Here is a 57,671-nt window from a genome sequence, read left to right on the forward strand (position 1 = left end):
ATTCCAATCGAACCCGGAGATAGCTGGTTCTCCCCGAAATAGCTTTAGGGCTAGCGTTGTATTAGATTACCGGAGGTAAAGCACTGAATAGGCTAGGGGCCGAGAGGTTACTGAACCTTATCAAACTCTGAATGCCGGATAATTGATGTACAGCAGTCAGACTACGTGAGATAAGTCTCGTGGTCAAAAGGGAAAAAGCCCAGACCCACAGCTAAGGTCCCAAATACACGTTAAGTGGAGAAGGATGTGGAGTTGCGAAGACAACCAGGATGTTGGCTTAGAAGCAGCCACTCATTTAAAGAGTGCGTAATAGCTCACTGGTCGAGTGACTCTGCGCCGAAAATGTAACGGGGCTAAACGTGTAACCGAAGCTTGGGATTCCGCAAGGAATGGTAGGGGAGCGTCGTATATGGGGTGAAGTATGAGCGTAAGCGCATGTGGACTATATACGAGTGAGAATGCCGGAATGAGTAGCGAGAATTATGTGAGAATCATAATGGCCGAAAGTCTAAGGTTTCTGGAGGAAGGTTCGTCCGCTCCAGGTTAGCCGGGAGCTAAGGTGAGGCCGAAAGGCGTAGCCGATGCACATACGGTAGAGATTCCGTAGCTGCCGAAAGATTTAAGCAGGAGGACACTGTAGAAGGGTATGACCCGGGCGTTGGTTGCCCCGGGCGAAAGGGACCGAAACATAGTAGGGAAGCATACTTGGATACAGGCGAGAAAAGCCCTGTGAATATCTCAGGCACCCGTACCGCAAACCGACACAGGTAGACAGGAAGAGGATTCTAAGGCCAACGGGAGAAGGGTTGTTAAGGAACTCGGCAAGTTGACCCCGTAACTTAGGGAAAAGGGGTGCTCACGAGAGTGAGCCGCAGAGAATAGGTCCAGGCGACTGTTTAGCAAAAACACAGCTCTATGCTAAATCGAAAGATGACGTATATGGGGTGACACCTGCCCGGTGCCGGAAGGTTAAGAGGAGGAGTGAGAGCTCTGAATTGAAGCCCCGGTAAACGGCGGCCGTAACTATAACGGTCCTAAGGTAGCGAAATTCCTTGTCAGGTAAGTTCTGACCCGCACGAATGGTGTAACGATCTGGACACTGTCTCAACAGCCCGCCCGGCGAAATTGTAGTACCGGTGAAGATGCCGGTTACCCGCGACAAGACGGAAAGACCCCATGGAGCTTTACTGTAGCTTAATATTGGATTTCGGTATTTCATGTACAGGATAGGTGGGAGGCAGAGAAGCGAATACGCCAGTATTCGTGGAGCCGACGTTGGGATACCACTCTTGAGGTACTGGAATTCTAACCTGCGGCCGTGAAACCGGTCGGGGGACATTGTTAGGTGGGCAGTTTGACTGGGGCGGTCGCCTCCAAAAAGGTAACGGAGGCGCTCAAAGGTTCGCTCAGCATGGACGGAAACCATGCCTTTGAGTGTAAACGCAAAAGCGAGCCTAACTGCGAGAGGGACGTCTCGAGCAGTAACGAAAGTTGGAGTTAGTGATCCGGTGGTATGTGAGTGGAAATGCCATCGCTCAACGGATAAAAGCTACCCTGGGGATAACAGGCTGATCTCCCCCAAGAGTCCACATCGTCGGGGAGGTTTGGCACCTCGATGTCGGCTCATCGCATCCTGGGGCTGAATTCGGTCCCAAGGGTTTGGCTGTTCGCCAATTAAAGCGGTACGCGAGCTGGGTTCAGAACGTCGTGAGACAGTTCGGTCCCTATCTGTCGTGGGCGCAGGATATTTGAGAGGAGCTGTCCCTAGTACGAGAGGACCGGGATGGACGCACCTCTGGTGCACCAGTTGTCTTGCCAAAGGCATAGCTGGGCAGCTAAGTGCGGATCGGATAAACGCTGAAGGCATCTAAGCGTGAAGCCGGCCTCAAGATAAGATATGCCACTGCATAAGCAGGTAAGACCCCTTGAAGACTACAAGGTAGATAGGCCACATGTGGAAGCGTCGTGAGGCGTGCAGCAAGGTGGTACTAATCGGTCGAGGGCTTGACCAAGCGAAGAAGAATGGTTGAGGATATGAGTTTTCATTGTTCGATTTTGAGGGTGCGTAAAGCATCTTAGAGAAGATCCGGCGCGGAAGCGGTGAGAGAACAGCTTCCAATCAGGGAAACCTGAGAAAGCTACACGCGCCATTAGCTCAGTTGGTAGAGCAGCTGACTCTTAATCAGCGGGTCCCGGGTTCGAGTCCCTGATGGCGCACCATTAAGGGCGGCATCGTAACCGAAGCAGGAATGCTCGGTTAGAAGTCCGACAGGAGGAGATAAACCGCCAATCGCACAGCGCAGGCTTGTGCTCTTGGACAGGGATTCCTCACTGATCAAATTGCCACTGGCAAATTGATCGGGCGCTCGGACTGATGGCGCACCAAAGCGGCCCGTTGGTCAAGCGGTCAAGACACCGGCCTCTCACGCCGGTAACGCGGGTTCGATTCCCGCACGGGTCACCAAAGGCTGGTGTTTATTACGTTGAGGATCCACCTGTTCCCATTCCGAACACAGAAGTTAAGCTCAACAGTGCCGACAATACTTGGCGGGTGACTGCCTGGGAAGATAGGTCTATGCCAGCTTTATATTCCTCAATAGCTCAGTCGGTAGAGCATGCGGCTGTTAACCGCAGGGTCGTTGGTTCGAGTCCAACTTGGGGAGCCAAATGTACCGCCGTCACTTCGGTGGCGGCACAACTTTTATGGGCCATTAGCTCAGTTGGTCAGAGCCACCGGCTCATAACCGGTTGGTCCGGGGTTCGAGTCCCTGATGGCCCACCATCAAGTTGAGTCATCAATCGGGTTCTTCCCCTTGATTGTTTATAAATAGGGGTATAGCTCAGCTGGTAGAGCAGTGGTCTCCAAAACCACGTGCCGAGGGTTCGAATCCTTCTGCCCCTGCCACTTTCTCTAACAGGTTGGGCGACCTGTAAACGCTGATATAGCTCAGCAGGCAGAGCACATCCTTGGTAAGGATGAGGTCATCGGTTCGAATCCGATTATCAGCTCCATAAGAAACCTTGTAAAGTCACTCTGGTGATTTACAAGGTTTCTTTTTCTAATGTAAAATATTAAAAGAGATTGGATTATCGGTATGGTTTGCGTTGTATGTAGTGCTGTGCGATTTGGACTCAGACAGAGGAGTTGTTTTGCAAAGGAAATCATGGCGATAGTGAAAAAGCATGCATTTTGACGCATGCTTTTTCACTCTAATCCTCTTTTGATCCTTTTGTGTAATTCCGAAATTCATCTTTTAATTCTTTTGGATAGTCTCCGTGTAAAATCTGATCCCGACCAATTTCAATGTAAAGCCAATCCTTGAATTTTTGGGGAGAGGGACGCAAACGAAATAAGCCAGGATCCATCTCATAATGAGAATCAATTCCTGTTTTTTCTGTAAATTCCCGCTCAATACGCAATATCTCTTGACGGCGATACTGATTGATCAAAAAGATGCTTCCAATCACCAGAAAAAATAGGATGAAAAGTGCACCGAGCGCCATACAAGCTTTTTTCATCACTGCGCCCCCAATTCTTGATGTTAGAATGGCCAATAAAATTCAACGGTTACGCTTTTAGAACTCCATGTAATCCCTTGTCTATCATCAAACTTTACACTACCGGTTTGATAAGTTTTTAAAGTAATGCCTTGGTCTAAATATGCATATCGGGGCTGGCTTGTCGAAGTCCATGTTGTAGAATTATTGCCAGAAATCGTTTTTATAGAAGTAACAGACTTCCATCTTCTGTCACTATCTAAGATAGCTTTTAAAGTCTGCTTAATGAGCACTGATCTCAACGAATCTGTTATTTCTTTTTCCCAAAGCTGAGATTTCTCATATGCCATATCGAGCTCTGGATTGGCACGATATGACAATTCCCCTATTGTGTAGGTTTTAATATTCTCCAGTTCCGTTTTAATTCGATACTGATCTTCTGCAAATTCCTCTAGAAACTCGATCGTTTCATCATACTGACGGGCATCCACAGAATGCCCATATATATCTATGACTATATCTGTTTCATACATTGCGTTAATACGGTCAACCGCAATCTTCGCTTGCGTATTGTAATCTACTGGGGAAGCAAACGAGGACACCCCTAAATTCATAATCATAACAACTGCTAAAATTCTACTAAATATTTTTTTCATTGTCAATACTCCTTAAACATTACTTCTTGATACGATTGGTGGACCTTAACTCCCATTTTACAACAAAACGATCACCTCCATTTTTAATTTATAATTAACTATATCATAATATATATAATTTCAATATATTAAAAAATATAAATTTTATATTTCATTTTCTACATTTATTTTCTTACTTGTCAATTTTGTTTGACTGCGGTATACTAAAACTATGACACTCACGCAAAGGAGAATTCCTCTTGGAGAGCTTTATCACTGAAATTTTGCCGCCGTTCCAAGCGCCCTCACGGGACGCCCGCCTCGTACTTTTCACTGACGAGGCCATTCGGCGGGATCGCGCTGAGGTTGCCCGTCAGCTTCACCAATATACCCAATATACCGCAAAATACGGAGTCTACCTCATCAGCGGCCTGCTCGAGCTGGACGGAAATCTCTGTCTCTGTATGTTCGGCCCAAAAGGGGAACCGGTGCTGCGCCAACCTGCGCTGCACCTCTCCTTGCCGCTGCGCACCGCTGGACTGGCAGCGGCGAGTGAGATCGAACTGGCCCGTACCGAACTCGGCAGCTTCTATCTCTGTGTGGATACCGACATCCTCCACCCGCAGACAGTACGGACGGCAGCGCTCAAGGGCGCGGATGTGGTTTTTTCAGTGCAGCATATTGACCCGGTGACAGAAACCTCTGGGCGGATTATGGAATCCGTCTGGAATGCGGCGCAGACCAATAATCTATATGTTGTCAACCTGTCGGGAGGGGCGCGCACTGTTTGCTGCCCCGCGCCGGTCACCCGGGCGGGAGACGGATATCTTGTCCGGCACACCGGGAATTCCCCTTGCCGGTTTGGATTAAATCTAGAACGTCTCGATCAGGTGCGCGAAGGGTTTCCGGTCATGGAGCGGATGAATGCCAGCTTGATCCAAAACTATGCAGAAGAACTTGGATTGGGGAGGTGAGCAGGGATGTCAGGCATCTATCTTGAGCTGCTTTCGTTTTTGATGACCTACCGCGTCACTCCAAAGAAAATCCTGCGGGTGGTTGAGGAGGCGGGGGAATATCCCAAAAACAATCTGGAATATATCGCGCCTGAAACGGTGCGGGTGGCAGCGGTCCAGCTCAATATTCATCCCTATACCGGTGTACGGGAATATGTGGGCGAGATGCTGGGACATGCGCGTGCTGCCGCGGAAGCGGGCGCACAGATGGTCGTTTACCCGGAATATGTTGGTCTGCTCGCGGGCACGATGATCCCGGGGTTTGACCGTCTGCTCAACAAGGTGGTCGCCGAGCGGTTCTCCAAGGACGGCCGGATCGTTTTGCATCCTGACCAGGTTGCTGCCTATGCGGAGGCGTTTGGGGAGTATCTCCAGGAGGCATATTTTTATACCTTCAGTGCGATTGCACGCTCCCAGCATCTCTATGTAGTGGCGGGGAGCTGCCCCTACTACGAGGAGGGGCAGATCTATAACCGTTCGATGGTATTTGACCCGCTGGGCAATACGGCCGGGACACAGGACAAGACTTCAGCGCTTGGGCTGGATGAAGCTCTTGGAGTGACAGTTTCCGATCAGATGGAGATCGTCGAGACCCCTATGGGAAAGGTCGCGGTGGTGCTGGGATCGGATGCTTACTACTTCGAATGTTTCCGGATCGCGCGGCAGAAGGGGGCAAGGATTGTCGCGGTGCCGGATGCAGGTGGAGGCCCTGTGATGCACGATCTGCTTCGCTGCCGTGCCCAGCAGGAGGGGCTTTATCTGCTCCATGCCTGCCTGACCGGAGAACAGCAGAAGTCGCGTGCAGCGATCCTCGCGCCGTTCGACATCACCCCCGACCGGAATGGAATCCTTTCGATGCTCGAAACCCATGAGCCAAACATGACTGCGTCGCGGATCAATCTGCAAAAGCTGGAAAACCTTTTCCACGAGAGCGAGCCGAACCGCGCCTTCCTCACAGGGGATTACCTGCGCAGCTACCGCTATAGCGGAATGGTACTCACCCCGCCTGAACTGCCGGGATAACCTGCAACGTTCCTTCTATAAGGAACTGGCCGAAAATCCGCAGGACAGCCGCGCCTGGTTTGGGCGGAATTTTGCATAGAATATAGTTGCATGGATTCGGTGAAGATGATATAGTAATAGAAGCATTTTGAGTACGCGGAGGAATCAGTTTGTCAAACTATCAAAAAGAGATTGAACGCCGCCGGACGTTCGCAATCATCTCGCATCCGGATGCGGGAAAAACCACCCTGACTGAAAAATTCCTGCTTTATGGGGGAGCGATCCAGCTTGCAGGTTCGGTCAAGGGGAAAAAAACGGCGCGTCACGCGGTTTCCGACTGGATGGAGATTGAAAAGCAGCGCGGGATTTCGGTCACCTCGTCGGTTATGCAGTTCAATTACAACGGCTTCTGTATCAACATCCTCGATACCCCTGGGCATCAGGATTTTTCGGAGGACACCTACCGCACCCTGATGGCGGCGGATTCGGCTGTTATGGTGATCGACGCGGCAAAAGGGGTAGAGCCGCAAACCCGCAAGCTTTTCAAGGTCTGCGTCATGCGAAATATCCCAATTTTTACCTTCATCAATAAGATGGACCGCGAGTCCCGCAACCCGTTTGACCTGATGGAGCAGATCGAGCAGGAGCTGGGCATCCAGACCTATCCGGTCAACTGGCCGATCGGATGCAGCAAGGAATTCAAAGGGGTGTTCGACCGCGGCAAACGGGAGATCATCAAGTTTACTTCGGATGGGTTGGCCAACGGAGTCCGGCAGGTGGAGAAGGAGAAGCTCGAGCTGGACGATCCCCGTCTCGCCGAACTGATCGGGCCAGCCCTGCATGAGACACTGGTTGATGACATTGAGCTGCTCGACGGCGCAAGCTACGAATTTGACATGGAAAAGGTGCAGAGCGGCAGGCTCTCACCGGTCTTTTTCGGGTCTGCGCTCACCAACTTCGGCGTGGAACCGTTTCTGGAGGAGTTCCTCTGGATGACCCCGCCGCCGCTTGCGCGGGAGTCCAGTGAAGGGCGGATAGACCCGTTCAGCCCGGATTTTTCGGCGTTTGTCTTTAAAATTCAGGCGAATATGAACAAGGCCCACCGCGACAGGATCGCGTTTATGCGCATCTGCTCGGGCGCGTTCGACAAAGGCATGGAGGTCCTGCATGTGCAGGGGGGCAAAAAGATCAAGCTGGCCCAGCCCCAGCAGCTGATGGCGCAGGAGCGCGAGATCATCGAAAAGGCGTATGCAGGGGACATTATCGGCGTGTTCGACCCGGGCATCTTTTCGATTGGGGACACCCTCTGCGCGCCGGGCAGAAAGTTCACATTCGGCGGCATCCCTACCTTTGCCCCCGAGCATTTCTGCCGGGTGCGCCAGCTCGACAGCCTCAAACGCAAACAGTTTGTCAAAGGCACCACCCAGATCGCGCAGGAAGGCGCCATCCAGATCTTCCACGAACCGCTTACCGGTATGGAAGAGGTCATTGTCGGGGTGGTGGGGACCCTACAGTTTGAGGTTTTTGAATACCGTCTGAAAAATGAGTACAATGTTGATATCCGGATGGAGGGGCTGCCTTACCAGTATATCCGCTGGATTGAAAATGAGGAGGTCGACCCCAAAAAGCTCGACTTAAGTTCAGATACCAAGGTGGTGCAGGACTTCCGCGACCGGTATCTGCTGCTCTTCACCGATGAGTGGAATATCCGCTGGGCGACCGACCGCAACCCTGGGCTGATCCTGTCTGAATTTGGCAGGGTGTGAGCGCTGCATGGATTCCAAAAAAAGAAGCGTGCTTTTGGTTCAAAGCACGCTTCTTTTATTTTCCCCAATCGGCGCTGGGAAGGAACCCTGCGGCAAATCCAGTATTATAAATCAATATCAACCTGATAACAGTCATCAATCAAGAGATAGTTGCAGCCGTATTTTTGGCACAGTTCAGAATAATGTGCGTTTTCCGCGAGGACAGACGTGATGGTACACCCTGTATCATCCAGGCGCTGCTCGATTTCGTTCGCGTGTTCTTTTATGTCAGAAAAATGCTGCTCAATATAGTTTCGGCTCATCAAAAGACAGTAGTAGTGAATGTCATTGAGATATTCCTCGGCAAACTCTTCTTTCCAGGTAAAAGGAATGTAGCAGCCCTCAACGATGAGATTTTGCTTATTTTCAATAGCGGTCTTTATAATTTCCCGAACAATAGGCCACAAATAGGCCTGCAATTTGTCGTCATCCTCAGGGGTTAGTCCGGTATTCCCGCTTCGGATCAGCCCCATTTTTAAATGGTCGATGGATAGATACGGATACTTGTATTTTTCAAGCAGCTTTTGTGACAATACGGTTTTGCCTGTATGAGAAGCACCGGTAATTAAAAGAACCATGGTTTTCCCTCGTCGATTTTAGGTCACTTTATCGTTTTGATTCCACCATTCTGGATATCATCTTTATGATTTCCCGTTCCTGGCCTTCTCCAGAATATCAGCGAGAGACAGGTCGTGCGGCCGGTTAAAGCGGTTCAGATGGTAAAGCTGTTCCGGGTCACCCGTCAGATAGTTGAGCTTTTCCTGGCAGGTGAGGGCGGCCGAGAAGCCCATCTGTTTGAGGACCGGGAGTGCTTCCGGGCTGATCTGCCCGAACGGGTAGGTAAAGGTGGTGGGCGTCCAGCCGCGCAGGTTCTCCTGACAGGCTTTCTGCATCTGGGAGAGGTCCTCCGAGAGCAGCTTCTGGTAGAGGACTGGGCTTTCCCCACGCTTCATCTTTGCTCCATGACGTCCGTTCTCGTTGAGATGGAGATTATAAGAGTGGTTCTGTACCTCCACCAGCCCGCTCTCCTGAAGCAGCGCAAGCTGGTTCCATGTGCAGTGGGAATACCGGATGTGGTGGTCGTCTACCCGGGTATACTGGTCGGCATAGGTGCCGACCACCGAAAAGACCGCCTTGAAGCCGAACTCTTTCAGAATCGGATAAGCGTATTCATGGAAACTCTCATATCCGTCGTCAAAGGTAATCATGACCGGTTTGTCGGGCAGCGGCACCCCCTCCTGCACGAACAGGAGCAGGTCCTGCATCAATACCGGGGTATAGCCATTGTCCTGAAGGTACTGCATGTCGCGCCGGAATTCATCGGGCGATATGGTGTATTTGTTCAGCCGGGACTGATCCTTCAGGATGTGATGGTACATCACAATCGGCAGTTCAATCCCCTCCGGCTGGGCCGAGGCATTGGCGGCGACCGCTACACGCGCGACGATCCCGGCGACCGAGACGATCAGCGCCAGCGCAACCGGCAGGATCAGTTTATCTATCAGCTTCATCTGCATCACTTCCTGAAACGCATTGTTGGTTTCAGTCTATGTTGCGGACAAACCGTCTTATACCGCTTTTGCCGGGCCTGCACAGGTTTTGCAGGCAGGCGTGCGGCACCCCGGCCCCAAAAGCGGGATGCCTGCTTCCATCATCGTTTTACAGCAGCCCGATACCCGCCGGGGGCGGAATGGCTGTGTTCCCGGTCTGTTTGTCGGAGACGGAACCCCTCAACCAGCTCTTTCAGCATCTGCGCCTGATCCGAAAGGCCCTCGCTTGCCGCTGCGGATTGCTCGGCGGTCGACGAGTTGGTCTGTACGACACCGGAAATCTGGTCGATTTCGAGGGTGATCTGGGAGATTGCTTCCGCCTGGGAACTGCTTGCTTCCGAGATCAGGTCGACGGTTTCAGCAACTTTTTTTGCACCTTTTACTGCCTGCTGGAGTGACTGCGCAGTTTCATCCGAAATCTGCGAACCATTTTGTACGGCATGGATCGCGCTTTCGATCAGCTGTGCCGTATTTTTAGAGGCTTCGGCCGATTTGCCCGCCAGATTGCGCACCTCGTCCGCCACGACGGCGAATCCCTTGCCTGCCGAACCGGCCCGCGCCGCTTCCACGGCGGCGTTCAGCGCCAGAATATCGGTCTGGAACGCGATGTCCTCGATCACCTTGAGAATCTTGCCGATCTCGTTTGAACTGCGGGTGATCTCATCCATCGCCTGCGTCACGCGCTGCATCCTGCCGTTACATTCTTCCATGTAATCGCCAACCTGGTTGGCGATTGAGCGCGCCCGCTGCGCGTGTTCGGCGGTCTGGGAGATCTGCGCAGAGATGCCAGCCGCTGTGGCGGAAAGCGTTTCGACCGAGCTGGCCTGCTGGCTTGCCCCAAGTGCCAGCGCGTGTGCGCCCTCCGCGACCTGGCCTGAACCGGTTGCCACCTGATCCGCGCTCCGGCTGATCCGGGACATGGTCTGGTTCAACTGCCCGGCGATTGAGCGGATGGAGGCCAGCAGCGGCTGGAACCCACCGGTATATTCCAGTTCACAGGAGGAATCGACGGTAAAATCCCCTGCCGCCATGCCAGCGAGAAACGCGTTTTCATCCTCAATGATCGCCCGCAGCTTTCGGACCAGTTCCCGTACCTGGTCCGAAAGCACTCCAAGTTCGTCCCTTGATTGGTAGCGGATTTCAATATCGAGGTTTCCCTTGGCCATCTCGATTGCGGCCCTTTCGATCTCTGCAACCGGCGCCTGCACCCCTCGGGTGACTGCCATTGCCAGAAGGATGCCGATCACTGCTAGCGCCACGATCAACACTGCCATAATGCAGATCATATACTGATAAACCCGCTCCGAGGACAGCTTCGCCTGCTCCGCATTCATGGTGCTGGCGTCGGTCATCTCCTGAAAGGTCGCGCTCAGGATGTCGTAAGCGGGCTTGCCTTCCTCATCCAGCACGCTGCGTGCCTCATAAAACCGGCCCTGCTGCCCGAGGCGGAGCAGATGGCTGTGAATCTCCAGATAGTTTCCCCATTCTTTTTTTGCCTGCTCCAGACTGGTTCGGTCGGTTCCCTCCATCAGTGTTTTTTCATAGTCCAGCAGCAGTGCATCCATCTCCGATTGAAGCTGCGCCATGTTGGCACTGCTCGCCTCCCGCTTTTCGTCCGAGGTTGCGGTGACATACCGCAGCTCGTTCAGACAGAAATCAGCGATGATGGTATTCATCATGCGGGATTCGTTGACCCCGTTCAGCCAGACATCGGAGATTTCCGCAGTCTCGTCGTTCATCCGCCCAATCATCAGCAGGGAAAGCACCCCGACAGCCAGCATCCCTACCAGCATCAACCCTGCAAGAAGATAAAGTTTTGCTCTGATCTTCAGATTCCGAATCAACCAACGCATGGTATCGCCCCCTCTGTACAATGTTCCATGTACCTCTTGCCATTGCTCTCAGTATAGCGCAATACGCATCGAAAATCCACAGTTTTCTAACGCCTGTTTGTGAAAAATCCAAAAAAACCGCTCCGGATGCAGCTTTTGCACCCGGAACGGTTTCGGTCAGGCTTGGCTGTAGTCGTAGAAAAAGAGGTTCAGGTCAACGCTGTTTGGGATGCCTGCCACCCGTCCTTTTGGACTGTACTGCCATATTTTGAAATCATACGGGAAAAACGGAACCTGATAATACTGTGCCATCCAGAGCGGGTATCCCTCCAACTGGGCCATGTCCAGATTTTCGATCAGAAATTTGCTGTAGGAATAATACATGGAGTCATAGCCGGCGGACCGGATGGTGTCACAAAATGCTTTGACGATATTGGTGGCGGTCTGTACCCCCATCCGGTAGGTGCGGTAGGCGGTCGTCTGGGCGCCCTCGATATCGAATACAATCGGCAGGCTGAGCTGATAGTCCCCCAGATTGTCCAGTACGAATTCCGCCTCCTCGATGGCCTCAGCCCGGCTGACCGCCTGCGAATAGAAGTAGACCCCGACCTGCACCCCCGCATTGGCCGCGCCGCGCATATTCTGGTGGAATTTGCTGTCAACATGGAGTTTCCCTTCGGTATACCCCCGGTAGCCCAGCCGGATAAAAGCATAGTTTACACCGTCGTTTTTGACGGCATTCCAGTTGATATCCCCCTGGAATGCGGATACGTCGATCATTTTGATCCCAGTGAATAGCCCGTCGTCATACCGCTTGTCCCGGCTGCTGTCCTTCAGATAGTCCCAGTCATAGCTGTTTTTGCGCAGCGAAGGGTCAACCGGTATGTACTCGTATCCGTTCCCTTTTTTAAAGACGAACATGTTGTCCACAAAACGCTGGACATACTGCGCAGGCAGCTGGTATTCAACCGCCAGGCTTGTCAGCTCCCGCTGGGTCAGCCCGTCCAGGTCTGCAATCTCCCGGAGAAAATCCTCGTCAATGTCATAGTCTTCCGCCAGATTCCACAGGCTGGTCACCGGGATCAGGCTGGCGGCTTCCTGCGCGATCCCCTGCTGCACAGGCTCCAGCCCCTCCGGATAGGCGGCGCCGGTCTGCAAAATCCCTGCGCATACCGCTGCTGCGCACAGCAGTGCCCGCATCCGCTTCGTGCCTCTGTTCCAATTCATGTTTGCAATTTCCCCTTTTTTCGACAGAATTCCTCTCCATTATAATGTATCCGGCGCAAAGCTGCAAGCTTTATCCTGTGGAAAATGCAGGGCTTCTGACTGCCGGTTGCTGGCAGAGGGGCCTTGCTCGGAACAGAGACGGGAAATGGCTTCACAAAAAGTTTAGGAGACAAATAAAAAACCTGCAAATCAGCTTCTAAACTGATCAACAGGTCTTTCAGGATGGTCGAGGTGACAAGACTTGAACTTGCGGCCTCTGCGTCCCGAACGCAGCGCTCTACCAAACTGAGCCACACCTCGAAGAGAAGTGACTGAAACATAGTGGCTGCCCGACTAGGATTTGAACCCAGACAAACAGAGTCAGAGTCTGTCGTGCTACCATTACACAATCGGGCAATATGTTTCAGTCACAAGTCATATTATACTTCAACTTTTCAAAAAGTCAATACCTTTTCTGACAATTTCGAGAAAAAGATGAAAATTTTTTGGGCTGTGCTGGAATGCCTTTTCCTTTTGGACGGATGGGTGCTGCAAAAGATACCGATACTATTTTCGAGCCCAAAAGGATAAAATAGAAAAAAACAAAAAAAGACTTGATTATATACTTTTTTGGTGTATAATAAAGGCAGTAAAACATTATGGGTACAGGAGGAATTTCCAGATGTCAGTTCAACATTTTACGAAAGATACCTTTCAGGCCAGCGTACTTGAGAGCACAGGTGTCGTGCTTGTAGATTTCTGGGCGCAGTGGTGCGGCCCCTGCCAGATGCTTGGCCCGGTGATCGAGCAGCTCGGCAGCGAGATGGATGGCAAAGCGGTGGTTGGAAAGGTAGACATCGACGAGCAGCCCGAATTGCGCGACCAGTACGGGATCATGTCGATCCCGACCCTGATCGTTTTTAAAGACGGGAAAGAAGTCAGCCGCGTATTGGGTGTACAGCCCAAGCAGGCGCTGGTCCAGATGATCGAAAACGCATAGGAGCCTGTTTCGTTTGCCGGGATCGGGAAGGACAATCCCGGCCCGGTTTTCCCCGGACAAAAAACTCCCCCTGCTGCGCCTGAACCGGCAGCAGGGGGAGTTTCGTTTTTCAGCCCAACAGCAGTTTGTCATCCGCTTCGTCCGAACCGGTTGCCTGCCCGAACTTTGCAAGCAGGTCTTCCACTGTGAGTTTCTTTTTCGCTTCACCGGAAATATCCAGAGCGATTTTTCCTTCATGCATCATGATGAGACGGTTGCCATGAACGATGGCGTCCCGCATGTTGTGCGTAATCATCAGCGTTGTCAGATGGTCCTTTTGGACAATCCGTTCGGTCGTATCCAGGACCTTTGCCGCTGTTTTGGGGTCCAGCGCAGCGGTATGCTCATCCAGCAGCAGCAAACGCGGCTTTTGCAGGGTCGCCATCAAAAGGGTCAGCGCCTGTCGCTGACCGCCGGAGAGCAGCCCCACCTTGGAAGTCAGCCGCTCCTCCAGCCCCAAATCCAGGATTTTCAGCAGTTCGTAATATTCCTCCCGTTCCTTTTTGGTGATGCCGGTGCGCAGGGTACGGGCCTTTCCGCGGCGTGCAGCCAGCGCCAGGTTTTCCTCGATCTGCATGGTGGCGGCGGTCCCCATCATCGGGTCCTGAAAGACACGTCCGATATAGCGGGCACGTTTATGCTCAGGCAGGCTGGTGACATCGGTATCCCCAATCGAGATACTGCCCGAATCGACCATCCATACGCCGGCAACCGCGTTCAGCAGGGTGGACTTGCCTGCGCCGTTCCCGCCGATCACAGTGGCAAAGTCGCCGTCCTTCAGGCACAGGGAAACGTCATTCAGAGCAGTTTTTTCGTTGACGGTGCCGGCGTTGAAGGTCTTGAAGATATTTTTGATGTCAAGCATGGACTTTGCCTCCTTTCTTTACGGGTTTGGAAAAGGAGCGGGCTTTCCAATAGGGGATTGCCAGGAAAATGGCTACGATAACAGCTGAAATCAGCTTTAAATAGTTGGTGTCAATTCCGCTCAGGCTTACCACCGCCTGTATGACGACATAATAGATCATTGAGCCGATCGAGACCGCCAGCAGCCGCAGGGCAAAGTTGTGGAACAGTTTCGAGAACAGTACCTGCCCGATAATGACCGCAGCCAGCCCGATCACGATTGCGCCCTTGCCCATGCTGGCATCAGCGAAGCTCTGGTATTGGGACAGCAGCGCCCCGGAAAATGCAACCAGCCCGTTGGAAAGCATCAATCCCAGGACCTTGTTGCGCTCGGTATGGATGCCCTGTGCGCGGGCCATGTTCTGGTTTGCACCAGTCGCACGCAGGGAGGCGCCCAGTTCGGTGCCAAAGAACCAATACAGGACCGCGATCGTTGCGATAGTAAACAGGCCCACCACAAAGATCGGGTGGCGGGTGAAAGGTCGTGTGCCCTTGGCCACATCCTGCACAAAACGCAGGGAGACCAGCAGTTTATCCAGATTTTCGGGATTGGTGACATTGATCGCAACATTGGCTTTCATCCCCATGATGGCCAGATTGATCGACCACAGGCCGAGCTGTGTCAGGATCCCTGCCAGAATCGCGGGAATTCCACAGACCGTGTGCAGGAGACCGGTTGCTATGCCGGTTGCCATTCCCGCCAGCAGCGCGGCAAAAAGCGCCAGCCAGACATTTGCACCAGAGCCGAACAATACCACGAAGACAGCGCCCCCGGTACAGAACGACCCATCCACCGTCAGGTCCGCAATATCCAGAATCTGGTATGTGATATATACGCCAATCGCCATGATTCCCCAGATCAATCCCTGGGATATGGCCCCTGGCAGCGTACCAATAAAAGAGATCATCGGAATCTCCTCCTCCATATGATTGATGCCGCTTTCAGGCAAACCCGCGTTATACACAATAGCGGAAAAGGGGAACCCCTTTTCCGCCATGGGTCAGCAGCTTTCGCCGGTTGACATTATGCAGCAGCTTCGATTGCAACGTAGCCTTCCGGCGGTGTAAGGCCCAGAGCCTCGCACATCGGAGGGTTATATTTCTTCACAAATTCCGGCGCATACGCGATCGGCATGGTAGAGATGTCATCTTCGCCCGTCAGGATTTTTGCGGCCATTTCACCGGTCTTGTAGCCGATATCATAGTAGCTGATGGAAAGGGTTGCAACACCGCACCCGGCGGCAAGCCCTTCCTCGCCGGCAAACACCGGTATCGAGCCATGGCAGATGTTATCGATAATCGGGGTGTTGGAGGCAGCGGTATTGTCGGTAGGTACATAGAGCAGATCGCTGTTGTCGGCTGCGGTCTGGACAACAGCCGCAATATCGTTCGAGTCGGAGAAGGGGTATTGGGTGCAGGTGTAGCCCAGGCTTTCCAGCTCTGCCTGGACGGTGTCTACCTGATACTGGCTGTTTGCCTCGTTGGAACAGTAGACCAGGCCGACGTTCTTTGCATCCGGACACCACTCTTTGATCATGGCCGCCTGTTGATCCAGCGGGGCCAGATCAGAGGTGCCGGAGATGTTGCCGCCCACTGTGCCGGAAAAATCTGTAATCCCAAACGCGACGCCGTACTCGGTGACCGAGGTGCCCAGAATCGGGATATCTGCGGTCGCGGTTGCAGCTGCCTGCAACGCCGGGGTTGCGTTCGCCATGATAAGGTCCACATTTTTGGACACAAAGGAATTGGCGATCGTCGCGCAGGTAGCGGGGTCATTGGCCGCATTCTGGTAATCAAAGGTCACCTGGCCGGGGAGCCATTTGTTAAGCGCATCCTGAAAGCCTTCAGTGGCTGCATCCAGTGCGGGATGTGTAACCAGCTGTGAGATACCGACTACATAGGCGTCTTTTTTTTCGGTCGGATCAGCAGGCGCTGCCTGGCTGGAAGCCTGAGACGGGTTGTTCTCCGTACCGGCAGAGGAAGCCGCCGGCTGGCTGCTGGTGCCGCCACAGGCGCCCAGAGATACCGCCAGAGCCAGCGCAAGCACCAGCATGAAGGGTTTAGAAGTCTTTCTCATTCAAAATTCCTCCAGTTTTTACAATTCAACGCTTTACCGCTTTTTGTTATAAAAGCAACAGCGCAAAAAAAGAATGTGATTTCTCACGCGAATAAGTATAGCGCGTTCTGCCGCTGCTGTCAAGAAAAACATTCCGGCCCACGCAGGCTGCCGCCCCAAGAATCTGTTGCGTATTTTATTGATGCAAGGGGGCTTTTTCACTTGCAAAAAGCCCCCTCTTGCCGCTTCGCGGAAATTCACCAAATTATGGAAAACAGGAGCAAAAAAATTGAGTAAAACTTTAGGGCTTGTTTGAAAATAGAGAAAAAGACGGTCGTTTCGGTTTTTCAAACAACCCCTAGATGCTGAACAGGCTCTAAGGCGACGGGGCCTCCTCGCGGGCATAACAGACCAGGGCGGTCCGATTAGGCATACAGACCGCGCGTTCCCCCGGGCGCGCAACCCATCCAGCTTGTATGCAGACCTGGTCCGGGCAGTCAGACGAGAGAAACCGGATCGCGCCATCCTGTATCTCGAACGCTACAGCCTTGCCGGTTTCGGGCTGGATGCTGAAAACACCGTCTGAAGCCCGGGTGAGGTCGATGGTACGCAGGGTCTGCCCGTCGACCGAGAGTACTGCCACCGGCTCACCCGACCGGGGGAGGTAGAGCAGTGCGCCCCAGATGCCACATCCGAGAAGCAGCGCCGCGACAATCCAAAGTTCCAGTTTACGAAGGTTCATAACATCCGCCCTGCCAATCCATGAAAATCGGTTGTCTCCAGATGGATACAGTGGTCCCGCTCGGAGATGTTTTCGAGGTAGTGCGCGTCCGAACTGACCACGACCGTATACTGTTCCCGGATTTCGGCGTGCTGCCCGTCCGCAAAAAAACGGGCCGGATCAGCAACCTCGACCGCCCGGAATCCACACTCGGGCGGAAGGGCCCCCAGATTGGAAAGGACGCTGTAACTCCCCCGGTCGATATGGGCAGGGAAGCACAGCCCCCCGTACTCCCGCATCAGGCTGGGCAGCGAGGAAATCCCAATCGAGGTTGCGTTGACCAGCAGTTTCTCCAGCGTCCCGACCGGCTGGTCCTCCGCATCAAGGATGGTCTGTTCCCCGAAAATCTGCGGACGGTTTGCGAACGGCGGCAGGCAGTCGTAGACATACCGGTCAAACGCCATCGCGTTTTCCAGGGCAGGGAACAGGCAGACCACATGCACCTCCTCGGCTGTCGAAAGCTCCATCCCGGGTACCACGACCAGACCGGTCCCTTCGGCGGCCTGCATCAGCGCGGGGCAGTTGCGGCAGGTGTTGTGGTCGGTCAGCGCGATCATCTCCAGCTCCTTGAGCAGAGACATGTTCAAGATGTTGTTCACTGTCATATCGGCATCCCCACAGGGGGAAAGGCAGGAATGGATATGCAGGTCATAAAATACCGGCCTCATCCGCGGATCAGCTGGTCGATGGCCCGGGCGGCCTCGTAGACCGGCTGTTTGCTTCCAAGCACCGCAATCCCGTTCTGGTCAGCTTTCTCTTTTGCCTGCGCATCAAGCGCCGCACCTTCGGCAAGTACGATGCAGGCGGTATCTGCCAGCGTTGAAACCGCCATCGCGTTGACGTTGCCCATCACAGTCACCCACGCGCTGTCCGCAGGCGCCCGGCCCATCACAAAGCTGAGAAGGTCGCAGCAGTAGACGCTTTCAACCTCCCGCCCGTACGACTCCTCCCCAGCCAGAAGGGAGAACCCCAGCCGCTCTGCAACCTCTTTTACTGTCATCGGCTTTTCTCCTTTTCACTATTTTCGCGGCTGTCCTCGCTGTTCGACGCTCTGGGCAGCGCCCGCGCGAGCCGGGTCAGCCCGTCGGCCATCGCGCGCATCTCGTCCCGCAGCTTAAAGATGCAGGCGTTCTCCTCCGCAAAGCCCCTCACCACATCCTCGGCAAGCGCCTTGCAGGAGGGCGCGCCGCAGCTTCCGCAGTCCATCCCGTAGAGCCGTTCCTCAATCTCATGCATCTGGCGCATCTTTTCCATTGCGGCTTTCAGGTTGGCATCCAGCTCGAGTACCGGCTCATACTGTACGGCGAGGTCCCATTGGTAGGGGGAGAGGTCGTCGTCCGGCAGGCGGTTGCAGGAAACCGGGCGGTATTTCCGGATCCGCTTGAGCTTGGCCCGCGCTACATACGGGTTCTCGACGTTGAGCACCCCGCCCACGCAGCCGCCCGAGCAGGCGTTCAGCTCCACAAAGTCCAGGTCATAAAACTTCTCATCCTCGAGGTCCTCGAGCACCCGGATCACATTTTCAATCCCGTCGGCAGCGAGATAGCGTTCCCGCAGGGCAGCGGCAGCTTCCCCGCCGCTGCTTCCCCAGCCGATTCCCATCCGGCCCGCGCCTGAAAGCTCGCCCGCGGAGACGGGGACGTCCTTCATCAGGCTGATCAAACGGGGATACACCTCCCGGATCGCCAGAACACCGTCCACGCTGCTCTTCTCGGTGCCCAGCGGCATCTTGACTGCGGTCACCTTAGCGGGACAGGGGCTGATAAAAAATGCGCCGATCTGTTCAGGGGGCAGGCCCGTTTTGGCAGCGGCCTCCCGCTTGGCGAGCCGCGCGGCAACCTCGATCGGGGCGTGCATCGGCAGGATGTTATCGAGCAGCTCTGGAAACCGTACCCGGATCAGCCGCAGTACTGCCGGACAGGCCGAGCTGATCACCGGCCGCCGCACCTGGAAGCCTGCCATATACCGGCGGGTTGCATCCGAAACCAGCTCCGCCGCGCGCGCCACCTCGAACACCTCGTCGAACCCCATCAGCTCGAGTGCGCCGATCACCGGGTCCACATCATCGAGGTTATTGAACTGCCCGTAAAGCGCGGGCGCAGGCAGAGCAACCTTATAGGGAAACCGGTCGATCGCCGAAAAAGAGTCAAAGGTCGCCTGTTTCGCATGATGTGGGCAGACCCGGATGCATTCTCCACAGTCGATACATCGTTCGGTGATGATCTGTGCCTTGCCGTTGCGCACCCGGATCGCCTCGGTGGGGCACCGCTTGACACAGTTGATGCAGCCGTGACACTTCTCCCGGTCGAGCGTCACCGAGTGGAAAAACGTTCCTCGCTCCATCCTGAATTCCTCCATTCCATAAAAATCCACACATACATTCACTTTGGGGTCCTGCCCAGTTCGTTTGCAGGGAACGCCCTCTCTTCTTGCCGTTCAAGCCCGAAGTGTGAAACCCGCTGCCGCAGACGGCTCTTAAGCTGGGACAAAAGCGAGTAAAACCTGAACGAAAAAACAGGATTTTTAGCCGACCTGCACCTTCATCCGCACCGTTGTGCCCACGCCAACCTCACTCTCGATCGTCATTTCGTCGGCATTCCGTTTCATATTCGGCAGACCCATGCCTGCCCCGAACCCCAGGTTGCGCACACTGTCCGGGGCGGTGGACCAGCCCTCCTGCATCGCCAGATCAATATTGGGGATGCCGGGCCCATGGTCAGAGAGCACCATGGAGACCTCCTCGGGTGAAACTTCCACCACGATCTGCCCGCCGCCGCCGTGGATGGCGAGATTGATCTCCCCTTCGTAGAGCGCGATTGCCACCCGGCGCACCGCCCCCGGCGCTACGCCCAGCTTTTTCAGCAGCCGCTTGACATCGCTCGAAGCCTCTCCTGCCCGGGTAAAATCGTCCCCGGGAACCTCATATTCCAGACGGATTGCATCAGACATCCGTGTCCTCCCCCCCTTTCAGGCCCTTTTCGTACAGTTTGCCGCAGGCAGCGAACATCGGGTATCTGGTGCTCATGACAGCGATTCCCCGTTCCTGCGCAAGCCGGACGATCGACTCGTCCGGGCATTTTCCCCGTACAAAGACGATGCAGAGCATATCCATCATTTCGGCAGTGCGCACCGCCTGCGAGTTGAGCAGGCCGGTGAGCAGGACGCTCTGGTCCTTCACATAGGCGAGCACATCGCTCATCATGTCGCTGCCGCATGCGGTCTTTACCGCAGCATCGAACGATGCACCTTCACAGTAGACGGTCGCATCCAGAATCGGCTGAATCTCTCTGACAGTCATAATGAATCCCCTTTCATTGGCCTCTTTCAGTGTTCCTTTTTCATATTGTAACATCTTTAGGAGGGTTGGCGCAATCCGCTTTTGGAGATTTTGTTCGGAAGAGCTGCCGGCCTTTCCTTCAGGGCAGCTTTTGAGGCAGGCTGCCAAAAAGAAACCTGAAAAAGCCCGGAGCAGGGGGATACCCGCTCCGGACTTCTTTGGTGAAAAGTCAGGCCCGACTGAAAAATACGTTTAATGCGTCCTTCCAATGCGGCAGGGGCTGGAACCCTGCTTTTCGCAGTGCGCTCTGATCCAATCTTGAGTTCATCGGCCGGACGGCCTTGGATGGATATTCCGCTGTCGATACCGGGAGCACCCTCGCCGGCAGGCCAGCCATCCGGAAAATCTCCCGGGCAAACTCAGCCCAGGAGCAGAACCCCGCATTTGCCGCATGGTAGGTCCCATATTTGTCACCCGCAGCCATGTCGCAGAGCAGCTTTGCCAGATCACCCGTATAGGTGGGGGAGCCGACCTGGTCATCCACCACGCGCACTTCCTCCCGCTCCGCCCCGAGACGGAGCATGGTTTTCACAAAATTGCTGCCATGGTTCCCAAAGACCCAGGAAGTACGGACAATCCAGTGGTGCTCCAGCAGTTCCCTGACCGCCTGTTCCCCGGCAAGTTTGGTCTCACCGTACACATTCAGCGGGCCGGTGGGATCGTCCACCCGATGCGGCTGGTCCCCCTCGCCGGAAAAGACATAATCGGTGCTGATGTAGAGCAGCTTCGCGTCGGTCCTGCGGCAGGCCAGCGCAAGGCTGCGTGTACCGTCCGCATTGACCTGCCAGCAGCGCTCCCGCTCGGATTCCGCCTTTTCTACAGCGGTATAGGCGGCGCAGTGGATCACGGCATCCGGGCGGCAGGACTCCAAAAGGGCATCCACTGCTTTTGCATCCGTTATATCACATTCTCTGGTCGAAACGCCGCAATATGGGATTCCACGTGTTTCCAGTTCTTTGCAGACATCGCTACCCAGCTGTCCGCGGGAACCGGTCACCAGCACCTTCAAGACAGCCCCTCCCCCATTGGGCGGCCGATATCGGATGCCAGGCGTGCCTGCCGGTATTGCCCATTGGCGATATGCTCCCACCAGATTTTATGCTCCAGATACCACCGGATGGTTTTCCGGATGCCGTCGCTGAACGCGGTCCTGGGCGCCCACCCGAATGTCTTCTGCATCTTTGCAGGGTCGATCGCATATCTGCGGTCGTGCCCGGGGCGGTCCTGCACAAACTGGATCAGTTCTTCCGGTTTCCTGACCTCATGCAGGATCGTCCGGACCACCTCCAGATTGGTGCGCTCGTTGTGCCCGCCGATGTTATACAGCTCGCCGGCGGTCCCTTTCAGCAGAATTTCGTCGATCGCGGAGCAATGGTCCTCCACATACAGCCAGTCCCGGACGTTTTCCCCCTTTCCGTAGACAGGGAGCGGCTGATCCTGAAACGCATTCACCACCATCAGTGGGATCAGCTTTTCCGGGAACTGGTAGGGACCATAGTTGTTGGAGCATCTGGAGATCGTGGCCGGGACGCCGAATGTGCGATGGTAGGCCTGTACCAGCAGGTCTGCGGACGCTTTGGACGCAGCGTAAGGGCTGCTGGCGCGGACCGGGGAATCTTCGGTAAAGAAGAGGTCCGGGCGGTCGAGCGGCAGGTCTCCATAGACCTCGTCGGTGGAAACCTGATGGAACCGCTGGATTCCATAAATCCGGCAGGCGTCGAGCAGTACGCTTGTACCGAGGACGTTGGTGCGCAAAAATATTTCCGGGTCCTTGATCGACCGGTCAACATGGCTCTCCGCCGCAAAATTGACCACCACATCCGGCTTTTCCGCCTCGAAAAGCGCGTAGACCGACTGACGGTCTGCAATATCCGCCTTTACAAACCGGAAGCGCGGATTTTTAGCCGCGTCCGCCAGTGTTTCCAGATTGCCCGCATAGGTCAATGCATCCATACAAACGACCTGGTCCTCCGGGTGGCGGTCCAGCAGATAGTAGATAAAGTTGCTTCCGATAAATCCGGCTCCGCCTGTTATCAATCGTTTCATTGTAAGCCCCTCATTCATAGATAAAATCGACGTCGCTTTCGCTCAGGGAGGGAGCGTTCCGGTCCTTCTCGGACAGGACTGGATTCTCACAGCCCCACTCAATCCCAATTTCCGGGTCATTCCAACGGATGCCCCGGTCCGCCTCGGGCGTATAAAACCGGTCGGCCTTATACAGGAACTCTACCGAATCGGTCAGCGTGAGGAATGCGTGGCCGAACCCGCGCGGAATGAGAAGCTGCCGCTTGTTGTCGGCGGAGAGTTCCACCGAAACCCATTTTTTAAAGGTCGGGGAACCCTTCCGGAGATCGACCGCCACATCCAGAACAGCCCCCCTGTTGCACCGGACGATCTTTGCCTGTGCGGCGTCCCCCTTTTGGAAGTGGATGCCGCGCAGCACTCCTTTCTGCGCGGAAAAGGACTGGTTATCCTGCACGAAACGGTAGTGAAGCCCGGCCCGCTCCAGGTCGCGCTCCGACCACGTTTCCATAAACCAACCCCTGGAATCCCCAAAGACTTTTGGCTCCAGGATATAAACCGAAGGAAGCCCGGTTGGGATCACCTGCATATTGACCGCCTCCTATCGCAAGTCATAGAAATCAACGTTTTTTCAACCGGGCAGGCAGATAACCCGCCCAGACGATACACAAACAGCTGGCCAGGGGGCCTAACCGTTCCCGCCGCAGGTCACGGGTTCCTGACATGGGTGCGCCTGCATCCTGTAACAGGCCCGTCCGTTCTCCTTTGCCTGGTATAATATCTTATCCGTTTCGGTTAAGATATGCTTCACAGTTTGCGGAAAAACAAACTGGCAGGCGCCGATGCTGCAGCTCGTTTTTTGCTCAGGCAGTATGCCGGAGATCAGGTTCAGGAACCGTTCCAGCCGTTGACCCAGTTCCTGCGGCGGCATTGGCGTTTCGATGATAACGGCGAATTCATCCCCGCCAAGCCTTCCCACCTTTCCATCCTCTCCAAAAATCACTTGCAGATGCATCGCGATCTCTTTCAGGACCTTATCTCCAACCGGATGCCCAAAGGTATCATTGATTTTCTTAAAATAATCTACATCCACAAACAAAAACCAGCCGGTTTTTTGGGTGGTTGTGCTGCACGTTTTCTGCATTTTATCGCAATGATAAAGGAACATGCGCCTTCCCATTACACCAGTTAGCTCGTCCATCTCTCTCTGGTACCCGTTGTACGACATATACTTGTAGATGCAGCTCAAAAGGATCACAGAAATCACATTCAGTGACAGAGAAGCCACCAAGAATTGGATCTGCAAGTGCAGCAGATCAGAAGAGACCTGATCGGATACCGCGAACCCATGCTGGTTGAGCATATAAGATTCTCTTTGAGAGAAATAGAAGGTTGCACAAATTGCCATAAACAGGATAAAAAAGGCGAATATCACAAAGAACAGGTTCATTTTTTTGGAGGAGTAGGGGTTGTCGACCGACTGATCAATACAAAAACGGATGTTTTGCATGGTGTTGCTTTGATAGGCTGTCCACAGAAGTTCAACGGTGACTACGCAGATGAGCGCAAAGACTGCATCATCCCATTCCCAGTGCAGCGCCGAGCTGTAACGGTACCCGAGTTCTGGAAACAAAGTCCCTATCGCAGCGTAAACAAGCAGCGAATGCACCTTGGGAGAAATCGCAGCAACCACCCCGATCCACAGACGATTGCGCTTTGTTTTCCTCGCGGCTAAAAACGCGGCCCCAATGATCAGCCCAAACAGCGTCCTTGTCCCGACACTCAACCAAAGGCTGCTGGCCGGGGTTCCGCTTAAAAAGGGAGAAAATATTGCATCTGCCGGCATCACATAGGATGAGGAGGCTTTATACATACTGGCGATTCCAAAGGTAAACCCAATGACTACAGAGTGCGCAGGGCTGAGAAGGCAGCCTGCCGCCAGAATGGGGAGATATGCGATGGTAACGGAAATAGGCGGAATATGTAGATACCCCAGAAAGGTAAACGACATCAACAGTTCAACCGCAATTAGTATCCCAAAAGCGTAACAGTCGAAGCAGGAATAGTTCCACAGCTTTTTTATTGTTTTCATCCCATATCCCTCTCTAATCCTCAACACCGGTGTCTCCATCCCGTAGGCAGACGAAATCTCTTTCCCCAGAAGCTATGGAGACTGCATCCCCCGCTTCTAGGTAGTGTTCACATAAGCACATCGACAATGAGAGCAAAAAAGACAAAAGCCAAAAAGATAACATCCAGTTTGTCATAGCGGGTAAAAATGCGACGAAATCGCTTGATACGGCGAAAAAGCCTCTCAACTTGGTTGCGCTGTTTGTACAGCTCTTTATCATAGTCCCAAGGATCTTTGCGATTGCTTTTTGGCGGAACAACAGGGATATAGCCAAGTTCCACTGCCAAAGCTCTTGTCTCATCCCCTTCGTAGGCCCGATCCATCAGAAGGTAAACCGGGTGATCCGCCGGACCGAGCTGCTGCAAAAGAGTACGGCCTTCAGGGCCATCTCCACGGTTTCCGGCAGACAGCGAAAAGATCACCCCATCTCGATCAGATGCGGCGACCATATGAAGTTTGGTGTTCCACCCACCACGTGTTCTTCCGACGGCTTGCGCTCCGTTTTTTTCAGTGCACCCATTCCGTCAGGATGGACCTTGATGCAGGTGGAATCCAAACTGACCACGTTTACTTGGATTTTTATGATTCCCAGTTGCTGCAAACGCAAAAATGCTTTTTCCAAAACTCCCTTTTTCGCCCAGCGGTTTATCCGGACATAGATCACGTGCCAATCTCCGTATTCTTTGGGCAGGCTCCTCCATTTGCACCCATTTTCCATTACGTACAGCGCCGCATTCAATACATCCAGATTGCTGATTTTTGCTGGTTTCCGCTGTTTCGGAAAGCACTCTGCGATTTGTTCGTATTGTTCTTTCTTCAGTTCCATTCCTTTATTATAGCATATCTTTGTTTGTGTGAACAGACCCTAGTACCGGATTTTTCCGTCTGCCACCGCCCGCAGGTGTTTTCCATAAGCCGCTTTGCCGTAGCGGTCCGCTGCCGACAGAAGCTGTTCCCTAGAAATCCAGCCGTTGGTGTATGAGATTTCCTCGAGCGCTGCGATTTTCACCCCCTGATGGTTCTCGATCATACGAACAAAGTCAGACGCCTGTGCAAGCGCGTCCACTGTCCCGGTGTCAAACCAGGTATAGCCCCGCCCGAGCGTAGTGACCTGTAAGGTCCCCTCCTGCAGATAGGCACAGTTCAGGTCGGTGATCTCCAGCTCCCCGCGCGCGGAGGGCCGGATTTTCTTGGCCTTTTCGCAGACCGTCTGATCGTAAAAGTAAAGCCCGGTTACACAGTAGTTGGAAACCGGATTTTTTGGTTTTTCCTCGATCGAAACCGCGTTTCCCGCCGCATCCAGCGTCACGACCCCAAACCGCTCGGGGTCCTCCACATAGTAGCCGAAGATAGTGGCGCCGCTCTGCTGTGCAGCCGCTTTTTTCAGATGCCGGATCAGGCCGCTCCCGTAAAACAGGTTGTCGCCCAAAACCATTGCGCAGCTATCCCCACCGATGAACCGTTCGCCCAGCAGGAATGCCTGTGCCAAACCATCCGGCGAGGGCTGTTCCAAATAGGAAAGCTGGATGCCGAAATCCGAACCATCCCCCAGAAGGCGCTCAAAATTCGGCAGGTCCCGTGGGGTTGACAGGATCAGGATGTCACGGATGCCCGCCAGCATCAATGTGGACAGCGGATAAAAGATCATCGGTTTATCATAAACCGGCAGGAGCTGCTTGGAGGTCACCATGGTGAGCGGATAGAGGCGGGTCCCAGAGCCGCCTGCCAGAACAATTCCTTTCATAAAAAGCCCCATCCATTTCTATACAAATAAGATTTGCGCAAGTTTCCGTTTGAACCCTTTTTTGAACAGCCGGTACCGCAGCAGGACCCAGACCCGCTTCCATTTCGGATACAGGGGGACGCCGCTGTAGGCATCCAGCAGCCGGACCTGCTGTGTGTCCAGCTTTGCGCGGTAAACCTTCAGGAATTCCCCCGCCTGCCGGTAGGTGTCCCGCAGGACCGTCCTTGCGCCGGCCCGGTCCCGGAACCGCGCCCAGTTGTAGGAGAGGCTGTGCGCATTTTTGGCGCCGACCTGGTTGCTGCCATGCTGCCGGTAAAGGATGGTGGGTGTCTCCACAAATCCGATCTTTCCGAACGCTGCCGCGAGTATGGCGAGCCACCAGTCGTGCATAATACAGTTCTGCGCCTCCGGGATCGGGACAAACCGCGCCAGCAGCGCCTGGTTGACCATCATCGTGCAGCCGGTCACAATGTTTTGAACGATGAGCTGATGGAGGGCGTCCCGTTTGGCGGACAGGTCCTGAATATACAGGAGCGAACCGGAAAGCTCGTTCAGCCTGCTGTCCACGACCTTCAGATCAGTATGCACCAGAAGCGGCGTGTCCGCCCCACAGGCGGACTCCAATTCCCGCATCTTTTCCAGCGTGAGCGCGATTTTCTCCGGAAGCCACACGTCATCCTGATCGCAGGTCATGCAGTAAGGGGTATCTGCCAGCGAGAGCATACTGAAAAAGTTGTTCTTTGCCGATCCGGATGGGCTGTCCCGCCGGATCAGGCGGATTTTTTCCGGATACTGCCCCGCGAATTCCTGCGCGACTGCCGCGGTCCGGTCGGTGGAGCAGTCATCCTGGATAATGAGCTTCCAGCGGGTTTCGGTCTGGCGGAGGATCGACTCGATCTGTTCCGCAAGATAGGATTCCCCGTTGTAGGTTGCCATAAGAATCGTAATCACAATATCGGCGCCTTCCAAATCGTTCTGATGATATTACCCTTCATTCTATCACATCCGCCGGAAACTTGCAACCCGTCCCCTCCGCCGGCTAGGATTCCGCCACAGGGCTTCCCTTGCGTTTTTCCGCCAACGAAAGCAGGGTGACCGCAAGCAGGATCAGACCCGCGCCCAATGCTGTTTTCAGTCCGAATGGCTCCCGGTAGATCAGGACGCCCAGCGTGATGCTCGTAATCGGTTCGAAGGTGCTTAGAATCGAAGCGTTCTGCGGCCCAATCAGGCTGACGCCGATCTGGAAAAGGACCACGCCGACAATCGAAGCGGCCACCGCAAGCCCCAGTGTAGCGAACCAGCCGAGCGCAGTCGCAGGGAGGGTGAACTGCCCGGCAAGCAGCAGCCCGGCGAGCAGCAGCACCGCACTCTCCAGGCACATGTAGAAGCTGAACAGGAACGGGGAAATTTCCCGTAGGCAGCTCCTGTAAAGTGCGATGATATAGGCCGCGTAGGTGATCCCGGAGATGAAGGCGATCGCCATGCCGAACAGGTTGGCGGATTCCCCGGGCGTATAAAACAGGAGGATACCCGCAGTACAGGAGAGGACGCAGAGCGCCCGCACCGGGGTGATCCGGTCGCGGAAGAACAGCGCACATCCGAGCAGCACAAATACCGGGTAACTGAAATGAATGGTGGTTGCCATACCGGAAGAGATATAGACATAGGATAAAAAAAGCAGGCCAGGGGTAATCAGCCCGCACAAAAGCCCGATCGGGCAGAGCTGAACCGCCTGTCTGCGTGTCAGACGAAGGGATATTTTTTTCCAGCGGAGGATGCCGAATAACACCGGGACTGCCAGTGCGTTCCTGAAAAAAACAAGGCTGAGCGGGTTCAGCCCCTCCGCGTAGATCAGTTTTGCGATTGCAGGCAGGCTGCCGAACACCACCGCCGACAGAATGCTGAAAAGATAGCCTTTTACCGTCCGGCTCATCATCATCTTCCTCCCCTGAAAAAGAGCAGAGACAGCCCGCGAATATGCAGGCTGTCTTTTGTCTTTGCCGTATCCACAGGGATGAAACGTCCGAAAAGCGGGTTCTTATAAGTATGGATACAGCGGTTTTCTTTGTTGTCTTTCTTTTCTGTTTTTATGTATGATTACAGGTAGGTAAACAGATATTCCCCGGTCCCCATGAGGCTGACTTGTTCGCAGTCGCTGGGCACAAATATGCTGTCCCCTTTTTGCATGGAAAGCGATTCTTCCTTCCAACGTAAGGTTCCGGCCCCCTCGACACAGAGGATCGAAACAAACGACGCCGGGTCGACAGGATGGGTATATGCGGCCTCCACCTGAACGAGGTCAACCGAAAACCGGCGGCATCTGACGAGCGGCTTCACCCGGAACTGCCCGGGCTGTTCCCGGACCGGTCCAGCAGCGGCCTGCTGCTGTGGCTTGGACGGAACCAGCGAGGTGACCGCGAGCGCTTTGTCCAGTTGGAGGGAACGAGGCTTTCCGTCCGGCCCGAGGCGGTTGAAATCGTGCACACGGTAGGTCAGGTTGGAGTTCTGCTGGATTTCAGCAACGACGATCCCTTCGCCGATCGCATGGATGATGCCTGCTTCGATGAAAAAGACATCCCCTTTTTTGACCGGTACGCGGTTGAGCACCTCGGTGATCGTCCCATCCGAGAGCCTGCGCCCAAACTCCTCCCGGCTGATCTGCTCACGGAACCCAAAATAAAGGGAGGCGCCTTCTTTGCAGTCGAGCAGATACCACATCTCTTCCTTGCCCTGCTGGCCATTTTCAAATTCCCGCGCGTAATCGTCGTCCGGATGCACCTGGATCGAGAGGACTTTTTCCGCGTCGATCAGCTTGATCAAAAGCGGGAATTCCTGTTTGCCTGCATAGGCATGTCCCAACAGTTGCGGGTATTCTGCCGCAAACTGTGAAAACGGCATCCCCGAAAGCTCTCCCGAGGCGATTACGCTCGGGCCGTCGGGATGCGCCGAAAGTTCCCAGCTTTCAGCGAGCGGGTACAGGTCGGTCTGTTTGTGGTATTCCTGTTTCAGGCGCTCCCCACCCCACAGGTAATCCTGATAGGATGGCGCCAGCAAAAACGGCTTCATGTTTTTCCCCCTTGCTCCCATTTCGGAACGCGGCAGCGACCGCTTTTTTATTTTACTACGCCGGTCCGCAGATTTCAAGGAATTTCGCGAGAACCAGAGGGCAAATCTGCGCAGATGCCCGGGAATTTGTAAGCCGTATCCAATTCTATGCAGGAATCCCCTGTTTGCCCGAGGAAAATCAGGGAATCAATGTGAAAAATAGAGGCTGTTTCCAAGGAGGGTTCCGCCTGTCCGGCTTCGGGGCGGGATCAGATGGGACACCCCCGCGGCAAGGCCCGCAGGTTCAGGCGTGCCCGTTCCTGCAACCTTGGACCGAATAAGGGAGGGCGCTTCCCCTGTGGGAAAGCGCCCTTTTTCCGGTACGATATGACAGGGTCAGGCATCTTCAAACATGGCCTCGAAATAAGGGGCGCCAACCACATAATCCACCGGCAGCGCGAAGGAAATCCCGCTGCCGCGGGTCTTCAGCCCGGTTTTTTTGGCGATCGCCTGCATGATCGGCTTTTTCTGTTTCTCGTCGGTGAGGATCAGGATGACCTCTTTTTCCGGTGTGATCGTGATCCCGAAAAATTTGGCGACCTCCTTCAGGCCGGTACCGCGTCCATTCAGAACGGTACCGCCGGTCGCGCCGCTGGCCCTCGCCGCTTCCATCGCGGATTCGCTGTGTCCGCGGTTGACAATCGTAACGATCAATGCACATTTTCTATCGCTCATTCTTTAGCTCCCCCTCTTCGTGTCCCGCCAGAAAGCCCAGCGTCTGCGCCCCCCCTACACTCACGATCGGGATTGAAAACGCGATCCCGCCGCCCGCACGTTCCATCGAAAATTCCTGCTTGAGTTTTTGCAGCAGCGGACGGGCGCGTACGGTCTCAATCCCGCCCAGAATGATGTCTTTTTCGGTCTCGCCCAGCCCGAGATAGTCGAGCAGGGAGGAGTCCGCCGTTCCATGCCCCAACAGGCAGAGGTCGAACCGAACCCCCTCGTCATGCATCCGCGCAGTCAGCCGCTTCCCTTTCCCACGGTCGACAATCGCGATGATCAGGGAGACCTTTTCCGGAGCGCGCTTGGTATTCTGCATCAAAATCCCCTCCTCAAAGCTCGATGATCTCGAGTTCTTCGTCCGCCATGGCAATAGGTGCGGCGAGTATGGTTTTCAGCTTAAAGACGGCGCCCAGCGACTGGATGGTCACCAGCGGCGTCATCGCCACCATGGCCACGATGCCGAACGCATCGCGCAGCATGTTGCCGCCGAGCGCTTCACACGCTCCCATCGCAAAGGGGAGCAGGAAGGTGGCGGTCATCGGGCCGGATGCAACACCGCCCGAGTCGAACGCGATTGCGGTGAAGATCTTCGGCACAACAAACGACAGTCCGAGCGCGATCGCGTAGCCGCCCAGCAGGAAATACCAGATGCTTACCCCGGTCATGACCCGGACCATTGCCAGCCCCAGCGAGCAGGCAATGCCGATTGAAAGGGCGGCCATCATCGAATTCCGGGAGATGGCGCCGCCGGTGACCTCCTCGACCTGTTTGTTGAGGACATGGACGGCCGGTTCCGCCGCAACAACAAAGAATCCAATCAGCATTGCGATCGGTATGATTACCCAGTTGTAGCTGAGCTGGGAAATCTTCGCGCCAAGCAGGTTTCCGACCGGCATGAACCCGACGTTGACGCCGGTGAGGAACAGCACCAGCCCGATATAAGTATAGACAAGGCCGACCGAAATTTTGATCATCTGGATTTTGGGCAGATGAAGTGCCGCAAGCTGAAAAACCAGAAAAAAGAGGACGATCGGCAGCAGTGCAATGAGTACTTCCTTGGCATAATGGGGCAGGGACTCCGCGAACAGGCGGAAGATGTCCCCCGCGTTTTCCACCGCAGCCGGGGCGGAAGAGGAGGCCGCACCGCCCTCTGCATTGAAAAACATGCCGAGGATCAGAACCGTGAGCACCGGCCCGATCGAACAGAGCGAGATCAGGCCAAAGCTGTCGTCATGGGAACCGGCGTCGCCGCGCACAGCTGCCACACCGAGCCCCAGTGCGAGGATGAACGGCACAGTGATCGGCCCGGTGGTGACGCCGCCCGAATCGAACGCGACTGCCAGGAAATCGGGCGAAGTAAACGCGGCGATCGCGAAGACGGCGAGATAAAGCCCGACCAGCATCAGCGAGAGGCTCACCTGAAAGAGGATGCGCAGGAGTGCGAGCACCAGAAACACGCCGACGCCAAACGCGACCGCCAGAATCAGGGTCATGTTTGGGACCGACGGCACCTGCTGGGCAAGCACCTGGAGGTCCGGCTCGGCAATCGTGATCATCACGCCCATAATAAAAGCGATGCAGATCAGAAAGGTCAGCCGCCGGCTTTTGGTGAGCTGTGCGCCAACCCGCTCCCCCATCATCATCATCGACAGGTCAGCCCCCAGCGTGAAAAGCCCCATGCCAAGAATCAGCAAGGGAGTTCCCACCGCAAAGAGGATGAGTGTCCCGAGCGGGAGCGGCGCGATCGTCAGGTGCAGGATCAGTACAACCACGCTGATCGGCAGCACCGAGGAGATCGACTCCTTGATTTTGAGCCATAGGTTTTTGTTCATCATAGCCTCCTTCTATCAGAGATTTCGGATATATAAACTTAGTATACCAGAAAGAGGGAACAGAGGCAATTGAAAAAAAGAAATCCAATTTTGTGAAAATTGCAGGATAAAACCTCCATTTTGCCGCAAAAAATGTCTGTTTAAAATCCAGAATTTTGCTATGCTGCACAGAATGACAGGTGCCGATGCAAGCAGTCAAAAGAGACCGGTGCAGAATTTCCGCATTTTAAAGATTCCGGCCGCGCGATTACGGCACAAATTTCAAAGTTTGCCGTTTCAAGGGGTTGACAAACCGTAAAAAATGAGGTAATATAGACAACAGTTTCCTGCGCTTGTAGCTCAGCTGGATAGAGTGACTGGCTACGAACCAGTAGGTCGGGGGTTCGAGTCCCTCCAAGCGCGCCAACCGGAGCAGACTTTTAATAGCCTGCTCCGGTTTTTTTAACCGAAAGATGTGTTCCTGACAGCAGAGGCCCTGTTTTTTCGACCGGGCTTCTGTTGTTTTGCTATTCCCTGAACCCACCAGTTTCATGCTGGTCTCCAGGCCGCGCCCCTCTGATCCGGTTCGGGTCAGAGGGGCATTTTTTCGTTTGACAGACCAATCGTTCTATCCTGTTGTTTCCATAAAATTGATCGTATTTTCATAGCACCTGTCATTTATTTACCTACATATATATAAGAAAAACATATATCGAGCAAAATTTTAAAATATTATGTTGACAAATGACGAAAAGTATGCTTAACTACTGATAGAATAGTAAAAATATTCAATAAACTATAAACTAGTCGTCTGGGCTTGAAAAATATTTTCCGTCTATCCCACAGACGGGAAACAGGGGTGAGGGATATCAGCAAAAGAATAATCGCCGCCGGTTTTCTTGCTGTTGTCCTGCTGTTGGGTACAGTTTTGCTGCCCGCAGCGGCGGCAGGTCCCGACAGCTCCCGCGAAGTGATATTTCTGCTGGATGCCAGCAATTCGATGAACCATATTCAAAACAATATGGCAACCGACATGATCCGGGAGATGGCGTACAGCCTGCCTGCCGGCTATGATGTCGGGTTTGTCAGCTATGAGACAGACGTACAGAGCTTCATAGGCCCTCAGGCAGATCTGTCCGAATTTGACCATACTGTTTTGCAGACCAGATACACCGGATATTCCAATGCAGGTGCAGGTCTGGAAACCGCGCTTTCCCTCTTTTCGGAAACAGCGGAAGCAAAAGAGGTGGTGGTTTTTTCGGACGGAGAAATTGTCATGAGCCATACAGCGGCGACCGAGGAGGCTGTCGCAAAGTTTGACGCCATGGTCGGGCAGGCAGCCGGTCAGGGCATCACGATCCACACCATCCTGCTGAACACCCCCGCGGCAGAGGAAACGCTCAAAATTCTGGACGCCTCCCGGAGAACCGGGGGGAGCGTCTACCATGCAAAAGGCCAGTCTGAGATTGAAGCGGCTGCGGAACAGCTTCTGTTTTCCGATCTCGGGGTCGGGCAGCTCTCTGTGGGTGCCGGCGGCGCCCGGGATGGGCGTCTGCACATCACCCTGCCGGACACAGATATGGAGTCCGCCAAAATCCTGCTCACCTCGGATCAGCCGCTGTCCAACATCACCACAGACGCAAGCGCTCAGGACATCCGTGTGGTTACCGGCCGCCATTTTGCGGTGGCAGAGTTGACCCGTCCGGCACAGACTTCGGTAGGGCTCTCGTTTACCACAGCTTCTTCGGGGGAAATCCATGCCAGGCTGATTCCGGAATATCAGGTATGCCTACAGGTGGATGCGGCCTATCGGGAGAAGGAACTGACCGAGTCCCAGCCGGAACCTGCCGGAGCGATCGTCACCATCCATGCCGGAACCGAACGAAACCCGGAGGCCAGCCTGTTTGCGAGCGAACTGTTTCAAAATCAGGCGATCCCGCTCCGCGTCAACGGGAAGGATTATCGGGCAGCGGTCCGGGATGGCGCCATTCAGGTGGAGGTCCCCTACAGCCCGGACGGCAACTATACCGTAGAAGCGGATTTTTCGGGGATTGCAGGGAATTTTTCAGGGCTGACGCCAGTCACTGCACATCAGGATAAACCGGCGATGGCGCCGCCGCCCCCGGAACCCGAACCGGATTACCGCCCGCTGATCGCGGTGGTCGCCCTTCTGGGCGGCGTCCTGCTGCTGATCCTCCGCAGAGGACGTCAGAAGGCGGGAGGCGCCGGGCTCCAGACCGAAGCATCGCCGGCTCCCCCCTCGGAAGAGTACCACTTTTCTGGGAAGCTGAACCTCTATATTGTCCGCGCGCCGGATGACCGGGATATTCCGCCGCAGGTGTTCCCGCTTTACCGCCAGTCCCGTAAAAGGGTCCGGCTCCACTACATCCTCTCCTCCTGCGGGATCGACTTCGGGGATGTGGGCGCCAGGGAAATCGACCTGCTGCCAGGCCCGGACCGTTCCCTGCTCTTTGAGAATAGCTCCGACTGCACAGTGCTCAAAAACCGGGACCTCATGATGAAGGGCCGCGTTTTTCCGGTGCATTTTGAGGAGAAGGTCTCCATTACCTTTACCGATGACAGCGAACTGATCCTGCAATACAAAAACGTGCGGCCAAACGAGAAACGATAAAAAAGCGCAGCATTTCTAAGATTACATATGGCATCCTGCGACAAAGAAGGTGATGAACAAATCGAAACTAGGGGAAATTCTCAATAAATCTTTTGTGATTAGTGGCGGACAAAGTAAGTACATTGAAGCAACAGCTAAAACAGCTTATTTTAAGGCAGGGGCCAAGGTAAATGGAAATACATTTGATAATGCCTCTGGAACAAAATTATTTAATAAATCTGGGGTTTAAATCTGGGGTTATATATCCTACATATACAAATTCTGACTGTGGTGTCACAGTTCCAGAACCGTCTCTAAATTTGGAATAAGACAACGTCAATTAGCTGGACTAGTAGTGATCGTACGAAATATCTGAAATGGTTTGAACAAACTTATCTAAACGGAAAAACCCAAAATTGGGATAACTGGCAAGTACATCATATGCGTCCAAGGGCATATGGAGGACAAAATAACTATAGCAATCTAATTCCTATGCCTGAGACAAAACATAGAGAGTTCACGTCTTGGTTTGCGGGCTACTGATTTTCTTTTTAGGCAATCGCTCCAGGTTTAAAATAATATTTTTTCTATAAAAGTTGTCACGGACTCCCGTTATCGCTCACAAGAGGTGAATTAGCATGGACATTAAAAGTCTAATGGCTTGTATAGATATATTAAATGGAAATCATGAAATTTTTTCAGATGGTGAGGTTTTGGGTCGTTGTTATAGAAAATATCCCGGAGCGGGTGCAGCAGAAATTGAGCGTATATCCCAAAAAAATCAGATCGTATTTGCGGAAGACCTGAAACGATTTTGGATGGAGTCAAATGGGCTGACCTTTCAGAGCTTCGGTGGTACCCGTTTTTTCTCTGTGGAGGAGGTATCGGACTGTCTTTCTGCCCTTGAGGGCCTGCTCGTAAAAGGGGTCTATCCGATCGCAATTTTTGATGACGACACCATTTTGATCGACGGAAACCGGCTTGGCAGCGGTCAATACCTGTTTTTCGGAGACATCTCCTGTCTTGAGCTCTTTTATCCTTTGGACTGTTCTTTTGGATTTTTCCTGGAACGGATGATCCAGCTTGCCGGGTGCAAATACTGGGAGCCGGTTCCGGATGCCTATGTTAAGCCGGTTTCTTTTCTACAGGATTGATTCTGCCGCCGACGGCCCATAAGCCGGCTGTGAAACAACCGTTATGTTCTGGTTCCTTCAGGAGATTGCGGTATTATATTTACTAAATGAGGACGTGAGGTTATTATGGCCATCATCAACCAGACCAACCGGACCCTGCTGATCGAGGAGATCAACCCGGAAAAGCTCGACCTGATTACCCTTGTAGGGGACGTAAAAGGGCTGGACAGCCTGAGCGACGAGGTAATCAAGGAGATCAATGAGCATCTGCTGGTGCACAGCTTTGACGAATTCCTCGAAAAGTTTGATCCGGTGGTCTACAACTTTTTTAATGCGAACAACCAGAAGGTGATGTACACCCTGAAAAAGCCGGAGACCATCCCGGCAGAGATGCTGACCGAAATCCATCTCAACCAGCAGAACGATTTCCTCAAGATGCTCATGACCCTGATCGAGACCAAGCGTGCGCAGGGCATCATCAATGTGGACTTCAAGTTCGAGAACCTGACCGATCTGATCTCCCCCAAAAAGGTGATGGATGACATCCGGCAGGAGCGCAAGGAGCTGCGGCATGTCTACAAGCAGTACGCCCAGCTTGAGGATGGGGACCCGCACAAGCTGGACATTGCGGATAAACTGAATGTCATGTTTGAGGAAGCGTCGGTGAACTATAACAATGTTATGGCCATGCTCCCGCTGGCGATCGAGGACATCAAGACCCGTCTGCTGCTCGGGGACGGCTCCCAGCAGCAGGACAATACGCCCCTTGCGCTTGGCGTGCTGAGCATGGGGGAAAACGGCGAACTCAAGGTGCTGGAAGCGCCCAAAGCCGAGACGACCGCCCTCGCAACGCTCGATGACAACATCAACACCGGCCTCATCGCAGCGGTAGAGGAGGATTACGAAGCACTGAACGGGGACAGCAGCAGCACCTATGTCAAAGCGCTGGTATCCCGCACCTTCTGCCCGCTTCCCTCCACGATGGTTTCCACCATCGACGTGGCACAGGAGGTCGCCAACTACAACTCCTATCTGGAATTCTATAAGGCCGCGAAGGATGATTTCATCAAGACAGTCAAACCGCTGATCGAGAAAATCCTGGGGGTCTGGGCGTTCTTCGAGCAGACTCCGCGGAAAAAGGTCAAGGACATGCGCCCTTCGATGCTGATTGCGAACACCAATAACGAGATGCTTGCCAAGACCACCAACATCGTCCGCCTGCAAACCTACCTCAACTCCACCAACGCCAAAAACGATTTCCACAATACGGTCTGGTACTGCATCATCCCGTCGGTTTCCCTGAACCAGAATTCCAAGATGAAGCTCACCCGTGAGCGGTTTAAGGGGAACAAGGAGGTTGAAAAGACCGGGCTGGTCAGCATGGAGTCCCTCTCCCGCACCCTCCAGGTGCTCAACGACTACAAGGTGCAGTGCTTCTTCTGCTACGAAACGGGAGACAAGACCACCTTCAACTATATGGCGACCGAAGGAATCGAAAAGTTCGAGGAGCGATGCGCGCCGCTGATCGGGAAGCCGTACAGCGAGATGGCGATTCCCTGTATCCCCAATTTTACCATCATCCCCAAGGACAAGTCCGGCGTGATCCTCGACAAGAAGATGCTGGTCACCGAAGACAATGTCGTTGAGCTGTCCAAAGAAAAAGAGGACATCATGAAGCTCTGGATCGACGGGGTTTACATCGGGGCGGCATTCATTGCGGCCGGCCTGGTTTCGGCCTACCAGTCGGCGGACTACCTCAAGGAGAAATTCCGCCGCAATGTCAATATGGAGCTGCCGGGGGTGCGGTTCGACATTGAGGCAGAGGACCACGCACTGCGGGTACATACGACGATGGCCAAGGAGATCACCGGTTTTACCAACAGCATCAAGGCGGATATCAACCGCAAGAGCTTCGGGTTTGTGTTCAGCTCGGAAAACGCGCTGCTCGACGGGATTGAGGTCACCAACATCATGGTTTACAAGGCCCGCAGCCTGCTGCTGGACGGTTCGGTCTACGAGCCAATTTACAAAACGCAGGTTACCACCTATATTGAACGGGTTCTGCGCCATGCCACCGGCGACTTCAAGCAGGACAACATCATCAGCTTCTTCTCAAACAACCCTGCCAGCCAGAAGAGCCAGTGGGTGAAAAATAAGGAGTATATCAACGCGATCCTTGGGCCTGGGGATGACGTTACCTTCTCGATCGACGAGGCCAACGGCATCTGTACGCTTGACATCACCTTCAACGGGAACGTCAGGAATCTGGATGTGGAGATCAACCGCAGCACCGCATCGGAGCGCGCGTAATGCCGGCATTCTGGTGGACAGAGGGTTCACCTTCAGGATCAGACCACCTGGAGCCAGCCTGTTGTTTCCAGGTGCTTTGACGATATTATTATTTTTAGAAACGGAGGAAATCTTATGGGTTTTAGACTGGAAGTAACCGGAGGAGACCCGATCAAGTTCGACGAGCGGGCGATTATCAACGCGGAATTCTCTTCGCTCTCCCCGCACGACAGCAACGCCCGCGCGACCGACTACGGCATGGAACTGAAGATCTGGGGCAAAATGCTCTTCTCGCTGGGCGGGCAGGAGTCGGACAGCACCCTGAATGTTTCCAAATGGTCGCGGCTGCCGTCTGAGGACGCGCTCTGCTACCGCAGCGCAAAGCTGGATGTCATCGCGGCAGGCAACGTGGTGCGCCAGTTTGAGCTTCCCCATGCGTTTGTGATGGACTACACCGAGGAGCTGGACGACGAGACCGGCGTGGGCACCTTCTATCTGCACATGAAGCAGAAAAAGGATCAGACCCGGCAGGTCAAGCTGGAAGGCGGCTTCGCAGGCGAATAAGAAAAGGAGGAATGGTGAATGTCTCTGAGAGTAACAGTTTCTGGCGGCGGCGGGGATTTTGAGATCGCAAAGGAGTGTGTCCGTTCAGTACGGATGACCACCGACATCCCGCTGAATTCGGATGCCCGCACAAAAGACGTGGGCAGCACCCTGATTCTGAAGGGCAAGATTCTTTCGGCTGTGGACGGCGACCCGTTCGACAGCACCCGTCAGATGGCCCTCTGGTCCGCGGTCCCGGCCGAGAAGGCAGCGTGCTACCGCAATGTCACCGTTGAGGTGATCCAGGGCGGAATCATGGAGCGCAAATACACCTTCCCGAACGCGTTTGTCGTGGACTATCAGGAGCACTTCGGCGATGTGGAAGGCACCGGCACCTTTACACTGATGCTCAAGCAGAAAAAGGACAAGCTGAACAATGTAGCAGTGGAAGGCGGATACCCCGCTGTATAAAACGGCAAAAAGGGCGTGTCTGGGCAAAATCCGGGCACGCCCCCTTTCTGGCGCTCCAAATGAAACAGGAAATGGCGGTACCGCAGTATGAAAGACTATTATGGCATATTGGGAGTAGCAAAAACGGCGACAGCCGATCAGATCAAAAAAGCCTACCGCAGGCTTGCCAAGGAAAACCACCCGGACCTGCATCCGGGCGACCGGCAGGCTGAAGCGCGTTTCAAGGAGATCAACGAGGCGTATTCGGTCTTGGGGGAGGAATCCGCGCGCGGGCGGTACGACGCCGACTGCGCAGCCGAAGCCCGCAAAAAACAGGCGGCAGAAGCTCCGCGGCGTCCGCAGGCGTCCAGGGCGCCGGTGAACCCGAATTTTGATATTTCCAATATGGCACAATCCATGGGCCGGGGGTTCGAATCCTTCTTCGGGTTCAACCCGGAAACCGGGGAGATCACCAACGAGGAAAAGCTCAGCGGCAGCGGTTCCAAAAAGAAACAGAACCCGCTGGATATGAGCCAGATGTTCGAGCGTTTTATGGGGTTCAAGTAGGGGTGGGAAGATGAACAGGAACTGGATGTTGGACTGGTCGATCGTTGCGACCGCGGCTGCGGCGGGCATCCTTTCATGGTGCTATCTCGAGCCGTCTTCCCTGCGCCAGGCCGCCCTGCTGGTGTTCGGCCTGACTGCGCTGGGGTACCTCATCCTTGCGGTCCGCAGGGACCACCGCTCTCCTGTTTTGCCATCCCCGAATGGCACCAGCCGCGGCATCACCGAACTGGCGCTGCTCAGTGAGGAGGGGACCGAGCTGGCGGTGTGGGACCTTTACGGCCGGACCGCCATGCTGATCGGCCGGGATGTCGGGGAAAACGACGTGGACGTCAACCTTGACAACACCGTCTATGCAGGGATGATCGACGTGGAACACGCTGTGCTCAACTACACCGCTGGAAGCTGGTATGTGGAGGATCTCAATTCCCGCAACGGGATTGCCGTACAAAAAGCGGCGGACGGGAAAAAGTACCGGCTCTCCGCAGATAAGCCCTGCCGGCTGGAAAAAGGGGACATCCTTTTTGTCGGCGGCCTGACAAGGCTGGCAATCCGGTAATTTTCAGAAGAGAGGAAGAACATGCATGAGCAACATGATCCGCTGCCAGAACGGGCATCTGTTTTCATCGAGAAGATATGGCACCGTCTGCCCTTATTGCAACATTGAAACCGCTACCCCTGAGCGGCAGGAGACCGGTGCGCGCACCGAAGAGGAGATCGAGGAAAAGCTGTTCCTGGAGGAGATCGAGCCGGTCTGCGGATGGATCGTCTGTATCTCGGGCGCGCGGCAGGGGAAGGACTACAAGATCAAGACCGGCAAGAACTTCATCGGCCGGGCGGATGATATGGACATCCAGATCCTTGGGGACAACGCGATCTCCCGGCGCAACCATGGGATCGTGGTGTTCGACCCGAAAAAGAAGCAGACGGTGCTGCTGCCCGGGGACAGCAACGGGATCGTCTATCTGAACGACGACGCTGTTTATACGCCGCAGGTGCTCAACCCCTATGACATCATCGAGCTGGGGAAAAGCAAGTTCCTGTTTATCCCGTTCTGCGGGGAGCATTTTATGTGGGAAGATCAGAAGGACGCATAAAGAATCCGGGTTGCGGGAGCTTTTGCAGGGGCGCCTTGAACAGGCGGACAAAACTTTTGCGTATGACTTTGAAATAGACGCGAATCATTCGGGAGGGAAACAGTTTGAATCTGCCGGTCCATGCCATCGCGATCCTTGGCCTTACCGCACTTCTGGTCGTTTTGATCGTCCTGCGCGCCCGCCCGAAGAGATATCCGGCGAAGCCGGCTGCCGACATCGGGAAATGCATGACCATCGGGCACCGGGAGGTGCAGGAGGACAACTGTGCGGCAGAGGTCACCGACGCCGGTATTCTGGCGGTCCTCGCGGATGGTATGGGCAAACGGTACGGGGGCAGGGTCGCCAGCCGGATCGCAGTGCAGATTTTTTCCGACCTGTTTTTGGACTACAACGCATTTGACAACCCGCAGTACTACTTCCGCAAGGCGTTCCACGCCGCCAACCGGCAGATTCTAGAAACGGTGGACGAGCAGCGCGGGTCGGCGAGTGTCGCCGCTGCCATGATCCGCAGCGGCAAACTCTATTACGCGCTGGCCGGGGATGTGCGGATCGCGGTGTTCCACAGGGGGGACCTGGTCCCGGTGAGCGAGGGCCATACGGTGGATGTGCTCGCCCAGCGGGAGTTCCGGCGCGGCAGGCTCACCCGTCAGGACGCGGTCGCGATGCTGGAACGGCACCGGCTTTACAACTATGTCGGGCAGGATGGGTTCCGGGACATCGAATTTTTCGATACCCCGCTCACGCTGGATGCACAGGATACGGTTGTCCTGATGAGCGACGGGGTCTACGACTGCCTGGCATGGCGGGAGATCGAGGAGGTACTCGAGGGCAAGGGGAGCTGCCAGGACAAGGCGCTGGAGATCATCCAGCGGATCAACCGATGCCCGGTCGAGGATAAGGACAACGCCAGTATCCTGCTGGTCCGGCCCTGACCCTGGTGGGGAGCCGGCTTTCAGGGGATAGGATGAACGATGCGCCCTGCCGTTCCCGCAGCAGGGGAGAAAAAGAAACACCGGTGAGGTAACAAGATGAGGAAGCTCAACAGCGAATTCCATACCGCGTTCATCTCCGAAGCGGGCAGCGAACTGAAAAACAACGATTACTTCGGGTTTGTCGAGCTGGATAGATTTGCCTGCTATGTGATTGCGGACGGGATCGAGGATTTCCCGGGGGCGGAAAGCGCAAAACTTGCCATCCAGAGCGTGATCCTCAAGTTTCATGAGCATCCGTCGATGAAAAAAAGCGCAATCCGAAGCTACCTCTACGCCGCCAACCAGGCGCTCCTCCAGGCGCATAGTAAGAGCCGGCTCAAGGCGTCGATCACGGTGGTGGTCACCGACTATGCCAAAATGCGCTATGGTTCCGCCGGGAATACCCGCTTGCGGCTCTACCGTGAAGGGATGCTCTGGCAGCAGTCCTCCGATATGTCGCTCAGTCAGGACCTTGTCGCGGCCGACCGGCTTGCACAGGACCTGCTTGCCCGGCATGATGAGCGCAACAACCTGTATTCCTATCTGGGGCAGCCAAGGGAATTCCGGCCCTTTATCTCCAAAAAATTCAAGCTGACCGATACCGACATCATCGTGCTCTATACCCGCGGAATCTGGGAAAACCTCGACTCCGGCGAGCTGGATGACATCTTTTCCGAGGCGCAGGACGACCCGCAGAAAACCCTCGACGATGCCGAGGATATGCTCATGTCCAAGCAGCCCCGCGAGCTGGAAAATTACACGCTCGCGGTGGTCTTTGTCGATAAGGTGTTTACCGACCCCAACCACCGGCGGCGGGTCAAACGCTGGATTATCACCGGGGTGGTCGTATTCCTGGTGCTTGTGATCATCATTCTGGTGGTCTGGCTGGTGATGCGCAGCCGCGCCCACAAACGGGAGGACATGAACGCCTATCTGGAAAGTATGTCCGCTTATGTCAAGGATCAAAACTTTACAAAAGCGCAGTCCGAGGCAGAAAAGGCTGGAGAACTGGCCAGAAAGCTCCGGGACAAGGAGAAAAAAGCGGACATCGACGCCTGTCAGAAGCTGCTGGACAGCATCATCAACGCGGACGGACTGCTGGCGGAAGGCAAGTATGAGGACGCACAGCAGGCCTATCTGGCCGCGCTCGACCGGGCGCGGAGCGCCCGCCAGATGGGTAAGGAATACATCGAAAAAAATCTTGCGCAGACAAAGGATTACATAGAAGTATACGACCTGATCTCGGACGGCGACCTGCTCTCCGACCGGGAAAATTATCAGGCGGCCGAGCAGAAATACAAAGAGGCCAAAAAACTGGCGGCAGACATCTATTTCACGCAGGGCAGGAAGGACGCTTCCGAAAGCCTGGACAAGGTCTACCAGGCGCTTTCCGATCAGGCGGATGCGGACAAGGAAGCCCAGCAGGAAGCGCAGGAGCAGGCGCAGAAAAAAGCGGAAGCCAGCACCTCGGCTGCTGAACTGATCGCGCAGGGGGACAAGGCCATGCAGGAGGGGGATGCCGAGGGCGCGGCGGTGGCCTATACGATGGCCAAGCAGAAGCTGGATGAGATCGAGGATGGCGCGGGCGCCGCCAATGTGGACCAGAAGCTGAACCTCGCCAACAAGCAGGGGCAGGAAAGTGAGATGCTTCAGGATGTAGCGGATAAATACACCAAGGCGGGCGAACAGGCTCTGGCCAGCGGGGACCCGCAGAAGGCCCAGGAATATTACAACAAGGCCAAAGGGATTTATGCGGAGCTGGGCATGGAGCAGATGGCCGATCTGATGGAAAACAAGCTGGAGATGGACGATCCGGAAGCGGCACAGGCGGTCGCGGAGGCAAACGGTACCGCCAATACCTCTGGAAAGACCACGGCAGGCAACGTCGGGGGAATCAACCGGCTGACGATCGGCGAGCGGCAGGAGCTGCTGCGTACGGCCAAGAGTGCAGTCAAAAAAGGGGACGAGGCTTATGACGGCGGAGAATACATGAAGGCCAGACGGTACTACCGGGATGCGCGGGACTGCTATGAGGAACTGGGCATGGACAAACTGGTGGACCAGATGGAGGACCGGATTTCCGACTGTACCAATGCCTACGATCAAGAGGTCGAAACCGATGTCAGCGACCTGAAAGAGCGGTATGCGCAGGCGCAGCAGTATGAAGATCAGGGGGACGCGGCCCTGTATGCGGGAGAATACGACAGGGCAATCTCCCTGTATTATCAGGCCCGGACGATCTATTCCGAGCTGGAGCTCTATCAGCGGGTTTCCGACGTGCAGGCCAAAATCGACCGGGTCCAGCAGGGGATGGCCCAGGCGGACAAAGCGAACGCCTATGCGGCGGATGGCGACAACGCCATGGCTGACGGGCAGTATCAGGACGCGATCGACGCCTATCGGAAAGCGCGGGCTATCTATATGGAGCTTGGGCAGCAGACGCTGGTCTCGAATATGCAGGAGCGGATCGAGACCGCGCGCAAAGCATTGGAGGCAGGCAGTCCGGGAAAACCGCCTGCTTCGGGGGATGGCCCGGATGACGGTACCCCGGAGGGCACACCGGATGGAAGCCTTTCATAAAAACCAGAACCCATATTCACAAGCGTTTGGCGCTGCCTGGGCAGGTCTTTTACCGGTCTGCTTCGCGGAAACACCGCGCAGTATGTAAACTGTACTGCCTGCGTTTTTCACCTTGCGGGGCGGCAGAAGTTCCCGTCCACCCGGCTCTCTCGATTCTGAATGAGGATTCTGAGATCAACAATGTCAGGAGGATTTTTTATGTCGCAGAGATACTACGCGCTGGATTCCATTGAAAACCTGTTGGAGGAATTCGACCGGCTGTATGGAAACAAACCGGTCGAAAGGCAGAAGGCGGAACTGAATCAGGCACTGGCAGACATTGCGGTGATCCGCAGCCGGGGTACCACGCTCAAGGGGAATACCCGCAGCAGCCTCAAGAAGCAGATTGAGGAAAAGCTACGGTATCTTTGAGCGTCCAAAAGGGGCTTTTTCTCCTGTAAAAAGCCCCTCGCCGCCCTTTGAGCGGCAGTTCATCCGGAAAACTGCCGCTGTTGCGGTGTGCATAGGCCAACCGGTGCAATGCGCCGGCTCTTAGGCTGGCGAGACTGTTTCGTCTGGAGAAAAGCGGGGAGGGGGAATCGGGATGCCGGAACGGGCGGGGACGGACGATGGCCGTTTGTTTGAATATCCGTTCGACTTTGAAGCCTACATACAGGAGCGGATGAAAGAGATCGACGATTGGGACGAGCGGCGGTTCGCCAAAACGGTCCTGCTCGACGGCCTGCTCCGTGTTATGCGGGTAACCGAGGAAAAATACCGCAGGCTGGAGGAGCGGGTTTACAGCGAGATTGAAAACGAGATCAGCCGGTATGCGATCCAGTCAACGGTCATCAGCCGCGGGGACTACGATCCCACCAACACCACCCTGTTCCCGATCTGTATGGACGATCTCGCTCCGCCGGCGCCCGATCTTGCGTCTGTGCTCGAAACGGCGGGCCAGGGGGATGCCTGCCCGCTCGAAACGCGCTATTTCCGCTGTGATGCGGCCGCCTGCCGCAGGCTTGGGGAAAGAGCGGTCTTTCGCGGCAGCATCCAAACCGATCAGGGAAGCTGCCCGGCCCGGTTCCGTCTGACGCGTGCCCGGCGGTATCGGGACGCGCTCTCCCATCTTTACGACCTGTTCCTTTACAATGCGATCCCCTGGACGACGGTCAACTCCTGTTATCTCGACAAGTTTTTTGACCTCTCTCTGGAGGCTGTGGAGGAGGAGCCGGGTCCGGACGCAAAATGGCTCGGATTCCAGGTCGATCTGGAGGAATGGGAGCAGTTTGCACAGCCGGACCAGATTCCGCTCTGGAACCTGGAAGAGATCAGCTTCAGCAGCAAAGATTTTGTCATGCCCTGCATCGACAGCCGGGACTACGAGCACGAACTGCCCATCGCAGAGTTCGGGGAGGAGAACGGCTATCTGGTGGAGCGGAACACCGAGATCACCGGCATCCGCCGGGAGCCGGGCAGGATTCTCCTGCGTTCCCCCAGCGAGACGTTCGAAAACTGGGTCGGCTACCGGGTGGTGCCGGGGCCGTCCACACACTCCCTGCGGTACGCGGACCCGGTTGTGAGCAACCGGAAAAAACAGACCTTCCTGAGCAGCTGTATCAACCATCTGGGGGGCAGGCTGCACACGCGTGCGGACCTGTTCCGCCGGGTGGAAGAGCTGGAGATACAGGAGTATATCCGTGTCAAGGGGTTCAGCCTGCTGGATGCGGATGCGGATTGCCCGCCGCTTGACGACATGAACTGGTTCGCCAAGGATGAGCTGTTCCCACTGGATAAACGGCGGATTCTGTACATAGAGTTTACGGCGAACGACCCGTCCTGCTATCTCAACGATGCGATGGTGCAGTTTGTGGTTTCCCAGATTCAGCTGGATGAGGGCGAATACCGCTGTACGGGGGTGCTCGTATGAACTATCTCTGGGAGGTTGCGCTCCGGGCGGACCAGCTCGGCGTCCCGCGCGAAAAGCTGCGGTATACGCCCGCGCGGGTCAGCAGCCCCTATATGGAGGCTGCGTTTGAAAACCTGAACCAGAGCCTGCTGGAGGACCCGGTGGTGGAGGCGAACCCTCTCTACCGGTTTTCCTCGATCTTCAGCCGGCTGTTCGACATCAACACCGAGGGCCTCGAGCAAACCCGGCAGGTTTTTTTCGATGTGGTCATGCAGTATCTGGTCCAGCTCGACCTGCGCCAGGGGCTTTGCCGGGAGGAATATTACCTGCGCTTTCTGTTGAAGGATTTTCAGGACGGGGTCTGCGGCGGGCGGTATGCGGAGGCAATCCGGCAGTTTTCAGGTCCGGAGCTGCGGCCGGTGCTCTCCTGCATCCTGCGTCTGTGCCAGTGCGGCAGCTCGGTCGCCCTGTTTCGCAGGGCGATGCGGGCGGTCTACCCGAATTCCCTGGTCTACGCCAGCAACGATACGGCGCGGGAGCTGCTGATCTACATCGGACACCCGGAGACCGGCTGTGAACAGCAGAAGGTGGATTTCCTCATCAATGTGTTCCTGCCGCTGAACTTCACCACCCATCTGTTCTGGGAGCGTCATTTTGGGATCGTGGATGTGGATGTGACAATGGAACTCGACGAAATGGTACTATTTTGAGAGGGCGGTTGGATTCATGGACCGATATGGATATGTCATCTCCCGGGAGGGGCTTTCGTCCGGGGGGAAACCCAGGCGGTATGCGAAACAGGACCTGGAGCTGATGACCACCCATCAGCTCCGGGAGATCTGCCGCACCGAACGGATCATCTCGGGTGTGACCGACCCGCTCGACAAGGACGACCTGATCCGGGTGATCCTGCGGTATCGCGGCGCGGACGAACATCTGTTGATTACCCGGCACAGTGCGGAAGGGATGGAAGCGCTCCAGCGGATGGTCTCACGGGTGCATCTGCATCTTCAGACGGATGTGCGACTGACCTGCAACGCCAGTATTGCCGTCTATCAGGGCTGCGCCGTCGGTTATTACGACCGGCTCACCATCCCGTATGACGCCCGTCTGGCGGGCACCAATGTGCTGGTGGTGAGCGGCGGGCAGATCTGCGGGATTCTGAACCTTGTCGCCAAGGGTACGGACACCGATCTGCTCTATCTGACCAAGTCCACAGAACTGCCCTGCCGGGAATCCCCGGTCAGGGATTACAGCCTTTACTGCATGGACCGCGCCCACTCGGCGATCCTCTACCGGATTTACAACGGTGACTACGGTTATCTGCCGGAACACCTGAATGTATACCGGATTCCCCTGCTCGATTTTTCTGTGCGGGAGCCGGTGGAACTGAACATCCCGCTCGCGATCGACTTCGGCACCAGCAGCACGACAGCGGGCGTCTATCTGGATGACCTGTATTTTGAGCGGATCGGGATGCAGCCCGGCCAGCTCGGGCTTTTGGCCAACCAGCCCAACTATGCGGTGTTTTACGATGTCACACAGGATTTTCGGGAGACGCCGCTGCTGCCCAGTGTGGTGGGGGTGCGCTCGGTCGGGAACGGTCAGCCCCGGTTCCTTTTCGGATATGAGGCGGTCCGGTTCGCCGGTTCCAGCTATATTGACGAGGGGTTCTGCGTCTTTTACGATATCAAACGATGGGTCCGCGATCCTGAAAAAAGCGAGGAGATCGCCGACCGGGAGGGCCGCAGGGCATCCATCCCCCGCAAACAGATCCTCCGCGCCTATTTTGAATACCTGATCCGGGAGGTTTGCAGCCGGTTCAAATGCCGGGTCTCCCGCATCCATCTTTCCAGCCCGGCCAAACAGAAGCATCTGTTCCAGCAGCTGTTCTCCGACCTTTTGCCCAACTATGCGGTGGAGCAGGACGGGATGCTCGACGAGGGGATGTCGGTGCTTTACAACACCATCTCCGGGATGATCGTACAGGGGAAAACACGCGAGGGCGCCGAGTACCGCGCTTTGGTGCTCGACTGCGGCGGGGGGACCACCGACCTCTGCTCCTGCCGGTTCCGGGTGAGCAACCGCCGGGTATCCTACCGGATCGACCTTCAGGCCGCCTACGAAAACGGGGACACCGATTTCGGCGGGAACAATCTGACCTACCGGATCATGCAGCTCTTGAAGGTCCGGCTGGCGGAACAGCTCGGGGAGCTTCCCGCCGGACGGTCGGAGGCGCTTCTCGAGGCGTTCGACCTCGACGTGTTCCGGTATGTGGACGCCAACGGCGCGGAACCGCTCTATCAGGAGCTGGATGCGGCGTACCATGCGGCGGAGCAGGTGGTCCCGACCCGCTTCCGGGAGTACGAGACCCTCAGTCGGGCGGACTACTACAAGGTGAAAAACAACTTTTACCTGCTCTTCGATGCCGCCGAACGGATCAAAAAGGCGTTCTACAGCCGCCCGATTCTACAGGTAGCGCTCTCCTCCAGACCGGCGGAGGATACATCCGGCACCTGTCTCCCGGTGGACAGATGGAAACTGACCGTCCGCACCGCGAGCGGGCTTCAGACGGTCCGGGAGTTCCCGGAGATCGGGTTCAGCATCCATGAGATCAACCGGCTGCTCAAGGGGGATATTTACGGGATTGTCCGCCGGTTTCTTGAGCCGATGTACGAGAGCGGCGAACTCGAGGACTATGCAATCATCCGGCTGACCGGGCAGTCCTGCCGGATCGAGCTGTTCCGGGACGCGCTCAAGGAGTTTGTCCCCGGTCGGATGATCCGTTCGAGGCGCAGCGCGGGCGGCCCGGCCGACGACCTCGAACTCAAGACAGCTTGTGTCAACGGCGCGCTGAACTATCTCAAAGACCGCAAATACGGCTTTGCGGATGTGTCGGTGCGGAGCGAGCCGCCCGCCCTGCCCTACCGCATCACCGCCTATACCCACACCGGCAGCGAGGTGACGCTGATCCATGGGCTGCAGCGGTCGGAGGACGCAGGGCATATCTCCCGCAACATGGACGACCTGACCCTCCAGCTCTATCTCAAGGATATGGATGGGCGGGTGCGGCACAGCTTCTCCTGCCACTGTGGCCTGGAGGAGTTCCGGGAGGTGTCCGACGAGGAGATCCGCGCGCGCTATGAGGGGAAGATTCCCCAGCGGGATACAGACGATATCGTGGACCGGGAGGTCCGGTTCTTTGTCTGGGCCAGGCCGCTCCGCTGGGGTTATCTGGTGGTTCCGGTCTACCGGAACGCCGAACGGCTGATGCTCGGCAGGGAACAGTTTTTCCCGTTCGAGCAGGACGGCTGGGTGTTGGATTTCTTTGATGGGGCCAAGTAACCGCAGGGAGGGAAAACGGCTTGATACAGAACATCTATCCGCTGTTTGAGCGGTACCGGATTCTAAAAAAGGAGTATCTCTGGTCGCTGCGGGACTGCTCATTCGGATTTATGCAGGTGGAATATGCCGAATATGCCGACGGATTCCTGACTGGCTGCGGTATCTCAGTGCGCCCCGACTGCATCGAGATTGCGCCCGGTCTGGTGAAGCATCGGGGTTTCCTCTACCTGTTCCCGGAGATCCAGCAGGTGCCCTACAGCCCTTCGGGACAGTTTGTGAGCCTCAAGTTCCGGCTGAAAAAAAAGCAGGTGTTTCAGGATTACATCGACTATACCGCCGAGCCGTTTCTGGACAGCAATCTGGAACGCGGGGAGGATGAGCTGGAACTCTGCCGGTTCAAGCTCCAGCCGGGGTTCCGCCTGCGGGATGACTACAAGGATTTTCAGGACATCGAAACCGAGTTTGACACGGTGAACCTCCTGCACGCCACCTGGGGCGGGCTGGGCGGCCCGACGCTGGCCCCCGCGATCACCCGTTTTTTCGCGCGGTCGGTCCTGGGGGAACGCGCTGCCGACCCATATGACCTGCAATTCTGCTCCCTCTGTCTCGACCGCCCGACCGCTGTACCGCGGCTGCTGATCGAGCAGTATGTGCGGGTCAAGCTGGAGCTGGATGGGGAACCGCTCGACAACCAGGCCCTTTTCCGCCATCTGGAACTGATCCTGCGCAATCTGCGCAGCGGCGGCAGTTTGCGCCCGCCGGGAAAGCACCGGCGCAGCCGGGAAATTTTTGTGGATTGAGGTGACAGCGTGGAATATATGGACGAAAAGATCATCGAGCTGCGGCATCTCCGGGAAAAGGAGCTGCACGCCTCGATCGAGACCGGGTTCCTGATCGACCATAAGCTGATCGAATTCGAACCGGTCGAGCTGTTTGACGGGAAGGTGGAGATTATGCAGCCGGCGGAGTTCGTACCCATGCCGCCGCATCTGGTCCGGGCGAAGTACCAGTCGGAAAACCGGCCGCAGCTGATCCGTACCAGCCTGGACACCGAGGTGAACTTTACCTTTAGCCTGTTTCCCGCTCCGCTTTCCGGGGAGGAAGCCGCGCCGACGGCCCGGCAGGCCGCGGACGCGCTCAAAAAGGTCAATCCGGCGTTCCAGTTCTATGACCGGGAAACGGAACCGCTCGGCAACAGCCAGATCGCCTGGTTCGACTACAAAACCTATGGGCTGGACGATCAGCTTTACAACATAATGGCAGTCACCCCGATCGGCGGGAAGCTGTTCCACATCGGGTTCAACTGCCGGTTCCGCCTGATGAACGAATGGAAGCCTGCGGTGCGTCAGGTGCTGCTGTCGATCCGGGACCTGACCGGTACGGCGGTCTGAAAACCGGTTTTATCGTTTCTCTATTTTCAGGCAAGATCTGAAAATTCACACGATTTTGCAAAAAATTTTGATTTGCAAAGGCAGCGCTTCACAAAGCGCGGAATGCCCGTCCTGGGAAGGGGATCTGTTGGGTAAGCTGCCGCCCAAAGGGAGGCAGGCGGTTTTTATGAGGGAAAACCCTCTCTCCCAAAGACGCCGGGCAGTCAAAAAACAGCGGGGCCGCGAGATGCCCCGCGGCAGGAGGATGCCGTCATGCGTGATATGAATATCAGAGTCAAACCGTTTGAGCTTCTGGATGTGCTCACGTTCGAAGGGCTCAAACAGGAAAACGAACATGCTGTCGTCCGCTTTTCGGGACATATCCCGCCAGAGCTGGAGGACTCCTATGTGGAGATGGCGCTCAACGAACTCTGGGCGCAGGCGGTCGCCATCGACGACAGCGGGGAAGAAAAAATCCTGTTGAATGGGATCGTATCCAGCCTGAGCGTCACCGCCCAGAACGACGTCCGGCTGTTGACTGCGGAGCTGCGCAGCGGAAGCTACCTGATGGACACCATGCCGCACATCCGCAGCTATCAGGACCCGGGCATCCAGTATAAGGAGGTCCTTTCCTCGTTCACCACCCCTTATCCGGACGGGAATTTCATTATGACCAAGGGCAAGGGGGAAGCCATTCCGCCGCTGGTGCTGCAATATCAGGAGACCGACTGGGAATTCGTCCGGCGCCTGGCCTCCCATTTCCATACGGTCGTGATCCCCGACTGCAAAACCCAGGGGGTGCGCTATTTCTTCGGCCTGCCAGACCTGCCCGAGGCCGCGCAGATCGACACCCCCTTCTATTCGATGCAGAAGCGGGTGGACGAATATATCCGCAAAAAGAACCAACAGGTGCCAGGCATCCGGGAGAGCGATGCCGTTTATTTCATCGTCAAGACCCGGGAAATCTATGACCTCGGGAGCCGGGTCAGCCTGAACGGCCGCCGTTTGTATGTCAGCGCGGTGGAAACCCGTCTGGAAGGCAGCGAGCTGTACCACACCTACTACCTGAAAAGCGAAAACGGCGCACAGCTCCCCAAAGCCTACAACTTCAGGTCGGTTGGGGCGTCCCTCTCCGCCAGCGTTGTGGCGGTGGAAAAAGACCGGGTGCAGATCGCGATCGACCGGGACGAGAACCAGGAGAATGCGGGCGCAAACTGGTATCCGTACAGTACCGTCTATTCGACGCCGGATGGAACGGGCTGGTACTGTATGCCCGAACCGGGGGATGCGGTGCGGTTCTATCTCCCCGGCTGCGACGAATCGGAAGCTTATGTCATCAGCTCTACCCATCTACAGTCCTCCGCGTCGGACGAGCGGGTGAATCCGGACTGCAAATCCATCATGAATACACATGGGAAGGAAATCCTGTTTACACCGGATTCCCTGACCCTCACCAACAATGCGGGCATGTCGATCGAGCTGCTCGATAATGAGGGAATCCGTATCCTGAGCAACAAGGCAATCCACATCAAGTCGGATGAGCTGATCGACATTTCCAGCGTAAACTCCACCCTCAAGGTGATTGCCCCCAAATCAATCCAGCTGTTGCAGGGGGAGACGCAGACATTCCTGGAGGACAAGGTCGTCTTTAAAGGCGCCCAGATCCGCATGGACTAGGAGGAAAAAATGGACAGGCAGGAATTGCTGCGGCAGGCCGCGCAGACCTATCTGACCCCTTGCTATCAAAATGCGGCCAGCCTCGCATTGGCAGCGTTTACAGAACAGCAGGAGGAGATTTTGGGCGGGCTGTCCCGCAGGGTGTCCGGGCTGGTTGAGACGGTGAGACAGCAGCAGGAGCGCGGGGAAAAAAAGGCGCTCCGGTATCTGGTGGTTTCCTCCCTGTTCAGCAGCACAGTGACACGCAGCTATGAATATGAGTTTGCACTCTATGACAGCGAGCTGTATCTGGACCCGACCGAGTCCTGCTTCTACTGGGCGCCGGAATTCCTGTTCCGGCAGGTCGAACAGGATATGGCCTGCTTTGCGGAGCAGGCCGGCAGGGAGCTGGTGCGGATCCGGGCTTTCGAGCTGGAGGAGGTCCGGCGGATGTACGTCAACGGGTTCCATCCGGCGGCTGGCCTGTTTTTGCAGCAGGTGCTGCCGGGCATACTGGAGCAGAATGGGCTGTTTTCGCTCTCGCTGGAACAGGAGTTCAGCGTTCATTTTGGTATCTATATGGAGCAGCTTGTGGAGATTGCCGCGGCCAGAGGGGGGAAGTTCGAGTGAAGTATTTCCTGCTGCATACCGATCCGCAGTATACTACCGCCCCGGACCTGCTGGACTGGCGGGATAAGATCGACCCGCGCTATATCCGGAAAGGGAGGTCCTACCGGCTGCCCCAGCGGGAACTCCTGCTGATCCGGGAAAATCCGGATACGGTGTTTACAGATGTCCTCTCGTTCCCCTTCTTCCTGGTGACCCAGCTGGGGAAGGATGTGATCTGCCTGTATGAACCCAAGACCATCTTCAAGGAGCTGGTGCTGCTCGACCGGGCCAACCAGGCAGCCGAGGTCTACCACCTGCCGATTCTGGATGCGGTGGACTGTCTGTCTGACCAGAGCGAGTGGAACGCAGACCGCAGTGTGCTCCGGCGCGGGGTGCTCCGGGCGGAAAAACTCGGGAAGCAGGCCCTCTTTTTTCTCGATGGCTCGAAAAACACTTATGTCGCCGCCCGGCTGGACTTGGTGGAAAGCCTGCTGAAACGGGGTGCGCGCGGCATCGGGCTTACCCCGCTGGAGATCGTTACAGAATCTTTGGAATGCCGACAGGAGGAACAGCATGGACAGTAAAAAAGAAATCGAAGCCATCTTGTCAGAAAATACCCTTCAGAGACCCGAGCAGGTGCGGCCCATGCTGGAGGAGCACGTATTTGGGCCCGATGAATCCAAAGAGAACCAACCTGAACAGGGTAAGCCCAAAGAGGATAAATCGAAAAAAGAGGAATCCAAAGAGAACGCAAAACAGAAGATGGAGGAATACCTGAGCAAAAATACCGGCAGATCATTGGAATATCTGGTGCGCGGGGCAACCCTTGAATGCCGGATGGGCTCAGTCCCCCGCAAGTTGAACCTCCTACAGGATCACGGGGTCTACATCACCGGCAAACCGGTAGTCCACCGGCTCAACTGCGATCCAGGGGAAGGGATGAACATCCCGCCGTTCGGCGTGTGCAAGGTCACTCAAAAACCTTGTATGCCGATCATTGTCGGGTTCAGATGGTGGGATACCTATTCCCAGACCCGGATTGTGGACAACGGAAGCAAGAACCCGATAGATCGGGCAATTGCGAACATGAAAAGTCCGGACGCCCCTGCTCCAACGGGAGAGGATTCCCTGACCACCCTTTCATTCCTGATCTGCTCAATGGGCGGGCTGATCGAGCCGAAGGACTCAGGGCAGGGGCAGACTGACGCCCCAGGAGAAGCAGATACCTGTAAAAAGATGCAAGAAAAGGCTGGACGAGGCAGTATGTATGGCTCGATAGAGGATGAGGAAGCATTTTTGAAGCAGGTCCTGCTGGACATGGGCTGGAAAGAGAAATACCTGACAGATAAAAATATCCGGGATCTGCGCGAAGCGATTCACAGGTTCAACATCACGACCGAGGACCGTCTAGCCCATTTTCTGGCTCAGATCAGCGTGGAAAGCGGCTACGGCAAGTGGAAAAAGGAACTGGGCGGCGAGGCGTATTTCACCAGGCTCTATTGGGACAAACAGAAAAAAGCCAAAGAGCTTGGAAACGAAAGCAAAGAGGATGCTATTCGTTACAGCGGCGGAGGGTATATTCAGGTTACCGGAAAAAACAATTACCAGAAGTTTTCCGATTATATGGAAAGTCAGGGCGAGGGAGACCCGAGCATCATGGAAAAGGGCAAGGACTGCGTGGGTGAGGACTACCCCTGGACTGCAGCGGGTCATTGGTGGGAATCCAATGGGATGAACGAATCGGTGGATGACGGGGCATCGGTTCTGGATGTCAGCCGGAAGGTCAATATCGGGCCAAATGCCAAATCGGGCACCCCAAACCACAAAACCGAACGGGAAGAAGCACATAAAAAAGCGTCTGAAGCTTTGAAGAAGCATCGCTCTGATGAGGGCAGCCCATACACTCTGGAGCTTGGGCGGAAAGGGACGGATGCCGCAGAAAATCCAAAGCCCAATCCCCCAAAGGTGGATCAGGCAACGGCTCTGGAACTCGGGCGGGCGGATATCTGTCCAGACCCCTCGTTGGATAGCGGTTTAGGCCCTTCACATCCCGGATCGGGAATCCCCAACGCTGAAAAGGCGCGGGGGGATGCGCAGAAGCAGGCAGAAAGCACATTGAAACAGGGTGCCCAGAAGCAGCCGGCCATTCCACGTGCGGATACGGCCGGCAAAGCGGGGCAGAAACCACCGGTAACAGGGGCAGGAGGCGGAGATGGAAAACAATCCGGGAAATGACCGGGCAGTGCGCCCGAAGTTCTATCTGCAAAACCGCAGCAACTGGTGCTGGGCAGCAGCCGCCAAAACTGTGGGGCTGCACTATAAAAACCAGCATCCCTGCTTTGGATTCACCATCGAGTGCCCTGCGCCAGACCCCGAACAGCGGGCAATGGGGTTTGTCTCTCCGCCGGAACTGACCGGCGGCGTCCTCACCCGGGACCCGGAGGGGCTTTGCCATCCCTGTGAACGGGAGGATGGGTTTTACATCGACGCATGGCAGCGGGCAATCGTGATGAATGCCGGGAGCCGCCGCGGGGAAGAGGGCGACTGGCCCGGCGGCGATGAGGAAAAGATGGATGCGCTGCGTTTTGTCGTGACCGGGGATCTCAACACCTGTGAAATCCGGGTTGCCAGCCTGGGGCAGTACGACAGCCCCATCCCCCTGCTGGAGGCGCATCCGGAACCGCTCGGCATCCAGATTCAAAACCAGAACTGGATGATTGGGAACCATCTCCAGGAGTCCGGGCAGACCCATTCGGTTGTTCTGATGCCGGATGAGAAGGGACGGGTGCGGCTGTTCGACCCATGGGACGGTTTTTCCGAAGTCTATACGCCGGCGCAGCTCTTCCGGTCGGGCTTTCTCAGCAGTCTGGGACGCGGCGTCATTAAATGGATACAGTATATCGAGTAGGACAAGGAGTGGGAGCATGGCGGTATATACCTATCAGAATGTGCGGGTAGACGGCGCGGTATCCCTGTCGTCGGTCACCGATCTGGAGCTGGACATCCGGCCAAATCACCACGGCAGGGTCCGGATTACCGGGATCGTCCCGGAGGACGCCGCTTTCAGCGGCGTGGAGGCGTCCCTCGAGGGAACCGGGCTTACGGTGCTGGCCGAGGATGCGCCGCTTTTTCAGGGGATTATCACCGAGGCGGAAATCAGCCATCGGGACGGTTATTATGAGGCGAGGCTCACGGCGCTTTCGGGCAGCTGCCAGCTGGATCAGGAGGAGCACAGCCGTTCGTTTCAGGATGTGTCTATGACCTATGCGGATGTTGTGCGCGAGGTGGTGAAAGGAATGCCGGGGGCGGCGGTGATCTGCACCGAAGGCAAGAACCACCCGATCGGGCGCCCGCTGATCCAGTACCGGGAAACCGACTGGGCGTTCTGCCGGCGGCTTGCGAGCCATTTCAACAGTGCATTGGTGCCGGAATGCCGGAACGGAAAACCGTGGTTCTGGTTCGGGATGCGGGAAGGCGGGGACCCCTGCACCCTGCCCGAGCTGGAATACCGCTCGCATGTCAGTTCCAGATTTTACGAGATGGGCGGCAGGGACGCCGGCTGGCGGCGGAGCCAGTTTTTCAGCTACCATGTGAAGGATACTGCCAACCACCGGATCGGGGATATTGCATCCTTCCGGGGCGGAAGTTACCTGGTCTGCGGGCAGCGGGCGCGGTTTGAACGCGGGGAGCTGGTTTTCATCTATACGCTGGGTCAGCCGGCCCTTGTCGGGGAACGGACCTACTATAATGAAAAGATCACCGGGATGAGCCTGGGTGGGACGGTCGAAAAGACCGATCATGAACAGGTGTGGCTCCGTCTGGATATCGACGGGGCGGGAGGCAAGGCTGCTTATCCATACGACTGGGCTCCCGCAACCGGCAGCCTGATGTACTGTATGCCCAAAGTGGGGACCCGTGTATCGCTTTATATCCCAGGCAGCGACGAACGGGAGGCGCGCGCGTCCGACAGCCCCAGAACCAACGGGGCAACCTGTCCGGACATGGGGGATTTTAACCAGCGGTATCTGACCACCGAACATGGCAAGCGGCTTTACTGGTTTCCGGAACAGATGGGCCTTGTGGGAACAGGCGGGAAGGATACCCCTTTACACATCCTGATGGATGATGTAAACTGTGTACTGATGGAGAGCCCTCTCTCGACCCGGATAACCGCCAAAGGGGATGTGCAGCTGGAAGCCCCGGTGGTGGTACTGAGCACGCCGAGCGAGCTGCAAACCATCCAGACCCAGAAAGAGGTGCAGGCGCGGGAGTCGATGGTCACACCCAAAGGCACCTGGGGCGGACCCGGCAACCCACCGACCGGCGGCGGGGGCGCCAGCGTGACCCTGTCCTATCAGTTTGATATCCTGGG

Annotated in this window: 55 protein-coding genes, 9 tRNA genes and 2 rRNA genes (1 of these 66 running past the window's edge); 37 read left to right on the forward strand and 29 right to left on the reverse strand. The window is 55.6% G+C overall.

Annotated features, from left to right (window positions below):
- The 8 genes from C814_RS0104495 to C814_RS11870 all read left to right on the forward strand — a co-directional run.
- A 23S ribosomal RNA gene (locus tag C814_RS0104495) occupies positions 1–2,012 on the forward strand; the annotation flags it as partial.
- A 132-nt stretch (positions 2,013–2,144) separates the two neighbouring features.
- Positions 2,145–2,220 (forward strand) — tRNA-Lys (locus C814_RS11840).
- Between the two features lie 169 nt (positions 2,221–2,389).
- A tRNA-Glu gene (locus tag C814_RS11845) sits at positions 2,390–2,464 on the forward strand.
- Between the two features lie 3 nt (positions 2,465–2,467).
- Positions 2,468–2,584 (forward strand): 5S ribosomal RNA (gene rrf, locus C814_RS11850).
- Positions 2,585–2,590: 6 nt separating this feature from the next.
- Positions 2,591–2,666, forward strand: a tRNA-Asn gene (locus C814_RS11855).
- Between the two features lie 39 nt (positions 2,667–2,705).
- Positions 2,706–2,782 (forward strand) — tRNA-Ile (locus C814_RS11860).
- A gap of 47 nt (positions 2,783–2,829) precedes the next feature.
- Positions 2,830–2,905: transfer RNA gene (locus C814_RS11865), tRNA-Trp, on the forward strand.
- Between the two features lie 31 nt (positions 2,906–2,936).
- Positions 2,937–3,012, forward strand: a tRNA-Thr gene (locus tag C814_RS11870).
- Between the two features lie 198 nt (positions 3,013–3,210).
- Here the strand turns inward: C814_RS11870 and C814_RS11875 are convergent.
- Complete coding sequence (locus C814_RS11875; RefSeq protein ID WP_016315546.1) at positions 3,211–3,519, reverse strand: hypothetical protein; 309 nt, start codon at positions 3,517–3,519, stop codon at positions 3,211–3,213.
- A gap of 23 nt (positions 3,520–3,542) precedes the next feature.
- Positions 3,543–4,154 carry a hypothetical protein gene (locus C814_RS11880; protein WP_016315547.1) on the reverse strand — a complete coding sequence of 204 codons (612 nt, stop codon included), beginning with the start codon at positions 4,152–4,154 and terminating at the stop codon, positions 3,543–3,545.
- Between the two features lie 239 nt (positions 4,155–4,393).
- On the opposite strand from C814_RS11880, the gene C814_RS11885 reads away from it, so the two are divergent.
- The 3 genes from C814_RS11885 to C814_RS11895 all read left to right on the forward strand — a co-directional run bounded on the left by C814_RS11885 (position 4,394) and on the right by C814_RS11895 (position 7,914).
- On the forward strand, positions 4,394–5,107 hold the full coding sequence (locus C814_RS11885; RefSeq protein ID WP_016315548.1) for a carbon-nitrogen hydrolase family protein: 714 nt from the start codon (positions 4,394–4,396) through the stop codon (positions 5,105–5,107).
- Between the two features lie 6 nt (positions 5,108–5,113).
- Positions 5,114–6,169 carry a nitrilase-related carbon-nitrogen hydrolase gene (locus tag C814_RS11890; protein WP_016315549.1) on the forward strand — a complete coding sequence of 352 codons (1,056 nt, stop codon included), beginning with the start codon at positions 5,114–5,116 and terminating at the stop codon, positions 6,167–6,169.
- 149 nt (positions 6,170–6,318) lie between these two features.
- Positions 6,319–7,914, forward strand: coding sequence for a peptide chain release factor 3 (locus C814_RS11895; protein WP_016315550.1), 1,596 nt, complete (start codon positions 6,319–6,321; stop codon positions 7,912–7,914).
- A gap of 104 nt (positions 7,915–8,018) precedes the next feature.
- Here the strand turns inward: C814_RS11895 and C814_RS11900 are convergent, their stop codons facing one another.
- The 6 genes from C814_RS11900 to C814_RS11925 form a co-directional block, all read right to left on the reverse strand.
- On the reverse strand, positions 8,019–8,531 hold the full coding sequence (locus C814_RS11900; protein WP_016315551.1) for an ATP-binding protein: 513 nt from the start codon (positions 8,529–8,531) through the stop codon (positions 8,019–8,021).
- Positions 8,532–8,594: 63 nt separating this feature from the next.
- Complete coding sequence (locus C814_RS11905; RefSeq protein WP_016315552.1) at positions 8,595–9,464, reverse strand: polysaccharide deacetylase family protein; 870 nt, start codon at positions 9,462–9,464, stop codon at positions 8,595–8,597.
- Between the two features lie 140 nt (positions 9,465–9,604).
- A complete protein-coding gene (locus tag C814_RS11910) occupies positions 9,605–11,356 on the reverse strand; it encodes a methyl-accepting chemotaxis protein (RefSeq protein WP_016315553.1) in 1,752 nt (583 codons plus the stop codon).
- 156 nt (positions 11,357–11,512) lie between these two features.
- Positions 11,513–12,562 (reverse strand): glycoside hydrolase family 25 protein, encoded by a 1,050-nt coding sequence (locus tag C814_RS0104500; protein ID WP_022788357.1) that lies wholly within the window; start codon positions 12,560–12,562, stop codon positions 11,513–11,515.
- Between the two features lie 223 nt (positions 12,563–12,785).
- A tRNA-Pro gene (locus C814_RS11920) sits at positions 12,786–12,862 on the reverse strand.
- A 22-nt stretch (positions 12,863–12,884) separates the two neighbouring features.
- Positions 12,885–12,958: transfer RNA gene (locus C814_RS11925), tRNA-Gln, on the reverse strand.
- 265 nt (positions 12,959–13,223) lie between these two features.
- On the opposite strand from C814_RS11925, the gene trxA reads away from it, so the two are divergent.
- A complete protein-coding gene (gene trxA / locus C814_RS11930) occupies positions 13,224–13,541 on the forward strand; it encodes a thioredoxin (RefSeq protein WP_016315555.1) in 318 nt (105 codons plus the stop codon).
- Positions 13,542–13,650: 109 nt separating this feature from the next.
- Here the strand turns inward: trxA and C814_RS11935 are convergent, their stop codons facing one another.
- From C814_RS11935 to C814_RS12040, 21 genes are all read right to left on the reverse strand, one after another.
- A complete protein-coding gene (locus C814_RS11935) occupies positions 13,651–14,445 on the reverse strand; it encodes an ABC transporter ATP-binding protein (RefSeq protein ID WP_016315556.1) in 795 nt (264 codons plus the stop codon).
- Positions 14,438–15,391 carry an ABC transporter permease gene (locus tag C814_RS11940; protein WP_016315557.1) on the reverse strand — a complete coding sequence of 318 codons (954 nt, stop codon included), beginning with the start codon at positions 15,389–15,391 and terminating at the stop codon, positions 14,438–14,440. The genes C814_RS11935 and C814_RS11940 overlap by 8 nt, the downstream gene beginning before the upstream one ends.
- A 116-nt stretch (positions 15,392–15,507) precedes the next feature.
- Positions 15,508–16,560 (reverse strand): ABC transporter substrate-binding protein, encoded by a 1,053-nt coding sequence (locus C814_RS11945; protein WP_016315558.1) that lies wholly within the window; start codon positions 16,558–16,560, stop codon positions 15,508–15,510.
- Between the two features lie 355 nt (positions 16,561–16,915).
- Positions 16,916–17,281, reverse strand: coding sequence for a NusG domain II-containing protein (locus C814_RS11950; protein ID WP_016315559.1), 366 nt, complete (start codon positions 17,279–17,281; stop codon positions 16,916–16,918).
- Positions 17,278–17,988, reverse strand: coding sequence for a PHP domain-containing protein (locus C814_RS11955; protein WP_016315560.1), 711 nt, complete (start codon positions 17,986–17,988; stop codon positions 17,278–17,280). The genes C814_RS11950 and C814_RS11955 overlap by 4 nt, the downstream gene beginning before the upstream one ends.
- Positions 17,985–18,320, reverse strand: a complete 336-nt coding sequence (locus C814_RS11960; protein ID WP_016315561.1) for a DRTGG domain-containing protein — start codon at positions 18,318–18,320, stop codon at positions 17,985–17,987. The genes C814_RS11955 and C814_RS11960 overlap by 4 nt, the downstream gene beginning before the upstream one ends.
- The gene (locus C814_RS11965; protein ID WP_016315562.1) at positions 18,317–19,663 is read right to left on the reverse strand and encodes a [Fe-Fe] hydrogenase large subunit C-terminal domain-containing protein; all 1,347 of its coding nucleotides are present in this window, start codon (positions 19,661–19,663) and stop codon (positions 18,317–18,319) included. Before C814_RS11965 ends, C814_RS11960 begins: the two co-directional genes overlap by 4 nt.
- Before the next feature lie 180 nt (positions 19,664–19,843).
- On the reverse strand, positions 19,844–20,269 hold the full coding sequence (locus C814_RS11970; protein WP_016315563.1) for an ATP-binding protein: 426 nt from the start codon (positions 20,267–20,269) through the stop codon (positions 19,844–19,846).
- Positions 20,262–20,618: a DRTGG domain-containing protein gene (locus C814_RS11975; RefSeq protein WP_016315564.1), complete on the reverse strand. Its 357-nt coding sequence runs from the start codon at positions 20,616–20,618 to the stop codon at positions 20,262–20,264. The genes C814_RS11970 and C814_RS11975 overlap by 8 nt, the downstream gene beginning before the upstream one ends.
- Positions 20,619–20,826: 208 nt before the next feature.
- Positions 20,827–21,666: a dTDP-4-dehydrorhamnose reductase gene (rfbD, locus tag C814_RS11980; protein ID WP_016315565.1), complete on the reverse strand. Its 840-nt coding sequence runs from the start codon at positions 21,664–21,666 to the stop codon at positions 20,827–20,829.
- Positions 21,663–22,703: a dTDP-glucose 4,6-dehydratase gene (gene rfbB, locus C814_RS11985; protein ID WP_016315566.1), complete on the reverse strand. Its 1,041-nt coding sequence runs from the start codon at positions 22,701–22,703 to the stop codon at positions 21,663–21,665. Before rfbB ends, rfbD begins: the two co-directional genes overlap by 4 nt.
- A 10-nt stretch (positions 22,704–22,713) precedes the next feature.
- Positions 22,714–23,268, reverse strand: a complete 555-nt coding sequence (rfbC, locus tag C814_RS11990) for a dTDP-4-dehydrorhamnose 3,5-epimerase (RefSeq protein WP_016315567.1) — start codon at positions 23,266–23,268, stop codon at positions 22,714–22,716.
- A gap of 99 nt (positions 23,269–23,367) precedes the next feature.
- Positions 23,368–24,771 carry a diguanylate cyclase domain-containing protein gene (locus tag C814_RS11995; protein ID WP_016315568.1) on the reverse strand — a complete coding sequence of 468 codons (1,404 nt, stop codon included), beginning with the start codon at positions 24,769–24,771 and terminating at the stop codon, positions 23,368–23,370.
- A gap of 107 nt (positions 24,772–24,878) precedes the next feature.
- Positions 24,879–25,636 (reverse strand): IS5 family transposase gene (locus C814_RS23595; RefSeq protein WP_155846368.1). Its coding sequence is split into 2 segments (ribosomal slippage): positions 24,879–25,318 and positions 25,318–25,636, totalling 759 coding nucleotides; the frame shifts between segments, so codons are not numbered across the junction.
- A gap of 39 nt (positions 25,637–25,675) precedes the next feature.
- A complete protein-coding gene (gene rfbA / locus C814_RS12010; RefSeq protein ID WP_016315571.1) occupies positions 25,676–26,554 on the reverse strand; it encodes a glucose-1-phosphate thymidylyltransferase RfbA in 879 nt (292 codons plus the stop codon).
- 18 nt (positions 26,555–26,572) lie between these two features.
- Complete coding sequence (locus C814_RS12015; RefSeq protein WP_031219606.1) at positions 26,573–27,505, reverse strand: glycosyltransferase family 2 protein; 933 nt, start codon at positions 27,503–27,505, stop codon at positions 26,573–26,575.
- Positions 27,506–27,593: 88 nt separating this feature from the next.
- Complete coding sequence (locus C814_RS12020) at positions 27,594–28,493, reverse strand: DMT family transporter (protein ID WP_081644966.1); 900 nt, start codon at positions 28,491–28,493, stop codon at positions 27,594–27,596.
- A 158-nt stretch (positions 28,494–28,651) separates the two neighbouring features.
- A complete protein-coding gene (locus tag C814_RS12025; RefSeq protein ID WP_016315574.1) occupies positions 28,652–29,620 on the reverse strand; it encodes a type I phosphomannose isomerase catalytic subunit in 969 nt (322 codons plus the stop codon).
- A 375-nt stretch (positions 29,621–29,995) separates the two neighbouring features.
- Entirely contained in the window at positions 29,996–30,334 is a 339-nt protein-coding gene (locus C814_RS12030) for a P-II family nitrogen regulator (RefSeq protein WP_016315575.1), read from the reverse strand.
- Complete coding sequence (locus C814_RS12035; RefSeq protein WP_016315576.1) at positions 30,324–30,698, reverse strand: hypothetical protein; 375 nt, start codon at positions 30,696–30,698, stop codon at positions 30,324–30,326. Before C814_RS12035 ends, C814_RS12030 begins: the two co-directional genes overlap by 11 nt.
- A 13-nt stretch (positions 30,699–30,711) precedes the next feature.
- On the reverse strand, positions 30,712–32,214 hold the full coding sequence (locus tag C814_RS12040; RefSeq protein ID WP_016315577.1) for a DUF1538 domain-containing protein: 1,503 nt from the start codon (positions 32,212–32,214) through the stop codon (positions 30,712–30,714).
- 328 nt (positions 32,215–32,542) lie between these two features.
- Between C814_RS12040 and C814_RS12045 the strand changes: the two genes are divergently transcribed.
- From C814_RS12045 to C814_RS12140, 25 genes are all read left to right on the forward strand, one after another.
- A tRNA-Arg gene (locus tag C814_RS12045) sits at positions 32,543–32,619 on the forward strand.
- A gap of 433 nt (positions 32,620–33,052) precedes the next feature.
- The gene (locus C814_RS12050) at positions 33,053–34,825 is read left to right on the forward strand and encodes a vWA domain-containing protein (RefSeq protein WP_022788362.1); all 1,773 of its coding nucleotides are present in this window, start codon (positions 33,053–33,055) and stop codon (positions 34,823–34,825) included.
- A gap of 52 nt (positions 34,826–34,877) precedes the next feature.
- Positions 34,878–35,054 carry a hypothetical protein gene (locus C814_RS23600; RefSeq protein ID WP_155846369.1) on the forward strand — a complete coding sequence of 59 codons (177 nt, stop codon included), beginning with the start codon at positions 34,878–34,880 and terminating at the stop codon, positions 35,052–35,054.
- Between the two features lie 122 nt (positions 35,055–35,176).
- Complete coding sequence (locus C814_RS24925) at positions 35,177–35,347, forward strand: HNH endonuclease (RefSeq protein ID WP_369750558.1); 171 nt, start codon at positions 35,177–35,179, stop codon at positions 35,345–35,347.
- Positions 35,348–35,622: 275 nt separating this feature from the next.
- Positions 35,623–35,958, forward strand: a complete 336-nt coding sequence (locus C814_RS0104510) for a hypothetical protein (RefSeq protein ID WP_022788364.1) — start codon at positions 35,623–35,625, stop codon at positions 35,956–35,958.
- Positions 35,959–36,063: 105 nt separating this feature from the next.
- Entirely contained in the window at positions 36,064–38,247 is a 2,184-nt protein-coding gene (locus C814_RS12055) for a hypothetical protein (RefSeq protein WP_016315580.1), read from the forward strand.
- A 114-nt stretch (positions 38,248–38,361) separates the two neighbouring features.
- The gene (locus tag C814_RS12060; protein WP_016315581.1) at positions 38,362–38,790 is read left to right on the forward strand and encodes a hypothetical protein; all 429 of its coding nucleotides are present in this window, start codon (positions 38,362–38,364) and stop codon (positions 38,788–38,790) included.
- Positions 38,791–38,808: 18 nt separating this feature from the next.
- Positions 38,809–39,240, forward strand: coding sequence for a hypothetical protein (locus tag C814_RS12065; protein ID WP_016315582.1), 432 nt, complete (start codon positions 38,809–38,811; stop codon positions 39,238–39,240).
- 87 nt (positions 39,241–39,327) lie between these two features.
- A complete protein-coding gene (locus C814_RS12070; RefSeq protein ID WP_016315583.1) occupies positions 39,328–39,786 on the forward strand; it encodes a J domain-containing protein in 459 nt (152 codons plus the stop codon).
- A gap of 10 nt (positions 39,787–39,796) precedes the next feature.
- Complete coding sequence (locus tag C814_RS22250; protein WP_016315584.1) at positions 39,797–40,342, forward strand: FHA domain-containing protein; 546 nt, start codon at positions 39,797–39,799, stop codon at positions 40,340–40,342.
- A 25-nt stretch (positions 40,343–40,367) separates the two neighbouring features.
- Entirely contained in the window at positions 40,368–40,880 is a 513-nt protein-coding gene (locus C814_RS12080) for an FHA domain-containing protein (protein WP_016315585.1), read from the forward strand.
- A gap of 104 nt (positions 40,881–40,984) precedes the next feature.
- Positions 40,985–41,812: a PP2C family protein-serine/threonine phosphatase gene (locus tag C814_RS12085; RefSeq protein ID WP_016315586.1), complete on the forward strand. Its 828-nt coding sequence runs from the start codon at positions 40,985–40,987 to the stop codon at positions 41,810–41,812.
- A gap of 96 nt (positions 41,813–41,908) precedes the next feature.
- Positions 41,909–44,431, forward strand: a complete 2,523-nt coding sequence (locus C814_RS0104520; protein WP_016315587.1) for a hypothetical protein — start codon at positions 41,909–41,911, stop codon at positions 44,429–44,431.
- 198 nt (positions 44,432–44,629) lie between these two features.
- The gene (locus C814_RS12090) at positions 44,630–44,842 is read left to right on the forward strand and encodes a hypothetical protein (protein ID WP_016315588.1); all 213 of its coding nucleotides are present in this window, start codon (positions 44,630–44,632) and stop codon (positions 44,840–44,842) included.
- A 172-nt stretch (positions 44,843–45,014) separates the two neighbouring features.
- Complete coding sequence (locus C814_RS12095) at positions 45,015–46,340, forward strand: hypothetical protein (RefSeq protein WP_016315589.1); 1,326 nt, start codon at positions 45,015–45,017, stop codon at positions 46,338–46,340.
- Positions 46,337–47,029 (forward strand): hypothetical protein, encoded by a 693-nt coding sequence (locus C814_RS12100; protein ID WP_016315590.1) that lies wholly within the window; start codon positions 46,337–46,339, stop codon positions 47,027–47,029. The genes C814_RS12095 and C814_RS12100 overlap by 4 nt, the downstream gene beginning before the upstream one ends.
- A 16-nt stretch (positions 47,030–47,045) precedes the next feature.
- Complete coding sequence (locus tag C814_RS12105; RefSeq protein ID WP_016315591.1) at positions 47,046–49,664, forward strand: acetate and sugar kinases/Hsc70/actin family protein; 2,619 nt, start codon at positions 47,046–47,048, stop codon at positions 49,662–49,664.
- A gap of 20 nt (positions 49,665–49,684) precedes the next feature.
- On the forward strand, positions 49,685–50,464 hold the full coding sequence (locus tag C814_RS12110; protein ID WP_016315592.1) for a hypothetical protein: 780 nt from the start codon (positions 49,685–49,687) through the stop codon (positions 50,462–50,464).
- Between the two features lie 9 nt (positions 50,465–50,473).
- On the forward strand, positions 50,474–51,055 hold the full coding sequence (locus C814_RS12115; protein WP_016315593.1) for a hypothetical protein: 582 nt from the start codon (positions 50,474–50,476) through the stop codon (positions 51,053–51,055).
- A gap of 252 nt (positions 51,056–51,307) precedes the next feature.
- The gene (locus tag C814_RS12120; RefSeq protein ID WP_016315594.1) at positions 51,308–52,711 is read left to right on the forward strand and encodes a hypothetical protein; all 1,404 of its coding nucleotides are present in this window, start codon (positions 51,308–51,310) and stop codon (positions 52,709–52,711) included.
- A gap of 9 nt (positions 52,712–52,720) precedes the next feature.
- Entirely contained in the window at positions 52,721–53,320 is a 600-nt protein-coding gene (locus C814_RS12125; RefSeq protein ID WP_016315595.1) for a hypothetical protein, read from the forward strand.
- Positions 53,317–53,883: a hypothetical protein gene (locus C814_RS12130; protein WP_016315596.1), complete on the forward strand. Its 567-nt coding sequence runs from the start codon at positions 53,317–53,319 to the stop codon at positions 53,881–53,883. The genes C814_RS12125 and C814_RS12130 overlap by 4 nt, the downstream gene beginning before the upstream one ends.
- On the forward strand, positions 53,873–55,534 hold the full coding sequence (locus C814_RS22255) for a PAAR-like protein (protein WP_016315597.1): 1,662 nt from the start codon (positions 53,873–53,875) through the stop codon (positions 55,532–55,534). The genes C814_RS12130 and C814_RS22255 overlap by 11 nt, the downstream gene beginning before the upstream one ends.
- Entirely contained in the window at positions 55,512–56,207 is a 696-nt protein-coding gene (locus C814_RS24115; protein WP_016315598.1) for a hypothetical protein, read from the forward strand. The genes C814_RS22255 and C814_RS24115 overlap by 23 nt, the downstream gene beginning before the upstream one ends.
- 16 nt (positions 56,208–56,223) lie before the next feature.
- Positions 56,224–57,671 carry the 5' portion of a ribonuclease domain-containing protein gene (locus tag C814_RS12140; protein WP_016315599.1) on the forward strand. The gene runs 835 nt beyond the window's last position, so the window shows 1,448 of its 2,283 coding nt (coding positions 1–1,448); its start codon is at positions 56,224–56,226; the stop codon falls past the right edge of the window.

The sequence above is a fragment of the Anaerotruncus sp. G3(2012) genome (assembly GCF_000403395.2).
Lineage (GTDB): Bacteria > Bacillota > Clostridia > Oscillospirales > Ruminococcaceae > Anaerotruncus.

Excerpts from the sequence above, each read along its gene's own strand:
- C814_RS11875 (WP_016315546.1), bottom strand. The coding sequence starts at position 3,519 with ATGAAAAAAGCTTGTATGGCGCTCGGTGCACTTTTCATCCTATTTTTT.
- C814_RS11880 (WP_016315547.1), bottom strand. The coding sequence starts at position 4,154 with ATGAAAAAAATATTTAGTAGAATTTTAGCAGTTGTTATGATTATGAAT.
- C814_RS11890 (WP_016315549.1), top strand. The coding sequence starts at position 5,114 with ATGTCAGGCATCTATCTTGAGCTGCTTTCGTTTTTGATGACCTACCGC.
- C814_RS11900 (WP_016315551.1), bottom strand. The coding sequence starts at position 8,531 with ATGGTTCTTTTAATTACCGGTGCTTCTCATACAGGCAAAACCGTATTG.
- C814_RS11905 (WP_016315552.1), bottom strand. The coding sequence starts at position 9,464 with ATGAAGCTGATAGATAAACTGATCCTGCCGGTTGCGCTGGCGCTGATC.
- C814_RS11910 (WP_016315553.1), bottom strand. The coding sequence starts at position 11,356 with ATGCGTTGGTTGATTCGGAATCTGAAGATCAGAGCAAAACTTTATCTT.
- C814_RS0104500 (WP_022788357.1), bottom strand. The coding sequence starts at position 12,562 with ATGAATTGGAACAGAGGCACGAAGCGGATGCGGGCACTGCTGTGCGCA.
- trxA (WP_016315555.1), top strand. The coding sequence starts at position 13,224 with ATGTCAGTTCAACATTTTACGAAAGATACCTTTCAGGCCAGCGTACTT.
- C814_RS11935 (WP_016315556.1), bottom strand. The coding sequence starts at position 14,445 with ATGCTTGACATCAAAAATATCTTCAAGACCTTCAACGCCGGCACCGTC.
- C814_RS11940 (WP_016315557.1), bottom strand. The coding sequence starts at position 15,391 with ATGATCTCTTTTATTGGTACGCTGCCAGGGGCCATATCCCAGGGATTG.
- C814_RS11945 (WP_016315558.1), bottom strand. The coding sequence starts at position 16,560 with ATGAGAAAGACTTCTAAACCCTTCATGCTGGTGCTTGCGCTGGCTCTG.
- C814_RS11950 (WP_016315559.1), bottom strand. The coding sequence starts at position 17,281 with ATGAACCTTCGTAAACTGGAACTTTGGATTGTCGCGGCGCTGCTTCTC.
- C814_RS11955 (WP_016315560.1), bottom strand. The coding sequence starts at position 17,988 with ATGAGGCCGGTATTTTATGACCTGCATATCCATTCCTGCCTTTCCCCC.
- C814_RS11960 (WP_016315561.1), bottom strand. The coding sequence starts at position 18,320 with ATGACAGTAAAAGAGGTTGCAGAGCGGCTGGGGTTCTCCCTTCTGGCT.
- C814_RS11965 (WP_016315562.1), bottom strand. The coding sequence starts at position 19,663 with ATGGAGCGAGGAACGTTTTTCCACTCGGTGACGCTCGACCGGGAGAAG.
- C814_RS11970 (WP_016315563.1), bottom strand. The coding sequence starts at position 20,269 with ATGTCTGATGCAATCCGTCTGGAATATGAGGTTCCCGGGGACGATTTT.
- C814_RS11975 (WP_016315564.1), bottom strand. The coding sequence starts at position 20,618 with ATGACTGTCAGAGAGATTCAGCCGATTCTGGATGCGACCGTCTACTGT.
- rfbB (WP_016315566.1), bottom strand. The coding sequence starts at position 22,703 with ATGAAACGATTGATAACAGGCGGAGCCGGATTTATCGGAAGCAACTTT.
- rfbC (WP_016315567.1), bottom strand. The coding sequence starts at position 23,268 with ATGCAGGTGATCCCAACCGGGCTTCCTTCGGTTTATATCCTGGAGCCA.
- C814_RS11995 (WP_016315568.1), bottom strand. The coding sequence starts at position 24,771 with ATGAAAACAATAAAAAAGCTGTGGAACTATTCCTGCTTCGACTGTTAC.
- rfbA (WP_016315571.1), bottom strand. The coding sequence starts at position 26,554 with ATGAAAGGAATTGTTCTGGCAGGCGGCTCTGGGACCCGCCTCTATCCG.
- C814_RS12020 (WP_081644966.1), bottom strand. The coding sequence starts at position 28,493 with ATGATGATGAGCCGGACGGTAAAAGGCTATCTTTTCAGCATTCTGTCG.
- C814_RS12025 (WP_016315574.1), bottom strand. The coding sequence starts at position 29,620 with ATGAAGCCGTTTTTGCTGGCGCCATCCTATCAGGATTACCTGTGGGGT.
- C814_RS12030 (WP_016315575.1), bottom strand. The coding sequence starts at position 30,334 with ATGAGCGATAGAAAATGTGCATTGATCGTTACGATTGTCAACCGCGGA.
- C814_RS12035 (WP_016315576.1), bottom strand. The coding sequence starts at position 30,698 with ATGCAGAATACCAAGCGCGCTCCGGAAAAGGTCTCCCTGATCATCGCG.
- C814_RS12040 (WP_016315577.1), bottom strand. The coding sequence starts at position 32,214 with ATGAACAAAAACCTATGGCTCAAAATCAAGGAGTCGATCTCCTCGGTG.
- C814_RS23600 (WP_155846369.1), top strand. The coding sequence starts at position 34,878 with ATGAACAAATCGAAACTAGGGGAAATTCTCAATAAATCTTTTGTGATT.
- C814_RS0104510 (WP_022788364.1), top strand. The coding sequence starts at position 35,623 with ATGGAGTCAAATGGGCTGACCTTTCAGAGCTTCGGTGGTACCCGTTTT.
- C814_RS12055 (WP_016315580.1), top strand. The coding sequence starts at position 36,064 with ATGGCCATCATCAACCAGACCAACCGGACCCTGCTGATCGAGGAGATC.
- C814_RS12060 (WP_016315581.1), top strand. The coding sequence starts at position 38,362 with ATGGGTTTTAGACTGGAAGTAACCGGAGGAGACCCGATCAAGTTCGAC.
- C814_RS12065 (WP_016315582.1), top strand. The coding sequence starts at position 38,809 with ATGTCTCTGAGAGTAACAGTTTCTGGCGGCGGCGGGGATTTTGAGATC.
- C814_RS12070 (WP_016315583.1), top strand. The coding sequence starts at position 39,328 with ATGAAAGACTATTATGGCATATTGGGAGTAGCAAAAACGGCGACAGCC.
- C814_RS22250 (WP_016315584.1), top strand. The coding sequence starts at position 39,797 with ATGAACAGGAACTGGATGTTGGACTGGTCGATCGTTGCGACCGCGGCT.
- C814_RS12080 (WP_016315585.1), top strand. The coding sequence starts at position 40,368 with ATGAGCAACATGATCCGCTGCCAGAACGGGCATCTGTTTTCATCGAGA.
- C814_RS0104520 (WP_016315587.1), top strand. The coding sequence starts at position 41,909 with ATGAGGAAGCTCAACAGCGAATTCCATACCGCGTTCATCTCCGAAGCG.
- C814_RS12090 (WP_016315588.1), top strand. The coding sequence starts at position 44,630 with ATGTCGCAGAGATACTACGCGCTGGATTCCATTGAAAACCTGTTGGAG.
- C814_RS12095 (WP_016315589.1), top strand. The coding sequence starts at position 45,015 with ATGCCGGAACGGGCGGGGACGGACGATGGCCGTTTGTTTGAATATCCG.
- C814_RS12100 (WP_016315590.1), top strand. The coding sequence starts at position 46,337 with ATGAACTATCTCTGGGAGGTTGCGCTCCGGGCGGACCAGCTCGGCGTC.
- C814_RS12105 (WP_016315591.1), top strand. The coding sequence starts at position 47,046 with ATGGACCGATATGGATATGTCATCTCCCGGGAGGGGCTTTCGTCCGGG.
- C814_RS12120 (WP_016315594.1), top strand. The coding sequence starts at position 51,308 with ATGCGTGATATGAATATCAGAGTCAAACCGTTTGAGCTTCTGGATGTG.
- C814_RS12125 (WP_016315595.1), top strand. The coding sequence starts at position 52,721 with ATGGACAGGCAGGAATTGCTGCGGCAGGCCGCGCAGACCTATCTGACC.
- C814_RS22255 (WP_016315597.1), top strand. The coding sequence starts at position 53,873 with ATGGACAGTAAAAAAGAAATCGAAGCCATCTTGTCAGAAAATACCCTT.
- C814_RS24115 (WP_016315598.1), top strand. The coding sequence starts at position 55,512 with ATGGAAAACAATCCGGGAAATGACCGGGCAGTGCGCCCGAAGTTCTAT.